Below are 50,733 nucleotides of genomic sequence, written 5' to 3'. Positions count from 1 at the left end.
AGCCCCCACCCTTCCCGCCACGTCCTCCCCGAACGGCAGCGAGCAGGTCAGTCCGGGGCTGACGGCATTCAACACGTGCACGGCGCGGCCCGTTTCGCGCACGACGATGTCCTCGACGAGCTTGCCGTCGCGCGACACCATCTGCGCGCGGTTCCCGGCGTACGACGGAACCAGATCCGCCGCGCGGAGGTCCGGGACGAGCAGGCGGGCCTCCTTCCAGATGGCCTTGAGGGAGAGGGATTTCGCGACCTCGCTCACGGCGAGGCGCTGGAACTCGCGCTTCATCATCATGCGCCAGAAGCCCGGGTAGGCGAGGGTCGAGGCGAGGTCGCGCGCGTTCGCGCCCCAGAAGGTGTAGGCTTCGCGGCCGAAGGCGAGCATGGCGCCGGGTCCGACGATGACGCGGCCGTCCGCGCGGCGGGAGAGGTGGACGCCGAGGAAGGGGAAGTTGAGGTCGGGCGCCGCGTAAATGTGCGAGCGGACGAGGCCGCGGCGCGCGGGAGCGAGCTCCGCGTAGTAGCCGCGGAACGGGATGACGCGGAGGTCCTTCGCGAGGACGCCCGCGAGGCGGTCCGCGAAGAGGCCCGCGGCGTTCACGACCGCGCGCGCCGCGAGGGGGCCTTTGCTCGTGCGCAGGACGACGCGGCCCGTGTCGCCCGCGCGCCCCTCGGCGGGCGCGTGACCGTCCGCGGTGGTGCGGCCGAGCGTCGGGTCGTCGATCGCGTGGACGCGGGTGTCGTAGAGGAAGTGCGCGCCGGCGGCGATCGCGTCGCCGGTGAGCACGTGGACGAAGGCGCGCGCGTCGAAGCTTTTCGCCTCCTTCGCGAGGAGCGCCTCGACGCCGGTCGCGTGCGGCTCGTGCTCGCGCAGGCCCCGTTCGTCGAGCATCGCGATGTCGACGCCGTTGCCCTTCGCGCGGCGGGCAAGCTCCGCGAGGACCTCCTGTTCCTTGGGCTCGCGCGCGACGACCAGGATGCCGCCCGGGTGGAGGGCGATGCCCTTCTCCTCGCAATAGCGCGTGAGGCGGCGGTTGCCTTCGACGCAGAACTTCGCCTTCGCGGTGCCGGGCTTCACGTTGTAGCCCGCGTGGATGACGCCGGAGTTGCGGCCGGACTGGTGCATCGCGGGGCCGGCCTCCTTCTCGAGGACGAGGACGCGGCGGCCCGCCTTCGCGAGGTGGTACGCCGTGGACGTGCCGACGGCGCCCGCCCCGATGACGATGACGTCCGCGTCGAGATCGGTCATGACGGCCGCCCTCCCGAGGGCTGCTTCCCCGTCAAAGCCCTTTCCAGTTCGACGATGAGCGGCGGAAGGCGCAACGTGATGGTGTCCCGTACGATGCGGAAATCGACCTCGTGGACCGCGTGGATGAGCTTGTTGCGGACCGCCATGGCTTCGCGCCAGGGGATCTGCGGATGCCCGTCGCGGAGCGGCGCGAGGACGCCGGACAACGCCTCGCCCACGAGTTCGAGCAGGCGCACGAGCCCATGGAGCTTGAGATCGCTCGCGCGGATCGCATCAGGCCCCTCGGCGCGCGCGGCCTGGACGGCCTTGCGGGCGTATTCGAGCGCGTCCTGGATGCGCTCGTGGTCAGCCCTCGGCATAGATCGTCTCCGCGCGCGCCATGACCGCCTCACGCCAGCGGGGCCCCAGGTCGCCGGGGGTGCGGAGGTCGACGCGTCGCCCGTCGAGAATCGAGGACAGCTCGTCCTCCATCGCCACGATGTCGAAAAGGGTGACGCGCGCCTCGGCCTCGAACTCCGCAAGGACGTCGACGTCGCTTTCGGCCCGGAACGCGTCGCCGAGGACGCTTCCGTAGAGCGCGAGCTTCGTGATCCTGCGGCGGTGGCAGAACTCCGCGATCTTCTCGCGGTCGACGCGGATCCTCGCCTTCATGGCTGTCCCATCCTTCGATCGCTCGCGCGGCCTTAAACTCGGCGCTTCGCTCAGAGGTGGCCCTTCTCGCGCAGGTAGGCTCCGAGCGCCGCGCGCCACGGCCGCAGGGGCTCGCCGAGCACCTTCGCGAGGCGGTCGGTCGCGAGGGCGCTGTTGGCAGGCCTCTGGACGTGGCTCGGGTAGGCGGTCGCGGGCACCGGCTCGACGGGGACCGCGAGGCCGCAAAGCTCGACGGCCGCGGAGGCGAGCGCGTGCCACGTGGCGGCTTCGGGATTCGTGACGTGCACGACGCCCGTCGCGTCCGCGCGGGCGAGGCGCAGGATGGCCTCGGCCGCGTCCCACGTGTACGTGGGCGTCATCCACTGGTCGTTCACGACCTTGAGCGGGCCGCCTTCGCGCGCCTTCCTGAGGATGGTCTCGACGAAGTTGCCGCCCTTTCCGCGGGCGCCGGAGACGCCGAAGAGGCTCGACACGCGCGCGACGACGTGGTCCGGGTTCGCGAGGCGTGTCGCGTGCTCGCCCGCGAGCTTCGAGGCGCCGTACACGTTGAGCGGCGCGGGGAGGTCCGTCTCGCTCCAGGCCGAGTCCGGCGTCGTGCGGCCCGCTCTGGGCTTCCGCGTCCCGTCGAAGACGTAGTCGGTGCTCACGTACACGACGCGCGCGCCGAGGGCCTTCGAGGCCCGCGCGACGTTGAGCGCGCCGGTCGCGTTCGCGGCGAAGGCCGCCGCAGGGTCCTCCTCGCAGCGGTCGACCTGGTGGAAGGCGGCGCTGTTCACGACGACCGTCGGGCGGACGGCCTCGAGCGCGGCCTTGACGCTCGCGGCGTCCGTGATCTCGACCCGCTCGTGCCCGAGCGGCACGGCTTCGATGCCGAGGCGTCCGGCGGCCTTCACGAGGTCCTGGCCGAGCTGGCCGGTGGCCCCGAGGATCGCGACGCGCTCAGAGGACGACGCCATGGGGCGCCACCTCGCGCATGCGCTCGCCCCACTGCACGAGCGTCTTGTACCATCCGAGCGTGTTCGTCGTGGGCCCGTCCGTGAGGGTGCCCTTCTGGAGGTGCTCGAAGATCTCCCGCGCGCCGTCCTCGGGCGTGACCTGCGTCTTGTACCCGATCCGCTTCTCGATCTTCTCGAAGCTTACGCGGTAGGAGCGGTGGTCGGGGTCGCCGTACCACTCCTCCTTGAACGGGATCCCGACGGCCGTGCTGAGGCGCTCGGCGAGGGGGCGGATCTGGAGATTCTGGTCCCAGGAGCCGACGTTGAAGATCTCTCCGTTGACCTTGTCCTTCGGCGCCTCGAGGACGGCGATGAACGCGCGGCTCGTGTCGCGCACGTGCACCATGGGGCGCCACTGCGTCCCGTCGCGCATGATCTTGACGCTCCCCTGCTTGTGGAGGGCGAGCGTCATGCCGTTGATCGCGAGGTCGAAGCGCATGCGACGGCTCAGGCCGTAGACCGTGGACTGCCTGAGCGCCGTGACGGTGAACTTCTCGCTCGCCTGCGGGAGGTTCGACTGCTCCGCGAGGCCGTTCGCCTCGGCGTACGTCGTGAGCGGGTTGATGGGGCTCGTCTCGTCCACGACCTCGTCCTGGAACCCGTAGATGCTGCAGCTCGACGCGAGGAGGTAGCGCCCGACGCCCGCGGCCTTCGCCATCTTGCACATGCGCGCCCGGGCCGCGTGATTGATGTCCAGCGTCTTCTGGGGGTCGAGCTCGCCCGCGGGGTCGTTCGAGAGCGCCGCGAGGTCCATGACCGCGTCGACGCCCTTGAGCACGGAGGGCGGGACGCTGCGGGTGTCCTCGCGGACGAGATGGAGGTTCGGATTCGCCCGGAGATCCGCGAGGGTATCGCCGAAGAAGAATCGGTCGACGACGGTCACTTCGTAGCCGCGCGCGAGGAGGAGGTCCGTGAGCGTGGTGCCGATGTAGCCGGCGCCGCCCGTGACGAGCACGTGGCCCTTCGGCTTCGCGGCGCTCACTTCGGTCCCTCCCAGGCGAAGTTGTTCTCGGCGGCGTCGAGGAGGGGCGCTTCGGCGTCCTTCTTGGAGAGGTGGGGCGTCGCCGTCGGCCAGCGGATGCCGAGCGTCGGGTCGTTCCAGCGGATGCCGCGGTCGTCGGCCGCGTTGTATTCGGCCGTGACCTTGTACATGATCTCGGCGACGTCCGTGATCGTGCAGATGCCGTGCGCGAAGCCCGGCGGGACCCAGAGCATGCGGCGGTTCTCGGCGGTGAGTTCCGCCGAAACCCAGCGCCCGAACGTCGGCGAGCCCTTGCGGATGTCGACCGCGACGTCGAAGATGCCGCCCACGACGGCGCGCACGAGCTTGCCCTGCGCGGTCGGGTTCTTCTGATAGTGGAGGCCCCGGATGGTGCCTTTCGCGGTGGAGCGCGAATGGTTGTCTTGCACGAAATCCGTCGGGATCCCGTGCTTCACGAACTCGCTCCGCTTGTAGGTTTCCATGAACCACCCGCGGTCGTCCGCGAACGCGCGCGGCTCGATCAGGATGACGTCGGGCAGGTCGTCGAAGCGCTTGAAGTCGAACGGCATGTTGTTTCCTCTCAAGGAGCCTGACGCGCGATGTTCGTCAGGTAGCTGTGATAGTCGTTGTTGGGTCCGTACGCGGCGGCGAGCTTCTCGAGGTCGCCGGCGGTGATGTAGCCCATCCGATAGGCGACCTCCTCGACGCAGGCCACCTTGAGAGTCTGCCGGTGGTCGAGGGTCGCGATGAAGCTCGACGCTTCGAGGAGCGACTGGTGCGTCCCCGTGTCGAGCCAGGCCGTGCCGCGGCCGAACTTGACGAGCTTCAGTTTGCCGCGGCGGAGGTATTCCATGTTCACGTCAGTGATTTCGAGCTCGCCGCGCGGCGACGGCGCGAGGCCGGCCGCGATGTCGAGAACCTCGTTGTCGTAGATGTAGAGGCCGGTGACCGCGAAGCTCGATTTCGGCTGCTTTGGTTTCTCCTCGAGGCCCACGACGTTTCCCTTCTCGTCGAATTCCGCGACGCCATAGCGCTGCGGATCGCGCACCTGGTAGCCGAAGATGGTCGCGCCCTCGTTCGAGCGCACCGCATCCTGGAGGAGCTTCGAAAGCCCGTGGCTGAAGAAGATGTTGTCGCCGAGGATGAGCGTGACGGCGTCGTCGCCCACGAAGTCCCGGCCGATGATGAAGGCCTGCGCGAGGCCGCCCGGGTGCGGCTGTTCCGCGTACTCCAGGCGCAACCCGAGTTCGCGCCCGTCGCCGAGGAGTTGGCGGTAGAGCGGGAGGTCGTGGGGCGTGGAGATGACGAGGATTTCGCGGATGCCCGCGAGCATGAGGGTCGAGAGCGGATAGTAGACCATCGGCTTGTCGTAGACCGGGAGCAACTGCTTGCTCACGACCCGCGTCATGGGGTGGAGGCGCGTGCCCGACCCGCCGGCGAGGATGATGCCCTTCATGGTGCGACCAGCCGCGGCGACGGCTCTCGCAGCCCCATCGCCGACCGGGTCGCACAAAGCGTCCCCAGATACTTAAGCTCCTCCAAACTTCCTGGGGAGAGCGCCTCACCCGGCGAGGTCGGCGTCTCCGCGCAGGAACACCGCTACGCCGGCCCCCACGGCCGCGACGAGGAGCGTCGCGGTGAGCGTCCCGGACGCGTTCGCGTCGAGGAGCCCGCCCGTCGGGGCCCAAGCGAGCATGGCGAGGGTGACGGCCGCGAATCCCGCGACGAGCCCGGCGGTCCGGACGGGCAGGCGGGACCGCGGAACGGGCCGATCTTCGAGAAGCAGCGCGTCCAGCGGGACGAGGAGCAGGAGGGCGGCGGCCCACGCGCGCGGCCCGTCGCCGTCGAAGGTCGAGGTCGCGATGGCGGCCCCGGCGAGGGCGGCGAGACCGAGGGCGCGCTCCCGGCGCCAGACGAAGAGACCGGCGAACCCGGCGAGCGCGACGGCGAATCCCGCGTGCTCGGCGCCGGGCCAGGTGATCCAGAGCGCGCTTGCGGCCGCGAGGGCGGCGAGGGCCGGCAGCCGGCGGTCGAGCCTCATCGGACCCCTCCTCGCGCGTTGGGGTCCTTCCTGGCCGCCGCCGCGATGGCGGCGGCGGTCGTCCCGGGATCGATCTCGACGATGCGGACGCCGCGCCGCGCGAGCGCCGTGCGGGCGCGTCGGCGCGTGGCGCGCTCCCGGTAGGCGTTCTCGAGGTCGCGCAGGCGCGGCTCGGCGGGCGGCGCGCGGTAGCTCGTGCCGGGGAGGACGACCGCGACCACCCGGTGGCCGCGCTCGGCGAGCGTCGCGACGGACTTCAGGGTCGCGTCAGGCAGGGTCTCGAGGTCCGTGAACAGGACGACGAAGAGCTTCTGGTCCCCGAGGCCCGCGATCGCGCGCTCCGTCGCGACCGCGACGCCGGGTCGGGGGCGCGCGGGCGCGCGCGCGGCGAGGCCTTGGACGGCCGCGAGGAAGGCGACCTCGCCCGCGTCGGCGGGCGCGTCGTCCGGTAGCCCGACGTCGAGGCGGCGCGCCGCGAGGAGCCGGGCCGGGAGGTCCGCGAGGCGCTCGGCGAGCCGGCGCGGGAGGGAGCGGTCCCGCGTCGCGGGTACGTCGTCCACGACGTCGAGCTCGTCGAAGGCCGCGAAGGCGACGCGGTGATTGCGGTCGATCGCGGCCTCCACCAGTTCGAGCGCGAGCGTCGCGGCATGGTCGAGCTTCGAGGCGCGGTCGTCCGCGGCGCGCATCGTGCGCCCCGCGTCCAGGAGGACGAGGACCGTCGCTTCGAGCTCCTTCTCCCAGGTCTTCGTGAGGAGGGCGCCGACCTTGGCGTACCGCTTCCAGTCGACGTCGCGCAGGCGGTCGCCGGGCGCGAACGCGCGCAGGCTCTCGAACTCGAGGTCCCGCACGAGGAGTCCGACGGGGCTCTTCGCGGACGCGTCGAGCGGGTCGCGTTTCGCGAGGCGTCGACCGGCCTCGATCGCTTCGAGGCTCGCGAGCGCGTGCACCGTGGTCTCGAGCGGCACGAGGCGTCGCGCGCGCCAGAGGCCGCGCGCGTCCAAGAGATCCGCGACGACGTGCGTGAACGTGTGCGTCCCCTTCGCGGTCGCAAGGAGCGTGTACGTAGCGGTATCCGCGCCTTCGACCGTCGGGTCGTCGAGGGCGGGCGTCTCCGCGGGGCGAAGGTCGCGCGCCGAGACGCGGACGCCCGGGGGGAGCGCGGAGTCGCGCCCGTCGATCTCGACGTGGAAGGCCTCGCCCTCGTGGAGGACGGGCTCGAGGACGCGGCGCTTGTACCGGAGCGTCGTCGCGGCGAAGGCCGCGTCGGCCGCGAAGCGCGCGTGGGCAAGGAGGAGGATGACGGCGAGGCCCGCGGCGCTCGGGGCGAGGCTCGCCGTGAGGACGCCGACGACGAGGAGCCCGCCTCCGCCCGCAAGGAGGACGCGCGCGAGGCCCGTCGGCTCCACGGTTTCACCGCGTGTCCCGACGCGCGACCGAGAAGGCGGCGCTGCGGGCGGGCGGCCCCTTCGGGACCTCGACCTTCGCGAGGGCATCCGCGACCGCGGACTCGGGCGTCTTGCCTTCGATCTCGGCGTCCACGTGGAGGATGATGCGGTGGTTGAGAACGCGCGGGGCGACGTATTTCACGTCGTCCGGAAGGACGTGGCCCCGGCCGTCGAGGAGCGCGATGGCCCGGGCGGCCTGCATCATCTGCTCCATCGCGCGCGGGCTCGCGCCGAGCGTCACGCCCGGGTGGTCGCGCGTCGCCCGCGCGACGCCCTGCACGTAGGCGACGACGTCGCGTTCGACGTGGACCGCCTGGACCGCGGCTTGCGCGGCCTTGAGCGTCTTGTCGTCGAGGGCGGGGGACACGGTCCGCGGCGCCGCGAAAGCCTTCGCTTCGAGCATCTGGCGCTCGCGTTCGGGGTCGAGGTAGCCCATGCGCGTGCGGATCATGAAGCGGTCGAGCTGCGCTTCGGGGAGCTTGTACACGCCCTCGACGTCGACCGGGTTCATCGTCGCGATGACCATGAACGGCGATTCGAGCGGGAAGGTGCGGCCCTCGATCGTCACCTGCCGCTCCTCCATCGCTTCGAGGAGGGCGCTTTGCGTCTTGGGCGGCGCGCGGTTGATCTCGTCCGCGAGGAGGAGGTTCGTGAAGACCGGGCCGCGCCGCATCGCAAAGTCCTCGGTTTTCTGGTCGAAGTAGTAATGCCCCGTGATGTCCGCCGGAAGAAGATCCTGCGTGAACTGGACGCGCTTGAACGTGAGGCCGCTCGCCGTTGCGAAGGTCTTCGCGAGCGTGGTCTTCGCGATGCCCGGGACCCCTTCGAGGAGCACGTGGCCGTTCGCGAGGAGCCCCACGAGGAGGTCGGTGGCGACGTCGTCGTAGCCGACGACGACGCGGGCGATCTCGGCTCGGGCGCGCTCGAGGCTCTTCGCGATCGCGGCGGGATCCGTCATGGCTTGACCTTCCACTGAGCGAGGATGTCTGTCAAAGCGCTTTCGTCCCAATCAGGGTGCCGCTTGCGCGCCTCCGCGACGAGATCGCGGGTCCGCGGTCTGGCGGGGGGAAGGAGGCGGCCGAGGAGGCGCTCGAGCGCGGCGCGGGGGCGTCGCGCGAGCGCGCGGCCGTCGACGGATGCGAAGGCGACGAACGCGAGGAAGCCCCCGACGGCGAGGCCGAGCCTCCAGGTTTCGGGGAGCGCCCGCAGCGACGCGCCGAGGAACCGCACGGGATCCGGGTAATCGCGGTGGGATTCGTCGATCAGGATGCGGCGCCCGTCGATCGCGAGCCACGCGATCGCGTTCGACGCGAGGCGCGCGTTGTCCCCGAGCGGGCGCAGGCCGTTCACGAAGACGCTGGGGTCGGCCACGATGAGCACCTCGCCGGCGCCGACGCGCTCGACCGCGATCCACGTGAACGGGCCCGCTTGCTCGCCCGCGTCCCGCTCGAGGTCGCGGTCGCGGTCGAGCCACGTCGACCCGTCCGTTCGCGCAAGGGACGTGGCCGAGCCCCCGAGATCGAGGGCGGTCGGGAAGGAGAGCACGCTTTCGGAGACGCCCTCGACGAGCGGGTGCGCGGTGAAGTTCGCGGAGACGACGAAACCGGGGCTCCGGGCGTAGGCGAGGCCCGCGAGGGCGTCGCCCGCGAAGCGCGTTTTCGCTCCGATGGCCTCGAGAAACGCGTTGCCCCGGCCGAAATCGTCGGCGACGAGCGCGCGGCCCCCGGCCCTCACGAATTGGCGGAGCCACGCCGCTTCCTCCTCGTTCGGATCGCTTCCCGGTCCGAGGACGACAAGGCTCGCCCCGCCGGGGTCGGGCGCGAACTCCGCGAACGAGCGGTGGACGATCGAAAGGTTCCCGTCGTCCTCCGCGACGTCGAACGCGGGCACGAGGCCTCCCGCGCCGTGCGCCTCCGCGGCGAAGCCGCTCGCGCCGTTCCACCGGGTGTTGAACAGGCTGAAATCCGTGCGCGTGCCCACGATGGGCTGCATGAGCGCGGCGGTGACGAGCGCCGCGACGACGAGCACGAGCGCGGTGAGCGCGTAGAACCGCCCCGTCGCGCGTCTCATCCCGCGCTCCCCCCGATGGATCGCGCGGCGGTCATGAAGGCCGGCACGTCCTCGTCGGCCGCGCGCCCTTCGTAGAGCGCGCGCTCGGCGAGCCGCGTGACCTCGCGGACCGGCCCTGCCGGATGGCCGCGGTCGAGGAGGATGCGCTCGATCTCGCGCGGCGTGCGCGGGCCCGTTTCGAGGCCTGAGGCTTCGAGGTCCCGGAGGATGCGGAGGTAGGCGGCCGCGACGGCTTCCCGCGCGGTCGCGGGCTCCTCGTTCGCGACGGGCGCCGCGGCGCGCGTCGCGGGCGTCTCTCGGACGGGCGGCTCGGGCGCGATCGCCCGCGCGCGCCGGCCGCGCGCGTGGATCGCGCTCGCGGCGGCGGCGAGCGCGGCCGCGACGGCCCCCGTGGGCAAGTCGGCGAGCGCCGTTGCGAAAAGGCCGGCCGCGATCGGACCGACATAGAGAAGGCCGCGCGGAGCGCGCGACCGGTCGAGGGCCCAGGCATGCGGGAGGACGAGGGCGACGACGAGGAGGGCGCGGAGGGCCACGGAAAGGTCGAGCCCCCCGGGGCGCGACGCCCCGTCGCTTCGGGAGGTCCCGACTCCGAACGACGCCTCGGCGCGCGACGGGGCGTGCGTGCGCGTGCCCTCGAAGCGGGCCTCGAGGACGTGGTCGCCGAGCGCGAGTCCCGCGCCCGCCCACACGAAGGCGCCGCGCCCCCCGACGACCTCGATCGCGCCGACGTCGACGCCGCCGCGCGAGAGCGCGACGCGCGCGTCGACGCCGCGACCATGCGCGTCGAAGAGCCCGACGGAAAACGAGGGGTCGGTTCCCGGTTGAAACGTTCCGCGGGCGGGAGCGAGGGTGAGCGTCGTCGGGATGCGCCCGACCTCGAAGACAGCGGGCGCGGAGACGAGCCCCGCGGCGCGCGCGACCGCTTCGTGGCGGCCGACGGCGAGGTCCATGGGAACGGCGCGCGCGAGCTGAAAGAAGCCGTGCTTGTCCGTCGTCGCCTCGCCCCAGGGTCGCCCGTCGGCCTCGAGCAGGACCACGACGCCGCCGACGTCGCCGTCGGTCCGCGCGAGAAGGCCGCGAAGCGTCAGGGTTTCGCCGAGCGCGAGGCGCGCCGGGGTCGCCTCGAGCAGGATGCCGGAGACGGCGTGGGCCGCTTCTCGTTCGAGGCGCGCGGTCGCCTCGGCGATCGCCGCTTCGGCGGTCGCGAGCGCGCCGCGCAGGCGCGTCACGTCGACTTCGAGCCGGTCGAGCGCGTCGACGCCGTGCGTCGCGTCGGCGAGGGCGCCTCGCGCGCTCGCGAGGAGGAAGAGCGCTTCGGCGTACCGCGCGGGGGAGGCGAGATCGTCGCTCCCGATGGCGCTGAAGCGAGCCCAGTCCCGCGCGAGCGTCGTCGCGTTCGTCGCGACCGAAAGGGTGGCCTGCGCGAAGGGCGCAAGCCGCGCCGCGCTCGTCGCGCTCCGGGCCTCCACCTGCGCCCCGTCCGCAAGGGCGCGGGCGCGACGGTCCGCGTCCGCAAGCCGCTCGTCGGCCTCCTCGTCGTCCTGGGCGAACGCGGCCTCGACCCCCCGCGCGGTCTCGAGAGAGATCCGCGAGGCGAGGGCGGCGAGGACGCGGTAATCCTCCTCGGCCGCGGCGGGGTCCTCGTGGAAGCGGTTCCCTTCGGCCGCGGCGACGGGGAGCGCGAGGAGGAGCGCGAGGATGAAGGGCCCCAGGCTGCGCTCCATGATGCGCGGCCGAGGCTTTCCCTGCATCATCAAGGCTTTGCTTGCGCCTCCGGGCGGCGCCTCTTCGGAACCCATATATCGCGCCGGGACCTCTCGCGCGCCGATGCGGAGCGACTGGCGGATCCGCGCGCTCGGCGCGCTCGCGGCGAGCCTCGCCGTTCCGTCCTTCCTGCTTCTCGACGCGCCCGTGAACGCGATGCTCGCTTTCGCCTTCGGCGCGACGGGGCTCTTCGTCGCGCTCGTGGTCGCGGAGCGCGCCGTCCCGGCCTCCTCGGTCGCGCCGCTCCTCGCGGGCGACGCGCGCGCGCTCGCGGACGTGCGCCGCGGCCTCCGCCTCGAAGGTCGACCGGTCTACGTGCACGACCAGGGCAACGTCGGCGCGCCGCGGCTCTTCATGCCCGCAAGCGACAACGCGAAGCCGGTGCCGATCCTCGATGCGACCACCGTCGCCTATGCGGGCACGTCGACGAAGATCGGCGCCGCGGTCGCGCCCTCCGGGCTCGCGCTCCTCGCCGCGCACGAGGAGGCCTCGGGCGCCGTCCTCGCGGGCGCGAGCGTCGCCGACGTCGAGTCGTTCCTCAAGGGCCTTGCGGGGGCAAGCGATCTCGCCGGCGGCGTTCGGGTCGCTTCCGAGGGGGAGACCCTCGTGGTGCATTTCCGTCGCGCGGCCGTTGCTTTGCCTTGCTTCGAGGACCCCGCCTCGCCCGCGTGCGAGCGCGCCGGGTGCGCCCTCTGCCAGGCCGCGGGATGCGCGCTCGCGAAGGCGCTCGCGCGTCCCGTCGCGGTCGAATCCGCCCTCGTCGAGCCGCCCGCGGTCGCGATCCGGTTCCGCCCGGAGGGCCCGTGAGGCTCGCGGCCGCCGCCGGGCTCGCGTTCATCGGGCTCGTGGGCTTCGCGGGCGCGGCCCTCGCCTCGACGGGCGCGATCGACGTGTACGTGGTCGTCGTCCTCGTGGGCCTGCTCGTCCTGCGCGAGGCGTTGGGCGCGCACGCGCCCGCGTCGGTCCGCGAACGCATCGGCGTCTTCGTTTTCCTCGGCGTCCTCGCGTTCGTCTACATCGTCGTCGCGCGCATCCGCGCGATCCTCAACCTGTGACGGCGACCCAGAGGTGCAGGCGGCGGTAGGGCGATTCGGCGCCGGGGCGGTCGAGATCGAAGCGAACCCTGTACGTTCCGGGCTCGGCGAACGCGTAGGTCACGTTGCGCTCGTCCTTCTCGCCGTCGGCGAGGGTGGCGTTCCACGCCGCGATGGGGATCGTCTCGGCGACGACGAACGTCCGGTTCGCGCCCGTACCGTTCACGAACGAACCCCGCTCGGCGTAGGCGCGCGCCGCGTACGGGACGCCTTCCCCTTCGCGGTTCACGATGCCCACGATGACGCGTCCCGTCTCGTCCGCCGAGAGGTTCGAGGGATACCCTTCGGCCTTGCCCGTCGGACCGAGGACGTAGAATTCCGTGAACGATTCGCCTTCCCTCGGCGTCGCAAGGACGTAGGCGAGCGCCGCGCCCGCGATCACCACCGCGAGCGCGAGCCCGAGGGTGAGGGCCTTGTCGAGGGGCGACTGGCCGCGCCAGGACGGAGGCGAGAGATCGAAGGCCACGACGAAGCGCTCCGAGGCCGGCAATCGCGCGCGACGCCAGGCGGCGACCGCGCACGCGGCGAGCGTGAAACCGGCGAGCGTCGCGAGGATGGGGACGAGCCGGATGCCCCAGGGCGTGAAGTTGAGCGCGAGGCCCGCGAGGGGCACGACGGCGATGCTGAGACCGAGGCTCAGCGCGATGCGCTCGACGGCGTCGAGGCCCTCCTTGACCTCCTCGGTCGCCTCGGCGTCCTCGCCCTTGCGGACGACGGTCACGCGCCGGCGCTCGGGGAAAAGGGCCGCCACGAGCGCGTAGCCGGGGGCGACGAGCACGAACAGGAGGCCGAGGACGAGTCGGAGGGGCGGCCACGGGAAGGCGAGGACCACCGCGACGGTGGCGAGCGCGAGGCCCGCGACGAGGGCGAGGTCCCAGGGGCGCTGCGTCTCCACGCGCACGTTCCCACCACCCGCCGTTTCGTATTTAACCGCCGCGAATCACCCGCGCAACGTCCATGACCCCCCACGGCCGTACGGCGCTCCGGGAGGCTTTCATCCATGCACCGCTCGTCGATCGCCCTCGTCCTCGCCGCCGCCGTCCTCGCGCCCGCGCTTGCGCCCCTTGCGCATTCGTCCTCGCACCTGCCCCAGGTGAGAACCGGCGTCCTGGCCTCGTTCGACGGCACGCCCATCGTCTACACGCTCTTCACGCCCGCGGGCGCCTCGGCCGAGGCCCCGGTCCCGGTCGTCCTCATGACGCACGGCTGGGCCGGCTCGCGTTCGACCAACGCGAGCGGGAGCGTCGCGCGCATGCTCGACGCGGGTTTCGCCGTCCTGACGTGGGACTCGCGCGGCTTCGGCGAATCCGGCGGTTTCGTGGAGCTCAACAGTCCCGACCACGAGGTGCGCGACGTCAGCGCCCTCCTCGACATGCTCGCGAAGGATCCGAAAATCGCGCTCGACGGGCCTGGCGATCCGCGCGTCGGGATGATCGGCGGCTCCTACGCGGGCGGGATCCAGCTCCTCGCGGGCGCGTTCGACGCGCGCCTCGACGCGATCGCCCCCGACATCGCCTGGTCGGATCTCCGCTACAGCCTCGCCCCGAACGGCGTGCCGAAGACGTTTTGGATCGAGGTCCTCTTCGGCGCGGGGCTTGCGACCGGCGTCGCGAACGGACTTTCGCCGCTGAACCCCGCGGGCCCGCAGGCCCTGGGCTACAACACGAGCCTCCCCGCGTGGTGGACCCACGTCCACGCAACGAACGCGGCGAACGACGAGGTGCTCGACGGCCTCGCCTACCGGTCGCCCGCCACCTATGCGGGCGCAGCCGCGGTTCCCACGCTCGTCACGAGCGGGTGGCCCGACGCCCTCTTCAACGCGAACGAGGCCGTCGCGAACTTCCTCGCGGTGCCGGACGGGACCCCCGCGAAGCTCATGCTTTACTGCGGAGGCCACTCGGGCTGTCCCTACGTCTCGAACACGACGCATGTGACCGCGATGCAGGTCGCGTGGATGACGCGATGGCTCCACGACGACCCTTCGGTCGCGACGGGCGCGCCCGTCGAGTGGCAGACGAGCGACGGATCCTGGCGCGAGGCGACCGGATGGCCCCCGGCCAGCACGACGTGGGCCACGGCCTCGGGCACGGGCCGGCTCGTCTCGACGCCGCTTCCCACGGGCGGCGGCCATCCCGGACTTTCCGCGGGAGGCTTCTCGGGGTCGCACGATTTCGCGGCCGTCGATCGCGGCGTGTCGTCCTTCGTCTTCACCGTGCTTCCTCCGGAGTCTTCGCCGCGCGAGGTGACCGGCATCCCCCGGGCGACGGTCACGGTCGAAGGGACGGGGGCGGAGGCGTTCGTGTTCCTCCGCCTCGTCGACCTCAAGACGAAGCGCACGCTTGACGAGCAGACGACGCCGCTGCGCCTCCCGCTCGGGAACGGCCCCGCGATGGCCACGGTCGACCTCGTGGGCGTAAGCTACGTCCTGCCCGCCGGCCACGGGCTCGGCCTCGAGGTCACGACGAGCGATTGGATCCACGCGACAAACCGCGCGCCGGCGGCCTTCGACGTCTCGGTCGACGTCTCCGTCCCCCTCGTGTGACGGCCTGGTCCTTGACCGGGGCGCGAAGGACCGCGCAAGCGCTAAGTTCGGGCCCTTCCCTTGCGGCCGCGTGCAGTTCGGAAGCTCCGGCATCCGCGGCCTCCTCACCGAGGTCACGCCCGACATCGCCGTGCGGCTCGGCCTCGCCCTCGGCGCGACCCACGCAAGCGTCGTCGTCGGCCGCGACGCGCGCACCTCCTCCATCATGCTCGAGGAGGCGCTCGTCGCGGGCCTCCTCTCGGCGGGCGCGAGCGTCGCCCGCGCGGGTCTCGCGCCGACCCCCGCGCTCGCCTACGCGACCCGTGACGGTTTCGCGTGCGGCGTCGCGATCACGGCGAGCCACAACCCGCCCGAATACAACGGCTTCAAGCCCTGGAATCCCGACGGGTCGGCCTTCGACGCGGCCCAGCGCGCCGACGTGGAGAAGCGCATGGCCGCCGCCGACCCGCCGCGGCCCGATTGGCGGGGCGTCGGCGCCTCGCGCGTCTACGAGGACGCGACGGGCCGCCACGCGCGCGCGATCGTCGAGCGTCTCGGGACGCTTCCGAGGCCGCTGCGCGTCGTCGTCGACTGCGGCAACGGCGCCGCCTCCCTCGAATCCCCGCTCCTCATGCGCGCGCTCGGCGCGAGCGTCGTCACCCTGAACGCGCAGCCCGACGGCACCTTCCCGGGCCGCCCGAGCGAGCCGAGCGCCGAGAACCTGCGCGCGCTCTCCGAGGTCGTGCGCCAGACGGGCGCGGACCTGGGCCTTGCGCACGACGGCGACGCGGACCGGCTCGCGGCCGTTGACGAGCGCGGCCGCGCCGTCGCGGGCGACGCGCTCGTCGCGCTCTTCGCGCGCGCTTCCGGCGCGCGCCGCGTGGCGGTTCCGGTCGACACGAGCCTGCTCGTCGACGACGCGCTCCCGGGCGTCGCGATCGACCGCACGCGCGTCGGGGACGCCTACGTCTCGGAAACGCTGCGGAGAACGGGCGGCGGCTGGGGCGGCGAGGCCTCGGGCGCCTTCATCTTTCCGGACTTCAGCCTCTGCCCCGACGGACCGCTTGCGGCCGCGACGCTCGCGCACAAAGTGGCGCGCGAGGGACCCCTCTCGAAGCTCGTGGACGCGCTTCCGCGCTACCCGATCGCCCGCGGGTCCCACCCGGTCCCGAACGAGCGCAAGGCGGCCGTCCTCGCGGGCGTCGCGCGGCGTCTTGCGGGCGAGGGTCGGGTCTCGACGCTCGACGGGGTGCGCGTGGACCTTCCGGAGGGCTGGATCCTCGTGCGCGCGAGCGGCACGGAGCCGAAGGTGCGCTGGACCGCCGAGGCGCGTCGCCCGGAGGACCTCGAAAGACTCAAGACGAGGGCCGAGGGTGCCTTGAAGGCCGAGGTGTCATGATGAAGACCTGGATCGGACCCACGCTCGTCGCCGTCGAGGTGGTCCTCGCGGTCGTCGGGTGGTTCCTCGCCGACCTCGTCGTTGGCCCCATCACGCGCTTCGGATGCAACGTCGCGCGCACGGCTTCGGCCTGCCAGGCGACGTACGACAACGTCCAGGCCGTCGGCTTCGTCGTCGTCTTCCTCGCCCTCCTCGCGCTCATCGGCACCGGGGTCGTGCTCGTGCAGGAACGCGCCCGCGGCACGACGGAGTGATGACATGCGCGCGGTCGTCCTCGCCGCCGGCGAGGGAAAGCGCATGCGGCCCCTCACGGCCAACCGTCCCAAGGTCCTGCTGCCGGTCGCGGGCGTCCCGCTCCTCGAGCGGCTGCTCGACGCCCTCGGCGAGGCCGGCGTCGACGACGTCACGCTCGTCACGCATTACAAGGAGGAGGCGGTCCGCTCCGCCTTCGGATCCCGCGTGCGCTACGCGCGCCAGGCCGCCCCGCGCGGCACGGCGGACGCCGTCGCCGCGGCCGGGCCGTTCCCCGAGGACACGCTCGTCGTGAACGGCGATTGCCTTTTCGAGCCCAAGACGCTCGCGGCCCTCGCCGCGGGCGGCCCCGCCGTTACCGCCTTCCGCGCCGCCGAGCCCGAGCGGTACGGCGTCTTCTCCGTGAAGGACGGACGCGCGACGGGGGTCGTCGAGAAGAGCCCGAAGCCCCCGTCGAACCTCGCGAACGCGGGCGCCTACGTCGTGCCCGCGGGTTTCGAGCGCGACCTCGCCGCGGTGAAGCCCTCCCCGCGGGGCGAGCTGGAGCTCACGGACGCCCTGAACGGCGCGATCGCGCGCGGCGTCGTCTTCCGCCTCGTCGAGATCGCCGAGTGGATCGAAATCGGCTATCCGTGGGACATCCTCTCCGCGACCGAGCGCATCCTCGCGCGCCTCAAGGGACGCATCGAGGGAACCGTCGAGCCGGGCGCGGTCCTCAAGGGCGAGGTGTACGTCGGACCCGGCGCCGTCGTCAAGTCGGGAACCTACGTCGAGGGCCCCGCGTGGATCGGACCCGATTGCGTCGTCGGCCCGAACTGCTACATCCGCCCCAACACGGCGCTCTCGCGCGGCGCGAAGGTCGGCAACGCCTGCGAGATCAAGGCGAGCGTCCTCATGGAGGGCGCGCACGCCGCGCACCTCGCGTACGTGGGCGATTCGGTCATCGGCGCCCGGGCGAACCTCGGCGCCGCGACGGTGGTCGCGAACCTGCGCCACGACGGCCGGAGCGTGAAGGTGACCACCCCCGAGGGCGAGCGTGTGGACACGCGCCGGCGCAAGATGGGCGTCGTCCTCGGCGACGACGTGCACACGGGCATCAACACGTCGCTCAACGTGGGCGTCATCCTTTCGGCCGGGTCGACGACCCGTCCGGGAGAGGTCGTCACCGCCTCCCGTTGATATCGAACTGATATCATAGGGCCCTTGTGCCCCTCGTCCCCAGGGCCTCTCGCTGAACCCTGATGGCTGAGCCCCGGCCATGACCCGTCGAGGTGCGGCGTGGACGACCGGGGCGCATCGAACGTGGTCGGCTTCGCCGTCGCCTTCGGCGTCTTCGCGCTCGCGTTCTCGTTCTCGGTCTCGCAGATGCAGGAACCCGCGCGCGTCGCCGGCCCCGCCTCCGACGTCGTCGCGGGCCTCCACGCGGCCGACGGCGCGCTCGACCTCCTCCTTGCAAAGCCCGGCGTCCCGTCCGACTGGCTGGAGTCGGACGTCGTCCCGACGGTGCCGGGGCTGCGCGCGCGCGACGGACCCGAGGTCTCCCTCGCGCGCCTCCACGCCCTCGCCCGCGGCGACGTCGGGGGCGCGAGGTGGACGTACGAGGATGCGCGCGAAGGCCTCGGGGTCGAGCCGAGCTATTTCCGCCTGCGCGTCCGGCCCGTCCTCGAGGAGGACGCGCTCGCGGACGCGCTCGCCCGGCGCCGCGTCGCGTACGTCGCGGCGGCGGGCCTCGCCGCCGAGCGCGAGCGCGCCGCGCTCGTCGCGTCCGGCGCGGGCTTCGCCAACGACACCGCGGGCGACGTGTACCCGGATGCCGACGCCGCCGCCCTTCGCGCGTTGTCGCTCCGCCTCCTCGGTCACGACGGCGCGGCGGGCGCCGGCCTCGCGCCCGCCTCGAGTTGGGCGGCCGCGGACGCGGACGGCGCATGGTATGCGACGCCGTCCCGCCTCGACGCGTCCGGGCGCTGGAACTACACCCACGGGGAGGACAGCCGGCTCGTCCTCGGCGCCGTCGCGCTCGCGGACGTCCCGCAGGGCGCGCCGCTCGCCGTCCATCTCGAGGCCATCCTCTCGCCGACGACGCTCTTGCCCCTCCTCGGCGCGCCCGTCGCGGACGGGGCCGAGGTCGAAACGTGCGCGCTTCCCTGCGCCGGAGCCTGGAGGACGTTCGCCGCGCTTCCCGCGCGCGAGACGCTCGGGCCCGTCTCCGCGACCGCGGCGCGCCCCGAGGGCGAGGCCGCGCTCGTCGCGCTCCGCTGGAACGGCTCGCGCCTCGTGGCGCCGCCGCCGGGCGCGCTCGTCGCGTCGTGGGGCCAAGGCCCTGTCGTCGCCTCGGCGCGCGTGGACGTCGCGGGCGTTTCCGCGCTCGACGTCCGGCCGGGCTTCGCGTCCACACGCATCGACGCGCTCGTGTTCGGAAGCGAGGTGGACCACGCGACGCTCGCCGCCACGGCGGAGGGGCTGCGCTTCGGCCGCTCGGTGCAGGCCTGGGCCGCGGCGGGCGGCGGCGTCATCGTGCTCCCGAGCGCCCGCGCCGACGGCGCGCTCCTCGCGCCCGCGATCACCGCCGCGAACGAGGGCGCGGCGGGGTCGGCTCCCGGCGCCTTCCTCGACGCCCTCGACGCCGCGCACCCGCTGCTCACGTTCCCCAACGCGCTCGCGCACGGCCTCTACGGCAACGCGACGCCCCGATGGGCCGCGGCGGCGCAAGGCGCCTTCCACCGTGTGCTCGAGGCCCAGGTCCCTGGGGAGGGCCGGCTCCCCGTCCTCGAGGCGCGCCACGGCAACCTCGCGACCGGGGAGGGGCCGGCGGTGGTCGCAAGCGTGCGGGTCCCCGCGCACGAGACCGCGGCGTTCCTTGAGAACGCCCTCGCGTGGGTCGCGCTCGACGACCTCACGATCGACTACGGCCCGTCCGTCCCGCTCGGGTCGACCGTGTTCTTCCGGGAGCGCACCGTGTGGATCGACGGGGGCGCGACGTGGGGCACCGTGAACGGGCGCGTCCAGTTGTTCGCGTGGCGCTAGCGCTTCGCGAGCGGACGCGCCGGAACCCCGCCGACGAAACCGTCGACGTCGCGGTTCACGAGGCTCATCGCGGAGACGACCGATCCGTCCGCGATGGTGACGCCGGGGAGGATCGTGCAGTTCGCCCCGATCGTCACGTTCCTGCCGATCTTCACGCGGCCGGTGCGGTATTCGTCCACAAGGAACTCGTGGCAGAGGATCGTCGTGTTGTAGCCCACGATCGAGTTCTCGCCGATCTCGATGAGCTCCGGGAAGAACACGTCGAACGTGACCTCGAGGCCGATCGACGCCTTCGCCCCGATCTTCGCGCCCATCGCGCGGTAGAGGACGTGCTTGAAGCGGAGGCTCGGCGAGATGCGCGCGAGCACCATGAGCACGTAGTTGCGCACGGTCTTCCAGAAGCCGACGGATTCGACCCAGTACCAGAGGCTGTTCGCGGGTCCCTTCGACGGGTGACGGGTGGTGGCGCGGGTCATCGCTTCTCCTCCGGGGGCGCGCTGCCGGCGCGCGGGCGGGCGCGTCCGGTGAACGGCGCGCGCAGGACGCGGTGGATCTCCTCGGCGGTCGGGCGGCCGATGCCCTGGACGCGCGCGAGGTCGTCCACGCCCGCGTTCGCGATGGCCTCGATGGTTCCGAACGCTTCGAGGAGACGGCGCGCGAGCACCACGGAGACGTTCGGCAGGCCTTCGACGATGAAGCGCAGGCGCTCGTCGTCGCTCATCGCGGTCTTCCCGTGGCGGATCGCGACCGCGCGGCCTTCGCGCAGCTGCTCCCGCTTCGCGAGCGCGGCGAGCAGGTCCGCCGTCTCGCGCGGGTCGCGCGTCGTGAGGACGGTCACGCGGTAGTCCGTGAGGATGCTCGCGAGGCTCGCGTGGATGGCGGCCGGCGACACCTTGCGGACGGCGAGGATGTTGTCCCCCTCGATGACGAGGATGGGCGTCGGGTAGGCGGACCGCAGCGCACGCACCTGCTCGAAGAGGCGGCCGTCGACGAGGCTCCCGACGTAGTCTTCGGCGGTCTTGCGCTCGACGCCGACGCGGTCGCTCAGGACGTAGTCGGCCGTCTCGAGCGTTTCCGGTCGCACGACGACGTCCGCGCGCGAAAGCTCCTTCGCGACCTCGCTTGCGAACTCGCGATGGTCGGCGATCACCACCGCGCGACCTTCCTCCGCGACCGCGGCGGCGGGCGCCGCGAACGCGGTGAGAGGACGCTCGGGAGGCCGCGGCCGCGCCGCGCTCGGCCGGGCCTCGCCGCCGCCCGTCGCGACGTCGAGCGTGGCCTGCTTCGCGCCGAAGGCCGATTTCCAGCCGTCGCCCTTCTCCGACTCGTTCACGGCCTTGAAATGCGCGCGAAGGGCTTCGATCTCGCGGCGCATCCGCTTCTCCTTCCCCTTCGAGGCCCAATGATATTGCTCGTCGCGCGTGCCCTTCGTCATGAGGATCACGACGCGGCCCGCCCGCTTGCGTCCCGTCCGGCCGCGGCGCTGGATGGACCGGATCTCGGAAGGGACCGGTTCGTAGAAGACGACGAGATCGGTCGCGGGGATGTCGAGGCCCTCCTCCGCGACGGAGGTTGCGACGAGGACGTTGAAGACGCCCTCCTTGAACTTCCGCACGATCTCGACCTGCTCCTTCTGCGAGAGCCCGCGGTCGACGTCCGATTTCGTGGCTTGACCCACGAACCGGACGGGCCGCGCGCCGTCGAGCTTCGCGAGTTCGCGCTCGAGCAGCTCCGCCATGTCGCGGTAGTTCGTGAACACGATGATGCGCGCGTCGGGCTTCGCCTCGAGCTGCTGACGGACCGTGACCGCGACGCGTCGCAGCTTCGGGTGCTCGATGCGGGCCTCGGAGGCGAGGCGTCTCGCCTCGATCACGCGCGGATCCGCGAGGAGGCCCTTCGCGGCCTTGCTCTCGTCCGAGCCGAGCCGCTCGAAGTACGCGTTCAGCGCGCCGAGACCCTGCGTCTCCGCGAGCTCGAGCGCGTGGTTCGCCTTGAGCGCGGCGGCCTGCGCCGAGAGCGCGGCGTAGATGGGCGAGGCGGGACGGCCGCTGCGATTGGCCTCCGCGAGCGCGCCCTGCAGGCGCCCCGCGAGCGCGAGAAGCTCTTTCTTGCTCACGAACGACGCCTTGTAGAAGCCGCCGACGCGCAGCTCGGCGACGCGCGCCTCGAGCGCTTCGCGCAGCCGGTCGGCGATCTGCTTCAGTCGCTCCGGAACGGGAACCTCGACCCACTCGACGCCCACGTCCTGCACGTAGGCCTGCGTGTCGGCGTCCGCTTCCGTGCGCGCCTCGATGCCCTCGATCCCGAGCCGCATGCAGATCTCGCGCACCTTGGTCGCGTTCGAGCCCGGCGACGCGGTCATGCCCAGCACGAGCCCGTTGAAGCGCGCCCGCAGGTACTGCTCCGCGATGTAGACGTAGGCGTAGTTGCCGGAGGCGCGGTGGGCCTCGTCGAAGACGATGAGCGTCGTGCCTTTGAGGTCGATGCGATCCGCGATGAGGTCGTTCTGGACGACCTGCGGCGTCGAGCAAACGACGTCGGCGTCGCGCCATTCGGCCTCGCGGTCCTCGGGCGGGGTTTCGCCCGTGAAGACCGCCACCTTCGCCTGCGCGAGCGTCTCGCGCAGGAAGGCCGCGTGCTGCTCGACGAGAGGCTTCGTCGGGGCGAGGAAGAGGACCTTGCCCGGGTGCGTGACGCGCCGCTCGGCGATCGCGAGGAGCGCGATCACGGTCTTCCCGAGGCCGGTCGGGAGGATCACGAGCGTGTTCCGCTTCAGGCACTCGGCCGCGATCGCGAGCTGGTAGTCCCGGTGGGCGACCCGCCCGGGGACGATCGCGGCGTGCTCGACGTGCACGGATGCGGGGACGGAGCCCTGAGGATTTAACCGCTCCCCAGGATCCCCGAAAGAGCGCGCATTCGAAAGGTTTCTGACGCCGGGGCGGAATCGCCCTCCATGCGCGCGCCGGCGGTCCTTGGCCTCGTCCTCGCGATCCTCGCGGTCGCGGTCGTCGCCGATGCCCAGGCCTCCACCGGCTGCATGCGCCCAACGCTCGTCGCGCCGGAAGGCCTCCCGGGCCTCGTCGATCCAGGCGCCTCGGTTACGATCCCGCTCGTGATCGAGAACCCGAACGAGGCCCCGGTGGCGCGCGCCGTCGCCCGCCTGAACGTCACGGGTCCCCCCGGGTGGACCTTCCAGCTCGAGACGAACCCCGTGAGCCTCGGGCCCGGCGACGAGATCCTCGACCATCTGACCGTGACCGCGCCCGCGCGCGGCGCGGGCAACGCCGACGGTCGCATCGTCGTCACGGCCGCCTTCGCGTGCCAGGTCGAGGGCGTCTCCGCCATCCAGACGAGCGCCTCCTCGACGCTCACGCTCGAAGCGGGGCTCGCGCCCTCCCCCCTTCCATGGGGCGCGCTCGCCTCCCTCGCCGTCGTCGTCGTGGGGGCCGTCTCCGTCGTCGCCGTTGCGCGAAGCCGCGAGAGCCGGCTCGTGCTCACGCCCGAACGCTCCGCCTTCGAGGTCACGCCCGCCGACGGGGGGAGGGTCTCGGTCGCGATCGAGAACCGGCGCGGCGAGCCCGTGACGGCCCTCGTGTCGGCCGAGGCGAGCGCCGGATGGACGGCGTTCGTCGCGGTGCCCGAGGTCGAGCTCGAAGGCAAGGAGGAGATCCGGTTCTGGGTGTCGGTGCGCCCGCCCCCGGGCACGCGCATGGGCGCGAAGGGCAGGGTCGTGGTGCGGGCCGCCTCGCGCGCGCACCCGCGGGACGTCGCCGAGCGGGAGCTCGACGTCACCGTCGGGCAGCGCCCCTGGGAACCCGGGGTCGAGCGCCGCGCCGGGGATTGACAAATCCTTAAAAGCCTACGCCGTAGTGCCATGGATCATGCGGGCCTCGCCGGTCCTCCTCGCCGTCGTGCTCCTGGCCATCCTCGCGCCCCATGCCGCGGCCCAGGCGCCCAACTGCGCGCGCGTCACCGTGAGCGCGACGCCCGACCCGGTGTACGTGCCGAGGAACGGCGGCGACGCGGCGCTCTCGGTCGTGTTCGAGAACGCGGCCCCGTCGCCCCCGCTTCCGGGCGGCGAGGCGCGGCTCAAGGTCTCCGTCGCCGCGCCCTCCGGCTGGACCGCGCGCATCGACGGGCAGGACCTCACCGTCCCGTCGGGGGGTCGCACCTCCCTCACGGTGGCCGTCAAGGCCCCGGACGGCGCCCGTCCCGAGGAGCGCGCGCGCATCGTCGTCTCCGCGACGGGCTCGTGCACGTTCCCGGGCGGCCCGGCCACGCCCATCGCGCTTCCTCCCCTCTCCACGGAAGCGACCGCCATCGTCGAATCGCCCGCGCCCGCCTTCGGCCTGCCCGCGGACCTCCTGCCCATCGGGGGCGTGCTCCTCGCCCTGGGCGTCGTCGCGACGGGCGCGGCCCTCGTGCTGCGGCGCCGACCGGGCGCGATCCTCGCCGCGACGCCCGAGCCCGAGAAAGCCGTCCGCCCGGGCCGCGGCGCCTCGTTCCCAGTGACGCTCGCGAACCGCGGCCGCGACCGCGACACCGCGAGCTGCTCGGTGGGTCCGGCCCCCGAAGGGTGGTCGGCGTTCATGACGACGCCGGAGGTCGAGATCGGCCCCGGCGAAACGCGCACCCTCTACCTCATGGTGCGGGCGCCCGCGGGCGCCCCCGAGGGCACGGAGGCCGCGGTGCGGGTCGCGGTCCGGAGCCGATCGAGCCCCGCCGAGACGCAGCTCGAGGTCAAGGCGCGCGTGGTGGAGGACCGGGGCGGCGCCGACGAGCCGGACGGGGCCGCCTGATCAGCGTCCGGCGACCGCCCGGATGATGGCGAAGAGCGCGTCGCCCGCGACCCAGGCCGCGACGAATCCCACGAGAAGCGGCACGAGGAACGGGAGCTTCGGCGTCACCCACACGCGCTTCGCGCCCGCGGCCTCGAGCGCGGCCTTCTCCTCGTCGATGTCGCGCTCGTCCCGCGAGGGGAAGACGACGAGCCGGAGCTTGCCTTCCTCGACGCGCTCCATCGGCCAGACGTGCGTGCGCCCGAGCGACGCGACGTCCGCGCGGTATCCAAGGAGGAGCGCGGGGAACCGGATGTCCCCGCGCGCGAGGTTCCAGCCCGCGAAGGCGAGCGGAACGAACGCGAAGGCGACGAGCGCGTTTCCGAGGATGGTGAGCGGTCCCGGCATGGGGCTCGGGGCGAAGGGGAGCCCCTCCGCGACCGCAAGGGGAAAGGGCGCGAGGATGGCAAGCGCCATGAGCGCCTTCGCGTCCGCGCCGCCCGCGATGAGGCCGAGCTGGTACATCACGTAGATGAACACGATGAACACGGGCACGAGCGCGAGATAGTGCCAGCGCGCGAGCACGGATTCTGTCTCGAGCGCGACCTCCGCGGCGAGAAGCACGGCGCCGCCCGCCGCAAGCGCGATCCAGAGCGCGTTCGGCGCCCGACGCCACGCGAGGTCCGTGAACGAGCCGAACGCGAGGATGGCCGTTCCGAGGAAGATGCGCGCGAGGTCGAGGACGAGCACGCGGGTCCACGCGCCCGTCGGGCCTTGAGGGTTACGAAATCTCGCCCTTGCGGTAGCGCTCCGCGAGCGCCACGTACCGCTCGGCGTTCGGACGCGCCCGCGCGACGAGCGCCTCGTCGATGCGGACGACCCTCGCGGGGACGCCCGCGACGAGCGCGTGGTCCGGGATCTCGGATCCTTCCTTCACGACGGCCCCGGCAGCGACGATGCAGCCCCGGCCCACGCGCGCGCCTTCGAGGATGATGGCGCCCATGCCGACGATGGTCTCGTCGCCGACGGTCGCTCCGTGCACGACCGCGCGATGCCCCACCGTCACGTAGCGTCCGAGTTCGACCGACCCGCCCGGGTCGGTGTGGAGAACGCATCCATCCTGGATGCTCGTCGCCTCGCCGACCCGGATCGGCCCCATGTCGGCGCGGAGGCTCGCGTGCGGCCAGACGCTCGCGCGCGCGGCGATGTCCACGTCGCCGAGAAGCGCGGCGGTCGGATGCACGTAGGCGGACGGGTGGATGCGGGGCGGCATCGCGACGAGGAGCGCCGCGGCCCCGCAAGAACCCTTCCGGAGTCAGTCTAACGTCGGTCCGGCCCGCGCGGCGCCTCGCCGAAGCTCTTCATGTCCGGGCGCTCCTCCACGCGGATGATCTTCCCGTCCTTGAGGACGAACCGCGCCTCGGAGTGCCCCTCGAGCTCGATCGAGGGCATCTTCTTCCCCTTCTTCACGACCTATTCACCGGGGTTGAAGAGGACGCCCAGTGGTCATGAGCGTGTCGGCTAGCGCTCGAAGATCGATCGACGCTTGATCCAGAACCCTTATTTCCGGGGTCCCCGCGCGCCGATGAGGTCCGCGTGGACCACGATCTCGCAGGGCTTCCATCGCCTTCGATGGAGGCCCGCGACCACCGGCTGCGGACGGTCCCGGGGCGCCCCGGGCGTCGCTTGGCACGGACCCTCCTCGACGATGACGGGACCGGTGGCGAGCGACTCGAACGCGCGCGCGAGGAAGCCGCAGGCGTAGGCGCAACCCCCGGCGACCCTGAGCACCATGGCGCTCGGTCGGATCGCGACGATCTCCGCGACGATCCCGCCCCGCGCGCTCAACGCGTCGAGGACGTCGCCCGCGTGGCGGGGCGCGAGGCCCTCGGCGGCCGCGCGACCGGCCTCCGCGCTCGGCCACGTCGTGTCGAGGTAGCGCGCGAGATCCTCGTTCTCCGCGCCGAGCGTGGGGCGGCCCAGGACACGGTTCGTGCGCGCCGCGTGCTTGGTCGCGCGCTTCTCCGGCCGGCGGGCGGATCCGAGCGCGAGGACGTACGCGGTCGCGATGAGCGCGCCCCCCGCAAGGAGGATTCCGGGCGGAGGCTCCGCCGTCTCGGCGGTCCGCCGCGGCGCGAGCGGCGCGTCCGGGGGCGCCGCGACGCGCGCATCCGGCGCGCCCTTCGCGAAGACGACGTGCGTGTACACGCCCGCGGGGGCGCCGAGGATGCCCGTCTCGTACGCGCCGTGGGCCGTCGTCACGACGAGCCGCGACGAGGGGCCGAGGACGAACCCCGGAACGCGACCCTCGAAGGCGGCGGGCGCGGCGTGGACGGGCGAAAGCCGGGTCGAGCCGCCGGTCCAGAAGACCTCGACCTCCGCCGCGACGTCGTGCTCCAGCCAGACCTGGATCGTGGCCTCGCCGCGGAAGTCGACGTCGACGAGCATCCATGCGGTCGGGGCTTCCGCGACCGCGGCCGGGGCGGCGAGCGACGCCGCGAGGACCGCGAGGACGGTCGCCCCAGTCGCGCCGCGCATGCTCGATCGTTCGAGGATCGAAGCGGGATGCCGATTGTGACGGATGGCTCGATGGCCGGCCGCCCGGGCTACGGGGTCCGCTCGCCTGCGACGCGCGCGACCGCGTCGCGGAACCACGGGGGAATCTCGGCGCTCGCCCCTTTCGCGTAATCGTACCAGACCTGCACCGTCCGCGCCTCGGCGACGAGCGAAGGCTCCCGCGCGCGCGTCATGCGATACGCAAAATCGAAGCTCGACCGTCCGATGCGCGCGACCTCGATCGCGATTTCGACCTCGTCGCCGAGGTGGAGGGGCGCGCGGTAGTCGACCTCGACCCGGGCGAGGATGAAAGGGAACGCGGAGGGATCGAGCTGCGCGGCGGCGCCGAGCCGTCGGACGTACGCGACGCGCGCGTCCTCGAGATAGGATACGTAGGCCGCGTTGTTGACGTGGCCCATCATGTCGACCTCGCGATAGCGCACGGGAAAGCGCGTCGTGACGGGCATCCCGTCCCGTTACGGCCCGCGCGGTCTTGAATCCTCGGCGGCCTTCCGGCGCTTCGCGGCAGCCACGCGGGAGGTGATGTAGAAACGCGCGTAGAGCAAAGCCGCGCCGTAGGCGAGCGCCGCGACGACGTAACCCAGAATGAAATCGTTCCAGACGACGCCGAGCGCGTAGCCTGTCACGACGAACGGGATCACGAGGCCGAGGGTGACGCCCGCGACGAGGCTCGGGGTCCAGGCGATGCGCGCCACCGTCGCCCATCCGGGAGGTCGGCCTTAAACTTAGGTGCTGTAGGGCACGTCGTGGGCGTGGTCGCGTTCCATGAACCGGTCGCGATCCCTCGTGCTGTAGAGGAGCGCGGTCAGCTCGACGGCCGCGCGCTGGTCCACGTCCCCGAAGCGCTCGCCGAGGAGCCTGACGGCTTCGTCGAGCGCCTCGTCGATGCAGGAGAACATGGGCTTGATGCGGCCCTTTGTTTCCATGAGCATGGCGTTGGTGGCAGGGGCCGGGCGCGGTTAACGTCTTGTGGCCGTTCACTCGACGCGACCGCGCTCGCCGAGCAGGCGCTGGACCTCGCCCGCAAGCGTGCGCTTGGGCGCGGGAGCCGCTTGCGGTTGGAACACGACGGCGATGAGCGGGTCGGGGTCCCGGGCCCAGAGGCGCACGGCGTCGCCCGCCGGGACGAGCACGATCTCGCCCGGCTGGTAGGCGAGGTTGTTCCCATCCTCCATGAACGCGACGCCGGACCCGCGAAGGACGAGGAAGGCGCGCTCCGACTCGTGGCCCGCGGTGACGCCGCGGCCCGGCGCGACGCGCAGCAGCGCGGCGGCGAGCCGCCGGGTCTCCGCCAGGGGCACGAAGGCGTTCCCCTCGAGGGCCGTCGTGGGAAGGAGCGACAGCCGCCGGAGCCCCGGGTCGCCCTCCCCAATCGCGGGTTCGTAGACGAAGAGCTTCGAAGGAACGGTCGGCGACTCGGTGACGGGCGTCGCGCCCGCGAGGAGGAAGCCGAAGGGCGGCGTGGCGCCGAGGAGCCCGTCGAGGAGCACGGCGGCGGCGCCCGCGGGAACGTCGAGCGGTCGTTCGGGGCCCGCTTCCACGAACGAGCCTTTCGAAAGCGGCGTCTCGAAGCCCCCTTCCGCGGGGCGGACGATGCGCGCGCTCGTGTCGACCACGGGGGCCCGAGGCGCTCACCCGAGATGAGCGTTTTGACGCGGGTCTAGACCCGGGTTTTATGCCTTGTCGCCCTTTCAAGGCTTGAGTCGGTCCCCATGGAGTTCGCGATCACCGAGGAGCAGAGGCTTCTCCGCCAGACGGTCCAGGAATTCGTCGCGAAGGAGATCGCGCCGCACGTCGAGAAGTGGGAGGAGGACGGCGAGGTTCCGGACGCTGTCTTCAGGAAGCTCGGCGCCGTCGGCCTCCTCGGCGCGCCGATTCCCGCGGAATACGGCGGGGCCGGTCTCGACGCCGTCACCTACGCGATGCTCACGGAGGAGCTCGCGAAAGGCTGCTCGTCCCTGCGCACCACCATCTCCGTCAACACCTCGCTCTTCGGCATGAACGTCCTCCTCTTCGGCTCGGAGGCGCAGAAGAGGTTCTACCTCCCGAAGATCTCGACCGGCGAGAAGCGCGGGGCGTGGGCCCTCACGGAGCCGCAAAGCGGCTCGGACGCCGCGGGCCTGCGCACGACCGCCAGGAAGGTCGGCGACCGCTGGGTCATCAACGGCCACAAGATGTGGATCTCGGACGGCGGCAAGGCCGACTACCACGTCGTCTACGCGCGCACGAACGACTGGGACCCCAAGAAGAAGCGCGAAGGCATCTGCACCTTCATCGTCCACAAGGACGACCCCGGCTTCAAGGTCGGCTCGATCGAGTCCAACCGCAAGCTCGGCCTGCGCGCCTCGCCCACCGCCGAGATGCTGTACGAAGACTGCTCGATTCCCGCGGACCGCATGATCGGCGCGCCCGGCTCGGGGTGGGAGCAGGCGAACAAGATCCTGAACGGCGGTCGCCTCTCGGTCGCCGCGGGCGCCGTCGGCATCGCGCAGGCCGCGCTCGACGCGAGCGTCGCCTACGTGAAGAGCCGCGAGGCGTTCGGCATGAAGATCGGATCCTTCCAGCTCGTGAAGGAGCACATCGCCTACATGGCCCTCGAGGTCGAGATGATGCGACTCCTTGTGTACAAGGCCGCGTGGATGAAGGACCAGGGCCTCGACAACCGCCTCGCGGTGTCGCTGGCGAAGCTCCACGCGGGCGAAGCCTGCACGCGCGTCACCGAGCGCGCCGTGCAGCTCCACGGCGGCAACGGCTTCAGCGGCGAGTACCCCGTCGAACGCTACTGGCGCGACTCGAAGATCATCGGCATCTACGAGGGCACGAACGAGATCCAGAAGGTCATCATCGGCGGGGAGATCCTGGGGATCTGAGCGAAGCGGGTCCGCCGTTGCGATGATCCGCAGGTCGACGCGGATCCTGAAGGTCGGATCGGGCACCGGCCTGCGCCACCCGTTCGGGCCCCGCCTGCGCGACCGCCCGTTCGACGAAGCGGCGAGAAGGCCCAAGCGCCCGGCGCGCGCGGGTCCGGAGCATGACAGACTGGACAATCGAGGAGCTTCGGGGACGCAAGGTCATCGACCGTCACGGCGACAGCCTGGGGCAGGTGCGCGACGTCCTCATCGACGACGCCCAGTGGTCGATCGAGGGCATCGTCGTGGACGTGAACCGCGACGTCGCGGAGGAGCTGAACCTCAAGACGCCGCTCTTCGGCGGCACGTCGCTCACGCTCGACAAGGCCCACGTGGATACCGTCGGCGACAACGTCATCCTGAGCGTGTCCCGCACCGACCTCGCCTCCAAGATGGGGGCGCCCGAGACCACCTCCGCGGGCGGCCCGTCGACCGGCCCCGGCGGCCCAGCGCCCTAGGGACCCGAGGCGCTTCGGCCCGCCGCGGCGCGCGGACCCGGGGCCGCGAAGACCCTGGCGGCCCATCGGGAGATGACGATGCTTTATGAGCGCCGCGGAGAGACGCTCCCCTCATGGTGGCCGCTGACGCGGATGCGCTTCTCCGTGCGGTGAGGTTGAGGTTGGAACACGACGAAGCCTTCGCGAGCGCGCTCAGGACCTTCCTGGAGTCGACGCGCCCCGCGGAGCCTGCGCGGCAGGAGATCCGCATCGTCGACGTGACGCTTTCCCCGGGGGAGATCACGGTCACCGCCGAGGTGAGCGGAGACGAGAGCCTCCCGCTCGAGGTGAGCGTGGAGGGACGCGACCTCAAGCTCGCGTTCGACGGAGGCGCATCCGGCACGTCCGTCCGGCTCCCCGACGCCGTCCTCGCGCCCAAGGCCCGCGCGACGCTGAGGAACGGCATCCTCGACGTCGTGCTCCCCCGGCCCCAGGAGCCCAGGGCCCCCGGGACCCTGGGCGAAAGCGCTTAGCGGGGTCGCGCGGGAACCGTCTCCGGAGCGCCCGGCCGCGCCGCCCCGCCCTCCGCGACGCGCTCGCCCCTTTCGCGCCTCGCGGCGGTCCATGTCCCCGGATGTCCATCCTTCCGGCGCGGCCGCGCTCGCTCCTGCGCCATGGGCGGCGGCCCGCGGTTCTCCCGGTTTCCTCTCCGGACCGACGCCAAAGCTTGAAGGCCCGGCATCCCTCAGTCCGGTCCGTGACGTCGCTCGCCGCGCAGGTGGACGGGGCAAGGGACTACACGGAGCTGTTCCGCCTCGTGAAGCGCCTCGTCGAGGCGCGCCTCGGCCGGTCCCGCGCCGGCATCATGCTCGGCCTCGCCCCGCTCGGCCTGTCGCCGGGAGGCTTCCTCGGCGGCTATTTCGTGGTCGGATCGAACGCGATCGTCCTCAATCGCGACGTTCTGGGCTACGTCAGGTTGAACGCGCCCGACCACCACAACGCATACGCGTTCCACGTCCTCCTCCACGAATACCTCCACACCCTCGGCTGGTTCAGCGAGGACGACGTGCGGCCGCTCGCGCACACGCTCTCGGTCGAGGCCCTCGGCGAGGACCACCCGGCGACGCTCATCGCGTCCGCGATGCTCCCGGGGGCCGAGGGCGGGCGCGCGCCGGCCTTCTTCCGCAAGCTCGTGTATCCGAGCTTCGGGTGGGCGCCGGCGGCGCGTCCCGAGATCGAGATCGTGAAAGGGTTCGACCCGGACGCCACGCCCTACATCGGGTGACGCCGCCGAGCGAACGCGAGAGCCGCGAGGCCGGCGACGGCGACGGCCAGAAGCCCGGCATCGGGCGTCGCGTTCCCGGGGAGGGCCCTGCCGTCGTCCGCCTCAGCGGCCCCGGCGTCCCGCGCGAGACGGTACGCGTCGAACACCGCGCCGTCGGTCCCCACGGCGCGCACGTCGATGCGGTCCGGCGAGACGTCGAGCACGGTGACGTGGTACGCCGCCTTCCGGAACGCGCTCCAGGCGGGCGCCGGCTCGACGAACTTCTCGTAGAGGCTGCGCCCCGCGCCGCCGCTCACGACGTACACCGCGCCTGTCCCCTTGAGGGCCGTCGCGGCCCCGACGGAGGGCGCGCCGCCCTTGAGCGGCCAGGTGCGCTCGTACATGTGGTCATGGCCCTGCAGCACGAGGTCGGCGCCCTGGTCGAGGACGGGCTCGAGGTCGGCGCGCGCGACGAGGTCCGATCCGTGCGCGTCGCTCGAGCTGTAGACCGGGCGGTGGAAGAAGACGACGTTCCACGAGTCGGGGCGATCGGCGAGCGCGTCGACGAGGAAGCGCTTCTGCGCGGCCGCGTCCGTCTTCGCGTCCGGATGCGCCTTGTCGTGGTAGGCCTCGGTGTCGATCGAGACGATGCGCATCGGGCCCCAGTCGAAGGCGTAATAGAAGGCCGGCTCGTTCGGGAGGGTGAAGCGCTGCCACACGAACCGCGGCTCGTTCGCGCACTCGCGCGGCGAAGGCCCGACGCCGAAGCTGAAGCACACGAGCTCGTGGTTCCCGAGCGCGGGCATCCATGCGGCGCGCGACGCGACGGGCTCGATGAGCCGGAACCACGCGTTCCATTCCTGCACGTTCCCTTCCGCGTACGAGAGGTCGCCGCCGTGGAGCACGAGGTCCGGGTCGAGGTTCCGCACGACCTCCGCGATCTTCGCGGCTTCGGGGGCGATGCCCATGTCCGCGAGGAAGACGACCCGCGTGGTCCCGTTCGCTGCGGGCGGCGTCTTGAGGTCGAACGAGCGCGTGCCGACCGTGTAACGCTCGGCCTCCGGGGGCAGCTTCGCGCTGTAGGTGAACATGGGGTCGATGGCGCCGGCCTCGAGCTTCGCGCCGATCTCGCCCGATTTTCCCGCGCCGGTCCAGCGGACGCGCGGGTCCGCGAGCGGCGCCTGCGACGAGAAGGTGACCGCGTAGCCGTCGCCGTGCCACGCGACGCGGAACTGCTCCTCGGACGACTGGGCCGTGGCGCAACCGGCAACGAGAGGCAGCAGGAGGACGACCATCAGGACCGCGCGCATCGTTCCCGCACCGGGCCGATGGGACATAAGGTGCGCGCCCGGCGTCAGGGGTCGGAACAGTCGCGGACGTACCCGCACCCGAGGCAGCGGAGCTTGCAGTGGCGGTCGAGCATCGCCGTCCCGCAGAAGTCGCAATGCCAGACGCGATCCGCCACGCGGCGCGAACGCCGGGAAGGGAAAAGAAGGTGACGGGCGGGGCCGGGGACCCTCCGGCCGCGTCCGGGGCGGACCGGTGTTTGCGCGATGCGCGCGCGAGACCCACGCGCGTTCAGGGGGCGAGGCGGCGAGTCACGGACGGTAAGGTCTGAGAACCGTCGCGCGCGAGGTGTGCAGCTCGGCGCGCCCGTCGCGCTCCTTCACGGAAAGTCCCGTCGCCTCGAGGAAGGCGCCCGCCTCGAACGCGCGGACAGCCTTCGCGGCCTCGTCCCAGCATACGAGCGAGACGCGCCCCGACTCGTCCTCGAGGGAGGCGTTCGCGACGAACCCGACGGTGCCGTCGCGGCGCTTGAACGAACGCGCGGGTTCGACCGCGACGAGCCGGCCGCGTCCGAGGAAACCCGTCGCGCCGACGCTCCCGTCGGCGCGACGGGTTTCCTCGGACGCGGCGGGTTCGGGCGTGGGGGCGGGTCCGGGTCCGAGCGCCGTCGGGTCCGCGCCCGCGGCGTCGAGGAGGAGCTTGCGCTTCGCGGGGTCGGGCGCGCCCTCGACTTCGAGGGCCGTCCATGCGCCGACCACGAGCTCGAGCCCGTAGCGCGCGTCCTTCACGCGCGCGTTCACGACGCGGACCATCGCGCCCGGCGCGAGCGTGCCGTCGTCGACCTTCTCGACGTCGCGGTCCCAGAGGACGAGCGAGGCCTCCCCCGTCGCGTCGCGCACGACGACGTTCGCGACGCGGCCGACCCCGCCTTCCCGCTCGAACGCCTTGACGGGAAGCGCGCGAACGACCTCGACCCGCACCGTCGCCTCGGCGCGGCCGCGCGCCTCGGCGAGCGTGACGAGCGCGCCCTCGTTCAGGCCCTCCTCGTCGAGGAGGAGCAGCGCGAGCGCCTCGTCGTCGAGCAGGCCGCCGTAGGCGACGCGGCGCTCGTCGAGGGCGGCGTCGAACGCCATGCCTGGATACCGCCGCGCGAGCTTCGCGCGCGCCGTCGCGATGGGAGACACGCCGGGGGATGGCGCGTCGGCCGTGAAAAGGGTTGTCCCGGAGGCCCGTCAGCGCAGGTCCGCGAGGGGAACGCGGACCTCGGTAAGGTCGTAGAGACCGGGGTGCCGCGTCGTCTTCGGCGGAAACGGCTTCCCGCGCGCGGCGCGCTCGAGGACCTCCTCCTTCGTCGGGGCGGGCTCGCCGGCGCGCCAGTTCTCGACGACGATCGCGGGGTCCATGTAGTCCACGAGGACGACGGGCGCGCGCAGGCAACCGAGGCGCGTGAGGGCGGCGTGGCGGTGGTGCCCGTCGATGACGACGAGCGTGGCGCGGTCCGCGATGATCGCGCGCTCGACAAGGCCGTCGCGGGCGATGGCCTCCGCGAGCGCGCGCACGCGATCCTCCTCGATCTCCTCGTGGATGCGAAGCTTCGCGATCTCGACGAGCGCGAACTTGGATTTCATGGGGGAACCTCCGAGCGGCGCGGGCGGGAATCGATCGCGGCGACCTCCTCGACGGCGGGCTCGTTGAGCGTCTTCGGGCGGAGCGTCATGAGCTTCGCGAGAAGCCGCTCCGAGCGCGGGTACGAGAGGACCGCGACGAGACGCGGCGATTGCGCCTTGAACAGGAGGTCCGCGAGCCGACGGGCGGCGTCGGCCTCGACGGCCGCCGAGTCGGAGGCGAAGCGGGGAACGCCCCTGAGGGCGTCGTCGAAGGCGCGAGCGAACTCGCGCGGATCCTTGGATTGGGCGTCGGCGGCCTCGAGGAAATGCCGGATCTCGCCCGCAAGGCGCCGGCGCGTGAACGGGCCGGGCTCCTTCGCGTCCTCGAGGAGCGGGACGACCGTGACGTCACGGGCTCGGGCGTAGCGGACCGTCTCGAGGAAGGGGTGGACCTCCTCGCAGGGGAAGCGCTCCCTTCGCGCCTCGAGCAGGACCTCGTCCACGAAGCCCCGGTTGCGCGCGTGCTTGTCCGCGAGGGCCTCCCGGACGCGGAGCAGATCGGCGAGCGAGAGGTCGAGCGCGATCGTGGCGGGCTCCACCTCGGCGACGGCGCGCGCGAGGCGCAGCGACTCGCCCTGGGCGTAGGGTAACGCCTCCGCGACGGTGAGGCGCCTGACGCCGAGGTCCAGGACGCGCACCATGGCCTGTCGCATTCCGGCTTCCGCATAAAAGGATGACGGGAGGGCGACGCGCGCTCCGACGAGGCCGGCCGGGCAACGCGAAGGCGTTATGGGTGATGAGCCACGTGGTTCGGCGATGGCTTCGGCCGACCTCTTCGATCCCGAGCTGCACTTCCGCTGGATGAGCCGCTGCGCCCGCAAATCCAGGGCCGGCGAGGTGCTTCTCGCGACGCCGGAGGGGTCCCGATACCCGTACGTCTATCCGCGGGACCTCGCCGGGACCGCGCGCGTCCTGCGCGAGATGATCGCGCGCGACTTCCACGCGGAGGATGCCTTCCGCCACCTCGAATCGGGCGCGCTCTTCCTCCTCGAGGCGGGCCGGGAGGGTACCTGGGGGCAGCGGTACGACCTCGAAGGCCGGGACCGTTCCATCTACGTCCAGGAGGACAACGTCGCGCATGCGATGCGCGTGATCGCGCTCTACCTGCTCGAGTGCAGGCGGCAGGGCCGGGAGCCCGAGCGAGGGAAGGAGCTGGTCGAGGCGCTCGTCGCCGCGTTCGACGACTCGACGCGCCGCGTGTACCGCAAAGGCATCAACCTGTTCTACAGCACGACGACGGTCCACGAGTCGCCGATCGAATCCGGGTACACGCTCTGGAACAACATGGCCTACCACCGCGCATTCGAGCAGCTCGCGCGGGTCCTCGAGGCGTACCGGCCCGACGACGCGCGCCGGGAGCGGGCGCAGTCCTTCTGCGCAATGCACGCCGTGAACATGCACCGGCACTTCGTGCAGGACGGCCGGTTCGTCCGCCGCATCACGCCGCAGGGCCGCATCGACACGAGGAGCGACATCACGCTCCTCTCGCCGCACTACTTCAACTTCCCCGAGCTCGACGCGCGCGCCCTCGAGGCGAGCGCCCGCAAGATCGAGAACGACCTCTGGGATCCCGACCTCGGGCTCCTGCAGCGCTATCTGCCGTTCGCGGAGGACCTCGAGCTGCACCTCCACGCCGGTAACGGCCCCTGGCTCGCGTACACGGCCATCTACGCGGGTTATCTCGCGCGGCACGGCGACGTCGAGAAGGCCGAGCGGACGCTCCGCGACATCGCCGCCTACGCGACGCACGAGGGCGCGCTCCCGGAGCACCTTTCGACGCGCGAGCGGTTTCTCGACTTCTGGGAGCGCGAGTGGCAGACGGGCATCGACTTCCAGAAGGAGTTCGCGAAGGAGATCCTCCTGCCCGACGTCCGTTTCAGCCGCATCGTGGAGGAGCTGAACCACATGCGGGCCGAGTACGAGCGCATCCGGTCGCACGTCCTCGCGACGGACGACCCGCTCATCCGGTTCGCGACGCCTCTGCTCTGGAGCCACGCCGAGTTCCTCCTCGCGCTCTTCGCGCTCGAGGACCGGCGCAAGGTCTCGCCGCCGTGATCACGGCCCGCGTCGAGCCATCGCGATCACCGCGCGCCATTCGGCGGCCGAGACGGGCTGCACGCTCAACCGGCTGTTCTTCACGAGGACCATCGAGGAGAGCGCCTTCGACGCCTTCGCGTCCTCGAGCGTCACGGGTCTCGGAAAGCGCTCGACGAGCCTGACCCGGACGCCCCACCAGGTCGGGTCCTCTCGCTTCGACTTCGGATCGTGATGATCGCTTTTCGGGTCGAACTGGGTGGGGTCCGGGGTCGCGGCTTCCGCGACCTCGGCCGCGCCGACGATGGCGGAGGGCTTGGCGTTCGAATGGTAGATCAGGAGCCCGTCTCCGGGGGCCATCGCGCGGAGGTTGTTCCGGGCCTGGTGGTTGCGCACGCCGTCCCAGAACGTCGTGCCCTCGGGAGCCTTCGCGAGGTCGTCGATGGAATACACGTCCGGCTCGGTTTTCGCGAGCCAGTATCGCCGGGGCATGCGCGGCCAACCGCGGACGCCGCCATGAGCCCTTCGGCGATCCCCGATTCCGCGGACGCGCGGCGACCCCCCGCGTCGATGGTGTGGCCGAAAGCGACTTGAAGTCCGAGCGCGACTGGGGTCCGGCAGCGCAGGCTCAGCGCGCGGCCCGGAGCGATTCTCATGGACTTCTACCAGAACGGCCCCGCGACGCTGCACGACCTTCAACCGGAGCGTCGCGGCCACGCCCGGGCGCTCGTGCGCAAACATGTGGCCGCTCGCCCCGCGGCCCTCCTCCTGCCGATGCTCTACAGCGAGATGGAGCGGCCGGCGCTCCTCGGGATCCGTCAGGGTCTCCGCAAGGCGGACTTCCTGAACGAGATCGTGATCGCGCTCACGTGCGAGAACTCGAACGAGGTCGAGAACGTCCGCGACTTCTTCCAGGACCTGCCGGCGCCCGTCACCGTGCTCTGGTGCGAAGGCCCGACCGTCCGCGAGGGCATGGAGCGCCTCGCCGAGCGCGGCTTCGACCTGCGCGGCTACAGCGGCAAGGGTCTCGCCGTCTGGCTCGGGCTCGGCGCCGCGAGCGAGGACAACTACGCGATCGCGCTTCACGACGCCGACATCGAGCACTACGATCCCAAGATCGTGCACCGCATCCTCCTTCCGATCGTCGTGCCCGAGATGGACTTCTACTTCGCGAAGGGCTACTACGCCCGGCTCACGGGCGAGCGGATGTTCGGTCGCGTCGTGCGACTCTTCCTCTGGCCGTTCCTCGACGCGCTCCAAACGGTCATCCCGAAACCTTCTCCGCTCCTCCGCTACATGCGGTCGTTCCGCTATCCGCTCTCGGGCGAGATGGCGATGACGAGCGACCTCGCCCGCAACATCCGCATTCCCACCGATTGGGGCCTCGAGCTCGGCGTCATGGGCGAGGTGTACCGCAACGCGACGATGAAGCGCATCTGCCAGGTGGATCTCGGCCTCTACAGCCACAAGCACCAGTCTGTCGGCGGCGGCGCGAGCGAGGGTCTGCAGCGCATGAGCATGGACATCGCCTCGACGGTGTTCCGCCTCCTCGCGAGCCTCGAAGGCGTCACCATCACGCCGGAGACGCTCGTGACCCTGCGCGTGGCCTACCGCCGCGAGGCGCAGGACGCGATCCGCCAGTATCACATGGACAGCCTCGCGAACGGCCTCGTGTACGACCGGCACGACGAGGAGGTCGTGGTGGAGACGCTCGAGCCGCTCATCACCGAGGCCGGCCGCGGCTTCATGACCGCGCCCTCGAAGGACCAGATCGGCGAATGGCTGCGCGCCATCGCGGCCGACCCGGAGTCGCCGCAGCGCATGCGCGGCCTCAAGGCGGTCCCGGTCGGCGAGCGCGCGAAGCTCCTCGCCGCGGCGCGGCAGGACACCGCGAACCTCTGATCACCGCGCCTCGGCCCGGGGCACCAGGAGCCGGCGCACCACGTCCGCGTCCGCGGGGGGGACCTTCGCGAGCGCGAAATTGTCCTCGACGTGAGCGGCGGCCTTCGCGCCCACGAGGGCGCACGCGAGCCCCGGCGCGCTGCGCGTGAACTGGAGGGCGCGCTGCGCGGGCGTCCGGGCCTCGGGGAAGGCGAGCTCGACGTCCTTCGGGATAAGATGGAGGAAGCGACCCTGGCCGAGGCTCGCGCTCGCGAATGCCGTAAGCCCCAACCGCGCGCACGCGTCAAGGAGGGTCGCGGGCTTCCCGTCGACCGTCTGCGTCTCGGCCTCGAGGGACTCGCGCATGGCGAGGTTGAGCGGCGCCTGGACGGCCGCGAAATGGTGGCGGCCGCCGCCGCCCGCGTCCCGGCGGGCCTCGGTCGCGAGGTCGACGAGCGTCTCGACCTCCAGGTGACCCGGCTCGGCGCGGCGGGAGCGGAACCCGGCCCACGTGGCGACCCCGTACCGCGCCACGCGGCCGTCGTCGACGGCCTTCTCGAGCGTGGTGAACGCGGCGCGCAGCCGGTCGTGGACGACGTCGATGGGCGTGTCCTCGAGCTGCGTCTCGGGATTGTGGAGATAGTAGAGGTCGAGGGTCGCGAGGCCGAGGTTCGCGCGGCTGCGCTCGAGCATCGCCTCGACGAAGCGAGGCGACATCGCGTGGCAGCCCGCCGCGACGTCTCCGCTCCTCAGGACGCCGGTCCGGATGAGATTCTCCTCGTACCAGCGCCGAGCCGGGAGGGCGGACTCGCCGTCGTGCACGAGGAAGCCGCCCTTCGTGGCGACGAACACGCGGGACCGCGCGGAGGGATCGCGTTTCGCAAGCTTCGCGAGCGCGCGGCCGACGCTGCGCTCGGCGCGCATGAGCCGATAGTTGATCGCCGTGTCGAACACGTTCACGCCGCGCTCGTAGGCGGCGGCGACGGCCGCCTCGACGCGGGCGTCGTCCTCGTCCGTGTCGCGCCCGAGGTAGGTCCCGAGCCCGATGGAGGAGAGCGTGACGCCGAGCGCGCGGCGGAAGTGCGCGGGCGCCGCGCCGCTCGATGTCGCATAGGCCTCGGTGGCGGCGTCGTCGGCCCGGCCCTCGATCATCCCGCTCCGCGTCATCCTCGGACGAATCGTCTCGGCGGGAATAGCGTTTGCGCCGGGCCCGCCCCGGCGAGCGCCGGCTACGGGCAACCGCCTTGAGGCGTCGGACGCGTGGCTTCGGCCCACGCGGGCGAGCCTTTCGCCGCGCCGGCCTCCGTCACGCTCCAGGTCCACTCGACGCCGCGGCGTTCGACGACAACGTAACCGCGCCGCTCAAGCGCCTTGAGGTGGTAGCTCGCGCCCTGCTGCGTGATGCCAAGCCGGTCGGCAAGCGCGCGTTGCGTCAGGCCCCCGTCGGCGAGCGCGGCCACGACGCGCGCCTGGCTGGGCGTGAGGGGAAACGGCTCGGGCGTGGGCATTCGCGCCCCCGCGGGGTAGTATCGGCGATGACGTCCTTCCCTGCGGCCGGAGACGAACTCGTGGCGTTCGAGCAGCGCGAGATGATGCAGGAGCGCGCCCGTGCCGAGACCGGAGAGGCGCTTCAGGTCGGCCCAGCGGATGCCGGGCTGCTCGGCGACGAGGCGATGGACGCGCTCGCGCGTCTTTTGGTCGAGCACGTCCGCGCGCTTGAGCCGCGAGTAGAGGGCGAGCAAGGGCGTAAGAATCGCGGGGTCGCGGCGCGCGGCAATTCCGATGACGGCGCCGCCTGCGACGGCGAGGCCTGCGCCTGCGACGAGCGCGGCAAGGAGCGGATCGTGGGCGTCCGCGCCGCCCGCGGCGGGGGCGACGACCTCGCCGTGGCTCACCACCTGCATGAAGCTCGACGCGCCCCCGGGTTGACCGCTCATGAGGCCGGCGAAAATCGCTTCTCCCACGGGGAGGTCCTTCGAGACCGAGACGTGGATCTGGACGAGGACCCGCTCCCGCGGGGCGAGTGTGAGGGCGGTGGGCCAAGCCGTTGCGCGCACGCGGTCCGGATCCGGCACGAGGGTTTCGCCCTTGCCCGTGACCCGGTAGACGACCGGCTCGAGGACCACGGCCTGCTCGGTGTCGAGCGGATTCTCGACGATGGCGGTCAAGAGTCGCTCCCCGCCGGGCGCGATCGTGAACCGCTCGTCGAGCGGAGTGATGGCGGGCACGCGGAGAAAGAAAAACGTGACATTCGCGGTTGACGGGACGAGTTCCGGCGCCTCCTCGGCGGCGGAGGCGGAGGCCGTCGCGAAGAGCGTGGCGAAGGCAACGAGCAGGAAGCGCGAGCGCAAGGCCATGCGAAGGTCGACCCGGTGCATCCCCGACCGCGGCGGCGGGAGATAGCCACCCTGGAACGCTCCCTTGTGCAATATAAAAAGATTCCCGCGGGGGGTGTCCCCGCGGGGAGAGCCGCGGTCACCGCACGTCGTAGCGGAGGAACGCCGCGTACGCGCCCAGGAAAGCGAGGACGTTGTAGGCGACGAGCACCGCAAGGTTGCGTGCGCCCGACGGGCTCGATAGTTGCTCCTCGACGCTCTGGGCTTCGTAGCGGAAGAGCGGCGGATCGAACCGGGGGCCGTTGGTGGAGAAGGCGGGCCCGCCGATCGTGATGGTGTACGCCACAGCGCCGCCCGGGCCAACGCCCTTTGGCGGCGGGTTGTCGGCGAGCCATTCCGCGCGCGCCTTTTCGACCTCCTTGCGGTATTCCTCGACGGCGGCGCTCATGTCCTTGTACGTCCAATAGTCTGACCGGGCAAGCGCCGTGCTCAGACCTCGAAATGCCTCGGCCGGACTCACGGAAGCGATCGTCTCCGCGCGCGCGAGCTGATTATCGAGCTTCCGGCGCGCGTTCGCGACGATGGCCGAGCGCTCGGCGTCCGCGCTTTTCCAGACTTCGGATTGCGCGGCTTCGAGGGCCTTGAGGCGCGCCTCGTCCTCGGCCGAGAGCGTGCCGTTCTGCGCCTGGCGCAGCTCGTAGAGCGCCAAGAGCTCGTCGCCGATTGACGACGACTTCGCATTCGCCCGCTCATTGACCTCCGCAAAGGCCTGCTGCATGTCGCCCTCGGTGGCCGTGGCAACGGTTTCCTTCGCAACGACGGCCGCGACGTTGCCCGCGCCGAAAACGAGCACGAGCCACACGAGCGTGAGCGCGAGAAGGCTCGTTGAGGACTTGCGCGAGAGGCTCGACACGAGGAGCCCGAGGAGATAGAACGCGCTCGCGAGAGGCACGAAGAGGAGCAGAATGAGGCCGAGCCGACCCCATTCGTCGCCGTTGAGTCTGACACCCGTCAGCGAAAGCGCGGCGAGCGCGACGACAACGCTCAGCGCGAACGGGAGCAGGATGCTCGCCATCCCGCCGAGGTACTTCCCGAAGAGGACGGCGTCCTTCGGCACCGGATTCGCAAGCATGAGCTTGAGCGTGCCGCGCTCGCGCTCGCCGCTCACCGCGTCGTACGAGAACACGACGGCCATGAACGTCATGACGACGGCCGCGACGAATCCGAGGTCCAGGGGGTCGAATCGCTTGTTCGTGGGCGAGGAGCTTCCGCCGCTCGTCTCGGCCGACGACATCCGGAACGGCATCGCGTCCGTCGACTTGCGGAACTCGTCGCCGGGGCCCCCCGTGAAGATGCTGAGGAGGTTCGGCTTCGCGATGACACGGCTGATCTGCAGCGACACCTTCACGAAGTCGTTTTCGGACATCTGCTCCATGCTCGCCTGGTTCGTCGCGAACGAACCCTGGTCGTCGCGGTGGTTGGCCGCGAGGACCAGCACGCTCGTCGTCAGGATGAGGAGCGACAACCCGAGCGCGATCAGGAACCGCATGCTCAAGACGTTCTCAAGAAACTCCTTCTTCGCGATCTCGATCGTCGGGTTAGGCAACGCGTCCCACCTCCCGCACGAGAGGGGCGCCCATGGCTTCGTGGTAGAGCGCTTCGAGATCGCGGATCGCGGACGTCGCGACCGGCGCAAGGAGTTCGCCGTCGCGCATCACCGCGATCCGGTCGGCGAGCTCCTTCAGCCGGTAGATGTCGTGCGTCACGAGGAGGATGGCCTTGCCGGCGCTTCGAAGCTCGCCCATGAGCATCGAAAGCTCTCGCGCGCCGACCGGATCGAGGCCCGTCGTCGGCTCGTCCATCACGATCGCGGCGGGATCCTTCGCAACCGCAATCGCGATTCCGAGGCGCTGGCGCATGCCCTTCGAGAACGTCTCGACGCGGCGCTTCGCTGCGCCGCCGAGGCCGACCTTCGCGAGCAGCTCCCGCTCGCGCGCGGCTGGGACGTCGGCGCCGGAGATGCGCGCAAAGAAGCGGAAATTCTGTTCGGCGGTGAGCGTGCCGTAGAGCAGGACGTTCTCGCTCACGTACCCGACGTGCCGCTTGGCCGCGAGGGGATCCTTCGTGACGTCGATCCCGTTCACGAGGGCGCGGCCCGAGGTGGGCTCGACGTGGCCGAGAATCATGTGGACGGTCGTGGTCTTGCCCGCGCCGTTCGACCCAAGAAGCCCGAAGATCTCCCCGGGTGCGACGTCGAAGTGCGCTTCCTTGACGGCGACGTCGCCGTCATCGAATCGCTTGTGGAGGTGTTCTGCGACGATCATGACGATCACCTTCGCTTGGCCTTGACGATGACGAAGACGGCGACGACTGCGGCGACCGCTGCCGCCGCGATCCAGCCGAGGTCGGAGGACGGAGGCGCCGCGACGTCGAGGCTCAACGTGCGCGTGCGCGCGTTCACGTCCCCCGCGCTCGCGCCGACGTCGAGGACGTACTTGCCTGTCCCGACGTCCTCCGGCGCAGAGACGCGCATCGTGACCTCCCTCCGCTCGCCGGGATCGAGCTTCGCGAGGCGGGGCGGATCGAAGGCCGTCCGCCAACCCGTGGGCTTCGAGGCGCCGAGGACGACATCGCGCAGCGCGGCCGTGCCCGAGTTTCGAACCGTCACGTTCACCTCGCGCGTCTCGCCCGGCGCCAGATTCGCGAACCAGTTCTCGCCCTCGAGTTCGAGTCGGCCGGCCCCAAGTACGGTCACTTGCAGGGGAAGAACGGTCTCGACGCCCTCCGAAGTCGCGACGAGTTCGAAGGCGAGTGTGCGCCCCACGTCCTTCGTCGCTCCCGCGGGAAGCGAGAGAGAGACCACAACGTCCCGCGACCCCCCCGCGGCGAGCCGCACGCTCGGCGCCGGGGCATTCCCGACGAAGAACCGAGCAACGTATCCTTCCGGGAGCCCGCGCGTCGCAAGTTCCACGAGCCGCTCGCGGCCAGGGTTCTCGACCTTGACCGAGTAGTCGGCTGAGCGCCCCGGCTCCTGCTCGCGGATCGGGAAGTCCGTCTTGAGGCCGAGCCGCCCGGGCGCTCCTCCCGACGCGCCTTCCGTTTCGCGAAGGCGCACCTTGGTCGTCGTCGTGCGGTTGTCGTATTCGAGGGCGACGGCAACGTCGGCGGCATCCTTCACGAGACCGAATTCCGCAACGGCGGAATCGCCGGGCGCGAGCCGTTCGATCGTGCGGAAGTAGGGCGTTCCGATCTTGATTCCGGCGAGATCCTCGAGGCTTAAGACGACGGAGGCCACCGTGCGGTTGCCGGCGTTGCGGAGCGTGACCCGCGCGCGTTCGCCGTCCGTCGTCGCGTCTTCAACGATCACCTTGTAGAGACCGGCGTCGGCCGGGGGTCTCGGGATTTCTATGGCGAACGTCTCGCGCTCCTCGCCGTTGCCCCGCTCGAACGAGATGGTGAGCGTCACGACGCGCGCATCGCGAAAGAGCCGAAACGGAAGCGTCACGTGGCCTTGGCTCCACGCCTCGCCGCTGAATTCCGAAGCGACGAGGACGCCGTCGTCCGTAAGCGACGCGAAATGGATCCGCGCGAACGACGCGACGTTTCGAAGCGAGACGGAGACGTCGTTTCCATCGCGCGCGACGTCGGAAACCACGAAGGTACGCGAGCGCTGTCCTTCCGCGAGGCCCACGGCCGAGGCAAGGAGGAGCGTCGCGAGGACCACGGCGGACACGCGATTCATCGGCGCCCCCCGGCGCGTCGCAGCGCAATCGCGACGAGACTCGCTCCGGCGAGAGCGGCGGCCCCGGCGAACGGCGTCTCGACGGGCTCGACGTCGAGAAGCGATGACGACCGCGAGTCGTTGGCGCCGCCCCTCGGAGCGGATGGCTTCGGGATCCTGACGCTCACGCTTCCCGAAGCCGACCGGCGCGGATCCTCCATCTCGTTGGCCATGAGCATGACCTGGTGGTCGCCCGTCGCGTTTGCGTTCGCCTTCAGGCGCACGCTGACCTCGACGGTCTCTCCCGCGGGGACCGTCACGTTGCGCGGCGATACGCTCACGTCGAGGGCGGGCGCGAAGGCGCCACGCGAGTATGCGACCGACTGGCCGCTCCCGCTCGCTGTCCCGTTCCCGCCGCCTGCGGGTGTCGTGAAGACTGTGGCGTTGTCGCCGCGCCGATCATCAAGGGTCGCATTGCCGCTGCCGGCCGGTTGCGCGTTAGATTGCGAACTCCCGCTTCCGCCGCCGTCCGGGCGCGTGACCGTGTACGTCGCGCCGCCGCTCGTCGACATCGACATCGTCGACAGCGTGACGTTGAGCGTCCGGTTTCCGGTGTTCTTGAGAGCGAACGTCGTCTCCACGGTCGTGTTCGGCCGCACGACGAGGATGGGCGTCTTCGGGTCGATGTCGAGGCCTTGGATCGCGTTCGTCGTCCCCCCGTTGAAGGAGTAGGTCACCTGACCCGCGACGACCGGTGTGGCGAGGAGGGCGATCACGAGCAAGGGCGCGACGAACGGGCGTGCCTGCATGCGCCTTGGATGAACGCGCGGGACATGAAGAACCTGGAACGAGGCCTTGTAGGCGTCAGATCAGGAGCTTCCGCCGCAGAAGCCTCACGGGCAGGAATCCCAACGCGACGACGACACCGGCGAGCACGGCCGTGTGGACAAAGAGCCCCGCGTGCACGGTGCCGAGCACGAGGGCCCGCACGACCTCGACGAGATGGTAGAGCGGCGAGAACTGGGCGACGACCTGCGCGAAGGCCGGCAGCTCGTCGAGCGGGAAGAAGACGCCGGAGAAGAGGAACATCGGCGTCACGACGAGGGTGAAGTAGAAGGTGAGCTGCTCCATGTGCTTCACGAGGACGGTGTACGTGAGCCCGAGGACCGCGAACGTCGCGCCGCCGAGCGCCGCGATCGCGGGCACGAGGAGCGCCCAGGGCGAGCGCACGAGGCCGAGCGCGAGGAGGACGACAAGCATGACGGCCGCGTAGATGACGGCGCGCGTCGTCGCCCAGGCGATCTCGCCCACGACGACGTCCTCGAGGGCGGCGGGCGTGGTCATCATCGCCTCGTACGTCCGCTCGATGTGGATGCGCACGTACGCGTTCCACGCGACCTCGTACGCGGCGGCCATCATGACGCTCGACGCGACGAGGCCCGGCGCGATCCATTGCAGATAGGAGACGCCTTCGAAGCCCTCGGTCAGATACGCGCCGAGGCCGTAGCCCATCGCGACGAGGTAGATGAACGGGTCGAAGAGATTCGAGAGGATGGTGGAGGCCCAGAGCTTCCGGTAGAGCGTCGCCTCGCGCTGCCACACGCGGAAGGCGAGCCTCGGCGAGAACGGGAGCGCGACCATGGCCGCGCGAGCGGCCGCGCCGGGGAAGTAATCTTCGGCTTCAGCGGCGGCGGGCCTTCTTCGCCTTCTTCTTCGCGGCCTTGCGCGGCGCCGCGCGCTTCGCCTTCGAGGCCTTCGCGCGCTTGGGGGCCTTCTTCGCGGGCTTCTTCGCCTTCGTGACGCGGCGCTTCGCGGCGCGGGCCTTGTTCCCGACGGCCTTCGCGGTGGCCGCGACCTTGTCGAGGAGCGATTCGGCGGCGCCGACGGCCGTCTGCTTCGCCTCGGCCGCCTTGGCCTTCGCGTCCGCGGCGGCCTGCTTGGCCATCCGCGCCGCCTCGTCCGCCGCCGCCTTCGCGCGCTCCATCGCCTGGTCCATCGGGGTCTCCGCCATGCGTCCGTCATCCCCGAGGGACGATTTAGCCTTACTCAAGGAGCGTCCTGCCGGTGAGCTTCAGGAAGACGTCCTCCAGGCTCGCGCGGCGCAGCACGGCGGAGGCGGGTTCAAGACCCTCGGATTCGGCCTCGCGCAAAAGCGCCTCGGCGTCGTCCGTGTGGAAGAGGACGAAGTCGCGCGACCGGTCGGAGCCTCGCGCCCGGTCCGCGAGCGCCTTGAGCGCGCGCTCCTGCTCGGCCCGGGGGAGCTCGAGCTCGAGCACCTCCCGACCGATGTGGCGGAGCACAAGCTCGCGGGGCGTCCCGCGCTCGATGATGCGGCCGCCGTCCATGAGGACGAGCTCGTCCGAGAGCCGCTCGGCCTCCTCCATGTAGTGCGTCGTGAGGATGACCGTCTTTCCGGCCCGGCGCATGTCGCGGATGCGCTCCCAGAGGAGCGCGCGCGACTGCGGATCGAGGCCCGTCGTGGGCTCGTCGAGCACGAGGAGCGCGGGGTCGTTCACGAGGGCGCGCGCGATGAGGAGCCGCCGCTTCATGCCCCCGGAGAGCGTCGCGACGCGCGCGTCCGCCTTCTCCTCGAGCTGGACGGACGCGAGAAGCTCCTTCGCGCGGGACCTCGCCGGCGCGCCCGTGATGTCGAAGAAGCGCGCGAACGTCACGACGTTGTCGAGCGCCGTCATGTCCATGTCGAGGTTCGCTTCCTGGGGCACGACCCCGATGAGACGCTTGAGGGCCCGCGATTCGGTCGCAACGTCGTGCCCGAGGACCGTGAGCGTCCCCGCGGAGACGGGCGACAGGCCGTAGATCATCCGCATGGTGGAGGTTTTCCCCGCGCCGTTCGGGCCGAGGAACGCGAACGTGCTTCCCGCGGGAATGTCGAAATCGACGTTCTTCACGGCCTCGTGGGCGCCGAAGCGCTTCGCGAGTCCTCGGGCGACGACGGCCGGCTCCACGACCGGTCGAGCGCGGTCGGCCCCATGAACGTGTCTCCAAGCCCGCCGAACGCCCAACGGGAAAGGATCATGCTCCGGGGGACGCGTCCGCGACCCATGGCCTCCCGCCTCCTCGCCGCCTTCGCGCTCCTCGTCCTCCCCGCGCTTGCGGGATGCGTCTCGACGCCGGGCGCGGGCGACGGCGGGGACCCCCGCCTCGAGGCGCCGCGCGCGCCGTACGTCCTCCCGGACGTCGTCACGAAGCTCGACCCCGTGCGGAGGGTCGACTTCGGCGGCGGCAACGACATCGCCTTCAAGGGAGGCTACGCCTACGTTTCGTCGCGGTCGGGGCTGCACGTCGTGGACATCAGGGACCCCGAAAACGCGACCGAGGTGGGCTCCGTCCCGTGTCGCGGCATCGACGTCGGCGTCGTCGAGACGACGAAGGGCCGCATCGCGACGATCTCGTACCAGGGCGACGACGGGTGTCCCGGCGCGGCGCCCTCGGGCGGCATCCGCCTCGTCGACGTGACCGATCCCGCGAACCCCGTCGCGCTTTCGCAGGTTCCGCTGAAGTACGGCAGCCACACGCACACGCCCTGGGGCGACACGGGACTCGTCTACAATTCGGCCTACGACCTCGTGAACGTGATGGCTCACCACAAGAGCGAGATCGTCGACGTTTCGGACCCGACCGCGCCGAAGGTCGTCGGCGCGTTCGAGTTCCCGGCGACGAGCAAGGCTCCCGGGTGCCACGACATCCTCGCGGAGCCCGAGCGTTCGCGCGCGATCTGCGGAGGCATCCACGAGACGATGATCTGGGACATGAAGGACCCGATGAAGCCGCGCGTGATCGCGACGCTCACGAACCCGGCGATCAATATCCACCACAGCGCGGCGACGGCCCTGAACGGGACCCTTCTCATCATCGGGGACGAGTCCGGCGGGGCCCTTGCGCCCGCCTGCCCGGCCCACGGGAGGACGCCGACCGGGGCCCTCTGGTTCTACACGCTCGCGCCGAACGGCGACGTGCAGCTCAAGGGATACTTCTCGCCGCCCCGCGGCAACGGCAACGTCTGCACGGCGCACAACTTCAACGTCGTCGCGGACCGGCCCCTCGTCGTCGCGGGCTTCTACTCGGGCGGCACGATGCTCGTCGACTTCAAGGACCCCGCGAACCCGAAGCTCGTCTCCCAGGTCGCCCCGCCGGACGGGAGCGCCTGGGCGGCTTACTGGCACGAGGGCGCGGTCTACACGGGCGACGGCGGCCGGGGACTGGACGTGTACCGTCTCCGCTGAGCCGGTTTACGAACCGGACGGGAGGGTAAGGCTCAAGAACTCGGCGGATTCCTTCCGGCCCGATGGCTTCCACCTGGCGCACCCTCGGGCTCTTCGCCGCCCTCACGGCGCTTTTCATGGCCGTGGGCTTCGTCGTGGGCGCGTACTTCGCGAACGCCCCGCTCCTCGGGAGCGTGGTCTTCCTCGTCATCGCCGCGGCGATCAACTTCGTCTCCTACTTCTGGTCGGACCGCATCGTCCTCTGGTCCACGGGCGCGAAGCTCGTGACCCCCGAGCAGGCGCCGCGCCTCCACGGCATCGTCCGGAGCCTTTCCCAGAAGTCGGGGCTTCCGATGCCGCGCGTCGCGATCATCCCCACGGACCAGCCGAACGCGTTCGCGACGGGCCGCAACCCGCAGAACGCGGTCGTCGCGGCGACCGCGGGCCTCCTCAAGATGATGGACGACGACGCGGTCGAGGCCGTGATGGCCCACGAGATGGCCCACGTCCGCAACCGCGACGTCCTCGTCATGAGCGCCGCGGCGACGGTCGCCGGCGCGATCACCTTCGCGGCCCGCGCCTTCTTCTGGAGCGCGCTCTTCGGCGGCTCGCGCGACGGCGAGGGCGGCGGCAACATCTTCGGCATGATCCTCCTTGCGATCCTCGCCCCGCTGGCCGCCATCATGGTGCAGCTTGCGATCAGCAGGAGCCGCGAGTTCATGGCGGACCGCGGCGCCGCGGAGATCACGGGCCGCCCGCTCGAGCTTGCCCGCGCCCTCCGCATGCTCGAGACCGGAGCCTCGCGCATCCCGATGCAGACGGGCTCGCCCTCGCAGTCCCACCTCTACATCGTGAATCCGTTCCGCGCGGGGTTCGTCTCGGGCCTCTTCCGCACGCACCCGCACACCGAGGAGCGCATCGCGCGCCTCGAGAAGCTCGCGGGCATGCGCTGACGAACGGACGGGCCCGAGCGGGTGCCCCCGAGAGGGAATCGGAACTCTTATCTCGATCCGACGCCCAAATCTCCCGTGGAAAGGAGGAGTTCCCGCCAAGCGATCGAGCCTCGTCGTCCGCGCGCTCAGGGGTGAGCGCGGATGACCTTCCCGTTCTGCCCGCTGCCCGACGAGAAGGAAGACTTCCCGCTGCCCGCGCCCGGGCACTCCGTCGTCGTGTACGCGGACGGCTCCGCCGACCGCGGCATCGAGGCGCGCTACGCGTTCGTCGTGATGAGCCACGAGGGCGGCGTCCTCCACGAGGAGCGGGGCCGCGCCGCGCGCGAGCGGGGCGCGACGAACAACGTGGCCGAGTACGTCGCCGTGCTCAAGGCGCTCAAGTTCCTGAAGTCGCACGGCCTCTCCGGGATCCTCTACACAGATTCCCTGAACGTGAAGCGGTGCGTGACCGGGGAGTGGATCTGCAGGCCCGGCATCCTGCTGCCCCTCTGCCGCAAGGCCCAGACGCTCCTCGGCGAGACCGGAAGCACCCTCGAGTGGATCCCCCGGTCCCTGAATCGTCATGCGGACGCCCTCACGAAGTCCAAGATGCGCTGAAGCCGGCCCCGGGGGGCACTGCGCCCCTGCGTCCCTCCCAATATTCATAAGGGGAGAAGGAGCACCTTCTATCACCGTCGCCATGTCATCGATCGCCCTCCGGGCCATGACGTTCAACCTCCGTCGCCGCCGCTGGAGCGACGGGGAACACCAATGGGGTCGGCGCCGCGAAGCCGCGGCGGGCGTCATCCGGCGTTGGCGCCCCGACGTCATCGGGACCCAGGAGGGCCTGGGCGACCAGATGGCCGATCTCCTCGCGGCGAGCGAGGGGTACGCGATGGTCGGCGAGGGCCGCCTCGGCGGCGCCGAGGACGAGTTCAACGCCATCCTCTACCGCGAGGAGCGCTTCGACGTGCTCGACCGCGGCAACTTCTGGCTCTCCGAGACCCCCGACGTCCCCGGATCGATGTCGTGGGGCAACTACTGCCCGCGCATGGTGACGTGGGCGCGCTTCGCGGACCGCGAATCCGGAGAACGCTTCTCGGTCTACAACACGCACCTCGACCACGCGAGCCCCGGCGCGCGACGCAAGTCCGCGGCGCTGCTCCACGCCCGCATGCCGCGCGCCGACGAGCCCGTCGTGCTC

The 50,733-nt window shown here is 71.5% G+C and carries 56 protein-coding genes (1 of these 56 running past the window's edge); 19 read left to right on the top strand and 37 right to left on the bottom strand.

The features are described 5' to 3' along the window. From lhgO to VM889_11900, 12 genes are all read right to left on the bottom strand, one after another. On the bottom strand, positions 1–1,245 hold a 1,245-nt coding region (gene lhgO, locus VM889_11955; protein ID HVL49264.1), incomplete at its 3' end, for an L-2-hydroxyglutarate oxidase. Then, positions 1,242–1,604: a HepT-like ribonuclease domain-containing protein gene (locus tag VM889_11950; protein HVL49263.1), complete on the bottom strand. Its 363-nt coding sequence runs from the start codon at positions 1,602–1,604 to the stop codon at positions 1,242–1,244. The genes VM889_11950 and lhgO, both read right to left, overlap by 4 nt. After that, positions 1,591–1,896, bottom strand: coding sequence for a nucleotidyltransferase domain-containing protein (locus tag VM889_11945; GenBank protein ID HVL49262.1), 306 nt, complete (start codon positions 1,894–1,896; stop codon positions 1,591–1,593). The genes VM889_11950 and VM889_11945 overlap by 14 nt, the downstream gene beginning before the upstream one ends. 50 nt (positions 1,897–1,946) lie before the next feature. Then, a complete protein-coding gene (gene rfbD, locus VM889_11940) occupies positions 1,947–2,852 on the bottom strand; it encodes a dTDP-4-dehydrorhamnose reductase (protein ID HVL49261.1) in 906 nt (301 codons plus the stop codon). Next, positions 2,836–3,873, bottom strand: coding sequence for an SDR family oxidoreductase (locus VM889_11935; GenBank protein HVL49260.1), 1,038 nt, complete (start codon positions 3,871–3,873; stop codon positions 2,836–2,838). Before VM889_11935 ends, rfbD begins: the two co-directional genes overlap by 17 nt. Continuing rightward, complete coding sequence (rfbC, locus tag VM889_11930) at positions 3,870–4,442, bottom strand: dTDP-4-dehydrorhamnose 3,5-epimerase (GenBank protein HVL49259.1); 573 nt, start codon at positions 4,440–4,442, stop codon at positions 3,870–3,872. Before rfbC ends, VM889_11935 begins: the two co-directional genes overlap by 4 nt. A gap of 11 nt (positions 4,443–4,453) precedes the next feature. Then, positions 4,454–5,329 carry a glucose-1-phosphate thymidylyltransferase RfbA gene (gene rfbA, locus VM889_11925; GenBank protein ID HVL49258.1) on the bottom strand — a complete coding sequence of 292 codons (876 nt, stop codon included), beginning with the start codon at positions 5,327–5,329 and terminating at the stop codon, positions 4,454–4,456. A gap of 105 nt (positions 5,330–5,434) precedes the next feature. Continuing rightward, positions 5,435–5,914: a hypothetical protein gene (locus tag VM889_11920; GenBank protein HVL49257.1), complete on the bottom strand. Its 480-nt coding sequence runs from the start codon at positions 5,912–5,914 to the stop codon at positions 5,435–5,437. Beyond that, positions 5,911–7,320, bottom strand: coding sequence for a DUF58 domain-containing protein (locus VM889_11915; GenBank protein HVL49256.1), 1,410 nt, complete (start codon positions 7,318–7,320; stop codon positions 5,911–5,913). The genes VM889_11920 and VM889_11915 overlap by 4 nt, the downstream gene beginning before the upstream one ends. 4 nt (positions 7,321–7,324) lie before the next feature. Then, on the bottom strand, positions 7,325–8,317 hold the full coding sequence (locus VM889_11910; protein ID HVL49255.1) for a MoxR family ATPase: 993 nt from the start codon (positions 8,315–8,317) through the stop codon (positions 7,325–7,327). After that, positions 8,314–9,429 (bottom strand): DUF4350 domain-containing protein, encoded by a 1,116-nt coding sequence (locus VM889_11905; protein ID HVL49254.1) that lies wholly within the window; start codon positions 9,427–9,429, stop codon positions 8,314–8,316. Before VM889_11905 ends, VM889_11910 begins: the two co-directional genes overlap by 4 nt. Then, a complete protein-coding gene (locus tag VM889_11900; protein ID HVL49253.1) occupies positions 9,426–11,153 on the bottom strand; it encodes a hypothetical protein in 1,728 nt (575 codons plus the stop codon). The genes VM889_11905 and VM889_11900 overlap by 4 nt, the downstream gene beginning before the upstream one ends. Before the next feature lie 103 nt (positions 11,154–11,256). Between VM889_11900 and VM889_11895 the strand changes: the two genes are divergently transcribed. Both VM889_11895 and VM889_11890 read left to right on the top strand, forming a co-directional pair. Continuing rightward, a complete protein-coding gene (locus VM889_11895; GenBank protein ID HVL49252.1) occupies positions 11,257–12,000 on the top strand; it encodes a hypothetical protein in 744 nt (247 codons plus the stop codon). Further along, positions 11,997–12,248 carry a hypothetical protein gene (locus tag VM889_11890; GenBank protein HVL49251.1) on the top strand — a complete coding sequence of 84 codons (252 nt, stop codon included), beginning with the start codon at positions 11,997–11,999 and terminating at the stop codon, positions 12,246–12,248. Before VM889_11895 ends, VM889_11890 begins: the two co-directional genes overlap by 4 nt. On the opposite strand, the gene VM889_11885 is transcribed toward VM889_11890, so the two are convergent. Next, complete coding sequence (locus tag VM889_11885; GenBank protein HVL49250.1) at positions 12,238–13,188, bottom strand: DUF1616 domain-containing protein; 951 nt, start codon at positions 13,186–13,188, stop codon at positions 12,238–12,240. The genes VM889_11890 and VM889_11885 overlap by 11 nt on opposite strands. Before the next feature lie 99 nt (positions 13,189–13,287). Between VM889_11885 and VM889_11880 the strand changes: the two genes are divergently transcribed. From VM889_11880 to VM889_11860, 5 genes are all read left to right on the top strand, one after another. Further along, positions 13,288–14,829 (top strand): CocE/NonD family hydrolase, encoded by a 1,542-nt coding sequence (locus VM889_11880; GenBank protein HVL49249.1) that lies wholly within the window; start codon positions 13,288–13,290, stop codon positions 14,827–14,829. A 70-nt stretch (positions 14,830–14,899) separates the two neighbouring features. Continuing rightward, a complete protein-coding gene (gene glmM / locus VM889_11875; protein HVL49248.1) occupies positions 14,900–16,207 on the top strand; it encodes a phosphoglucosamine mutase in 1,308 nt (435 codons plus the stop codon). Next, positions 16,207–16,461: a hypothetical protein gene (locus VM889_11870; protein HVL49247.1), complete on the top strand. Its 255-nt coding sequence runs from the start codon at positions 16,207–16,209 to the stop codon at positions 16,459–16,461. Before glmM ends, VM889_11870 begins: the two co-directional genes overlap by 1 nt. Before the next feature lie 4 nt (positions 16,462–16,465). After that, a complete protein-coding gene (gene glmU, locus VM889_11865; GenBank protein HVL49246.1) occupies positions 16,466–17,638 on the top strand; it encodes a bifunctional sugar-1-phosphate nucleotidylyltransferase/acetyltransferase in 1,173 nt (390 codons plus the stop codon). Between the two features lie 99 nt (positions 17,639–17,737). Further along, positions 17,738–19,483, top strand: coding sequence for a hypothetical protein (locus tag VM889_11860; GenBank protein HVL49245.1), 1,746 nt, complete (start codon positions 17,738–17,740; stop codon positions 19,481–19,483). On the opposite strand, the gene VM889_11855 is transcribed toward VM889_11860, so the two are convergent. Continuing rightward, a complete protein-coding gene (locus VM889_11855) occupies positions 19,480–19,959 on the bottom strand; it encodes an acyltransferase (GenBank protein ID HVL49244.1) in 480 nt (159 codons plus the stop codon). The genes VM889_11860 and VM889_11855 overlap by 4 nt on opposite strands. Further along, positions 19,956–22,337 carry a DEAD/DEAH box helicase gene (locus VM889_11850; GenBank protein HVL49243.1) on the bottom strand — a complete coding sequence of 794 codons (2,382 nt, stop codon included), beginning with the start codon at positions 22,335–22,337 and terminating at the stop codon, positions 19,956–19,958. The genes VM889_11855 and VM889_11850 overlap by 4 nt, the downstream gene beginning before the upstream one ends. Before the next feature lie 99 nt (positions 22,338–22,436). On the opposite strand from VM889_11850, the gene VM889_11845 reads away from it, so the two are divergent. Together VM889_11845 and VM889_11840 are read left to right on the top strand one after the other, a co-directional pair. Next, complete coding sequence (locus tag VM889_11845) at positions 22,437–23,327, top strand: hypothetical protein (GenBank protein HVL49242.1); 891 nt, start codon at positions 22,437–22,439, stop codon at positions 23,325–23,327. Positions 23,328–23,364: 37 nt separating this feature from the next. Next, the gene (locus VM889_11840) at positions 23,365–24,282 is read left to right on the top strand and encodes a hypothetical protein (protein HVL49241.1); all 918 of its coding nucleotides are present in this window, start codon (positions 23,365–23,367) and stop codon (positions 24,280–24,282) included. Here VM889_11840 and VM889_11835 read toward each other — a convergent pair whose 3' ends face one another. The 8 genes from VM889_11835 to VM889_11800 all read right to left on the bottom strand — a co-directional run bounded on the left by VM889_11835 (position 24,283) and on the right by VM889_11800 (position 28,454). Beyond that, the gene (locus VM889_11835; GenBank protein HVL49240.1) at positions 24,283–25,011 is read right to left on the bottom strand and encodes an A24 family peptidase C-terminal domain-containing protein; all 729 of its coding nucleotides are present in this window, start codon (positions 25,009–25,011) and stop codon (positions 24,283–24,285) included. A 31-nt stretch (positions 25,012–25,042) separates the two neighbouring features. Beyond that, a complete protein-coding gene (locus tag VM889_11830; protein ID HVL49239.1) occupies positions 25,043–25,534 on the bottom strand; it encodes a gamma carbonic anhydrase family protein in 492 nt (163 codons plus the stop codon). A gap of 47 nt (positions 25,535–25,581) precedes the next feature. Further along, the gene (locus VM889_11825; GenBank protein ID HVL49238.1) at positions 25,582–25,731 is read right to left on the bottom strand and encodes a hypothetical protein; all 150 of its coding nucleotides are present in this window, start codon (positions 25,729–25,731) and stop codon (positions 25,582–25,584) included. A 90-nt stretch (positions 25,732–25,821) separates the two neighbouring features. After that, the gene (locus VM889_11820; GenBank protein HVL49237.1) at positions 25,822–26,799 is read right to left on the bottom strand and encodes a hypothetical protein; all 978 of its coding nucleotides are present in this window, start codon (positions 26,797–26,799) and stop codon (positions 25,822–25,824) included. Positions 26,800–26,867: 68 nt separating this feature from the next. After that, on the bottom strand, positions 26,868–27,284 hold the full coding sequence (locus tag VM889_11815; protein ID HVL49236.1) for a thioesterase family protein: 417 nt from the start codon (positions 27,282–27,284) through the stop codon (positions 26,868–26,870). A 9-nt stretch (positions 27,285–27,293) separates the two neighbouring features. Beyond that, positions 27,294–27,533 (bottom strand): hypothetical protein, encoded by a 240-nt coding sequence (locus VM889_11810; protein ID HVL49235.1) that lies wholly within the window; start codon positions 27,531–27,533, stop codon positions 27,294–27,296. 30 nt (positions 27,534–27,563) lie between these two features. Further along, the gene (locus VM889_11805; GenBank protein HVL49234.1) at positions 27,564–27,770 is read right to left on the bottom strand and encodes a hypothetical protein; all 207 of its coding nucleotides are present in this window, start codon (positions 27,768–27,770) and stop codon (positions 27,564–27,566) included. Between the two features lie 45 nt (positions 27,771–27,815). Further along, positions 27,816–28,454 (bottom strand): cupin domain-containing protein, encoded by a 639-nt coding sequence (locus tag VM889_11800; protein ID HVL49233.1) that lies wholly within the window; start codon positions 28,452–28,454, stop codon positions 27,816–27,818. Positions 28,455–28,550: 96 nt separating this feature from the next. Between VM889_11800 and VM889_11795 the strand changes: the two genes are divergently transcribed. The 4 genes from VM889_11795 (at position 28,551) to VM889_11780 (ending at position 31,469) form a co-directional block, all read left to right on the top strand. Then, on the top strand, positions 28,551–29,708 hold the full coding sequence (locus tag VM889_11795; GenBank protein ID HVL49232.1) for an acyl-CoA dehydrogenase family protein: 1,158 nt from the start codon (positions 28,551–28,553) through the stop codon (positions 29,706–29,708). A gap of 161 nt (positions 29,709–29,869) precedes the next feature. Beyond that, positions 29,870–30,205, top strand: a complete 336-nt coding sequence (locus VM889_11790; protein HVL49231.1) for a PRC-barrel domain-containing protein — start codon at positions 29,870–29,872, stop codon at positions 30,203–30,205. Positions 30,206–30,366: 161 nt separating this feature from the next. Then, positions 30,367–30,717, top strand: coding sequence for an Hsp20/alpha crystallin family protein (locus VM889_11785; GenBank protein HVL49230.1), 351 nt, complete (start codon positions 30,367–30,369; stop codon positions 30,715–30,717). 224 nt (positions 30,718–30,941) lie between these two features. Then, on the top strand, positions 30,942–31,469 hold the full coding sequence (locus tag VM889_11780; GenBank protein ID HVL49229.1) for a hypothetical protein: 528 nt from the start codon (positions 30,942–30,944) through the stop codon (positions 31,467–31,469). Here the strand turns inward: VM889_11780 and VM889_11775 are convergent. From VM889_11775 to VM889_11760, 4 genes are all read right to left on the bottom strand, one after another. Beyond that, positions 31,457–32,758 carry a purple acid phosphatase gene (locus VM889_11775; GenBank protein HVL49228.1) on the bottom strand — a complete coding sequence of 434 codons (1,302 nt, stop codon included), beginning with the start codon at positions 32,756–32,758 and terminating at the stop codon, positions 31,457–31,459. The genes VM889_11780 and VM889_11775 overlap by 13 nt on opposite strands. Before the next feature lie 288 nt (positions 32,759–33,046). Beyond that, entirely contained in the window at positions 33,047–33,919 is an 873-nt protein-coding gene (locus VM889_11770) for a hypothetical protein (protein HVL49227.1), read from the bottom strand. A 48-nt stretch (positions 33,920–33,967) separates the two neighbouring features. Then, positions 33,968–34,363, bottom strand: coding sequence for a ParB N-terminal domain-containing protein (locus tag VM889_11765; protein HVL49226.1), 396 nt, complete (start codon positions 34,361–34,363; stop codon positions 33,968–33,970). Beyond that, positions 34,360–35,043, bottom strand: coding sequence for a hypothetical protein (locus tag VM889_11760; GenBank protein ID HVL49225.1), 684 nt, complete (start codon positions 35,041–35,043; stop codon positions 34,360–34,362). The genes VM889_11765 and VM889_11760 overlap by 4 nt, the downstream gene beginning before the upstream one ends. A gap of 115 nt (positions 35,044–35,158) precedes the next feature. Here VM889_11760 and VM889_11755 point away from each other — a divergent pair, with 115 nt between their 5' ends. Continuing rightward, the gene (locus VM889_11755; protein HVL49224.1) at positions 35,159–36,457 is read left to right on the top strand and encodes a hypothetical protein; all 1,299 of its coding nucleotides are present in this window, start codon (positions 35,159–35,161) and stop codon (positions 36,455–36,457) included. Here VM889_11755 and VM889_11750 read toward each other — a convergent pair whose 3' ends face one another. Further along, entirely contained in the window at positions 36,458–36,928 is a 471-nt protein-coding gene (locus VM889_11750) for an EVE domain-containing protein (protein HVL49223.1), read from the bottom strand. 162 nt (positions 36,929–37,090) lie between these two features. Here VM889_11750 and VM889_11745 point away from each other — a divergent pair, with 162 nt between their 5' ends. Further along, positions 37,091–38,338 (top strand): glucosyl-3-phosphoglycerate synthase, encoded by a 1,248-nt coding sequence (locus VM889_11745; protein ID HVL49222.1) that lies wholly within the window; start codon positions 37,091–37,093, stop codon positions 38,336–38,338. Here the strand turns inward: VM889_11745 and VM889_11740 are convergent, their stop codons facing one another. From VM889_11740 to VM889_11700, 9 genes are all read right to left on the bottom strand, one after another. Then, on the bottom strand, positions 38,339–39,484 hold the full coding sequence (locus tag VM889_11740; GenBank protein ID HVL49221.1) for an aldo/keto reductase: 1,146 nt from the start codon (positions 39,482–39,484) through the stop codon (positions 38,339–38,341). Positions 39,485–39,546: 62 nt separating this feature from the next. Beyond that, the gene (locus tag VM889_11735) at positions 39,547–40,674 is read right to left on the bottom strand and encodes a MarR family transcriptional regulator (protein HVL49220.1); all 1,128 of its coding nucleotides are present in this window, start codon (positions 40,672–40,674) and stop codon (positions 39,547–39,549) included. A 118-nt stretch (positions 40,675–40,792) separates the two neighbouring features. Beyond that, positions 40,793–42,259, bottom strand: coding sequence for an ABC transporter permease subunit (locus tag VM889_11730; GenBank protein HVL49219.1), 1,467 nt, complete (start codon positions 42,257–42,259; stop codon positions 40,793–40,795). Further along, on the bottom strand, positions 42,252–42,977 hold the full coding sequence (locus tag VM889_11725) for an ABC transporter ATP-binding protein (GenBank protein HVL49218.1): 726 nt from the start codon (positions 42,975–42,977) through the stop codon (positions 42,252–42,254). The genes VM889_11730 and VM889_11725 overlap by 8 nt, the downstream gene beginning before the upstream one ends. Positions 42,978–42,982: 5 nt before the next feature. Continuing rightward, positions 42,983–44,395: an NEW3 domain-containing protein gene (locus VM889_11720; protein ID HVL49217.1), complete on the bottom strand. Its 1,413-nt coding sequence runs from the start codon at positions 44,393–44,395 to the stop codon at positions 42,983–42,985. After that, positions 44,392–45,183 (bottom strand): hypothetical protein, encoded by a 792-nt coding sequence (locus VM889_11715; protein ID HVL49216.1) that lies wholly within the window; start codon positions 45,181–45,183, stop codon positions 44,392–44,394. Before VM889_11715 ends, VM889_11720 begins: the two co-directional genes overlap by 4 nt. A gap of 55 nt (positions 45,184–45,238) precedes the next feature. Next, on the bottom strand, positions 45,239–46,015 hold the full coding sequence (locus VM889_11710) for an ABC transporter permease (protein ID HVL49215.1): 777 nt from the start codon (positions 46,013–46,015) through the stop codon (positions 45,239–45,241). A 40-nt stretch (positions 46,016–46,055) separates the two neighbouring features. After that, complete coding sequence (locus tag VM889_11705) at positions 46,056–46,385, bottom strand: hypothetical protein (GenBank protein ID HVL49214.1); 330 nt, start codon at positions 46,383–46,385, stop codon at positions 46,056–46,058. 31 nt (positions 46,386–46,416) lie between these two features. Beyond that, positions 46,417–47,340 carry an ABC transporter ATP-binding protein gene (locus VM889_11700; GenBank protein ID HVL49213.1) on the bottom strand — a complete coding sequence of 308 codons (924 nt, stop codon included), beginning with the start codon at positions 47,338–47,340 and terminating at the stop codon, positions 46,417–46,419. 96 nt (positions 47,341–47,436) lie between these two features. Here VM889_11700 and VM889_11695 point away from each other — a divergent pair, with 96 nt between their 5' ends. From VM889_11695 to VM889_11680, 4 genes are all read left to right on the top strand, one after another. Further along, positions 47,437–48,618, top strand: a complete 1,182-nt coding sequence (locus tag VM889_11695; protein ID HVL49212.1) for a hypothetical protein — start codon at positions 47,437–47,439, stop codon at positions 48,616–48,618. 62 nt (positions 48,619–48,680) lie between these two features. Then, a complete protein-coding gene (locus tag VM889_11690) occupies positions 48,681–49,550 on the top strand; it encodes a zinc metalloprotease HtpX (GenBank protein ID HVL49211.1) in 870 nt (289 codons plus the stop codon). A gap of 141 nt (positions 49,551–49,691) precedes the next feature. Next, a complete protein-coding gene (locus VM889_11685; GenBank protein HVL49210.1) occupies positions 49,692–50,147 on the top strand; it encodes a reverse transcriptase-like protein in 456 nt (151 codons plus the stop codon). 82 nt (positions 50,148–50,229) lie between these two features. Further along, positions 50,230–50,733 carry the 5' portion of an endonuclease/exonuclease/phosphatase family protein gene (locus VM889_11680; protein ID HVL49209.1) on the top strand. It continues 282 nt past the right edge of the window, so 504 of the gene's 786 nt are visible here — the first part of the coding sequence; its start codon is at positions 50,230–50,232; its stop codon lies off the right edge, out of view.

It is taken from the genome of Candidatus Thermoplasmatota archaeon (assembly GCA_035540375.1).
Taxonomy (GTDB): Archaea; Thermoplasmatota; SW-10-69-26; order JACQPN01; family JAJPHT01; genus DATLGO01.
This window is presented reverse-complemented; position numbering and strand designations above follow the sequence as displayed.

Excerpts from the sequence above, each read along its gene's own strand:
- VM889_11950 (HVL49263.1), bottom strand. The coding sequence starts at position 1,604 with ATGCCGAGGGCTGACCACGAGCGCATCCAGGACGCGCTCGAATACGCC.
- VM889_11945 (HVL49262.1), bottom strand. The coding sequence starts at position 1,896 with ATGAAGGCGAGGATCCGCGTCGACCGCGAGAAGATCGCGGAGTTCTGC.
- rfbD (HVL49261.1), bottom strand. The coding sequence starts at position 2,852 with ATGGCGTCGTCCTCTGAGCGCGTCGCGATCCTCGGGGCCACCGGCCAG.
- rfbC (HVL49259.1), bottom strand. The coding sequence starts at position 4,442 with ATGCCGTTCGACTTCAAGCGCTTCGACGACCTGCCCGACGTCATCCTG.
- rfbA (HVL49258.1), bottom strand. The coding sequence starts at position 5,329 with ATGAAGGGCATCATCCTCGCCGGCGGGTCGGGCACGCGCCTCCACCCC.
- VM889_11920 (HVL49257.1), bottom strand. The coding sequence starts at position 5,914 with ATGAGGCTCGACCGCCGGCTGCCGGCCCTCGCCGCCCTCGCGGCCGCA.
- VM889_11910 (HVL49255.1), bottom strand. The coding sequence starts at position 8,317 with ATGACGGATCCCGCCGCGATCGCGAAGAGCCTCGAGCGCGCCCGAGCC.
- VM889_11905 (HVL49254.1), bottom strand. The coding sequence starts at position 9,429 with ATGAGACGCGCGACGGGGCGGTTCTACGCGCTCACCGCGCTCGTGCTC.
- VM889_11900 (HVL49253.1), bottom strand. The coding sequence starts at position 11,153 with ATGGAGCGCAGCCTGGGGCCCTTCATCCTCGCGCTCCTCCTCGCGCTC.
- VM889_11895 (HVL49252.1), top strand. The coding sequence starts at position 11,257 with ATGCGGAGCGACTGGCGGATCCGCGCGCTCGGCGCGCTCGCGGCGAGC.
- VM889_11880 (HVL49249.1), top strand. The coding sequence starts at position 13,288 with ATGCACCGCTCGTCGATCGCCCTCGTCCTCGCCGCCGCCGTCCTCGCG.
- VM889_11870 (HVL49247.1), top strand. The coding sequence starts at position 16,207 with ATGAAGACCTGGATCGGACCCACGCTCGTCGCCGTCGAGGTGGTCCTC.
- glmU (HVL49246.1), top strand. The coding sequence starts at position 16,466 with ATGCGCGCGGTCGTCCTCGCCGCCGGCGAGGGAAAGCGCATGCGGCCC.
- VM889_11855 (HVL49244.1), bottom strand. The coding sequence starts at position 19,959 with ATGACCCGCGCCACCACCCGTCACCCGTCGAAGGGACCCGCGAACAGC.
- VM889_11845 (HVL49242.1), top strand. The coding sequence starts at position 22,437 with ATGCGCGCGCCGGCGGTCCTTGGCCTCGTCCTCGCGATCCTCGCGGTC.
- VM889_11840 (HVL49241.1), top strand. The coding sequence starts at position 23,365 with ATGCGGGCCTCGCCGGTCCTCCTCGCCGTCGTGCTCCTGGCCATCCTC.
- VM889_11830 (HVL49239.1), bottom strand. The coding sequence starts at position 25,534 with ATGCCGCCCCGCATCCACCCGTCCGCCTACGTGCATCCGACCGCCGCG.
- VM889_11820 (HVL49237.1), bottom strand. The coding sequence starts at position 26,799 with ATGCGCGGCGCGACTGGGGCGACCGTCCTCGCGGTCCTCGCGGCGTCG.
- VM889_11815 (HVL49236.1), bottom strand. The coding sequence starts at position 27,284 with ATGCCCGTCACGACGCGCTTTCCCGTGCGCTATCGCGAGGTCGACATG.
- VM889_11805 (HVL49234.1), bottom strand. The coding sequence starts at position 27,770 with ATGCTCATGGAAACAAAGGGCCGCATCAAGCCCATGTTCTCCTGCATC.
- VM889_11795 (HVL49232.1), top strand. The coding sequence starts at position 28,551 with ATGGAGTTCGCGATCACCGAGGAGCAGAGGCTTCTCCGCCAGACGGTC.
- VM889_11790 (HVL49231.1), top strand. The coding sequence starts at position 29,870 with ATGACAGACTGGACAATCGAGGAGCTTCGGGGACGCAAGGTCATCGAC.
- VM889_11775 (HVL49228.1), bottom strand. The coding sequence starts at position 32,758 with ATGCGCGCGGTCCTGATGGTCGTCCTCCTGCTGCCTCTCGTTGCCGGT.
- VM889_11765 (HVL49226.1), bottom strand. The coding sequence starts at position 34,363 with ATGAAATCCAAGTTCGCGCTCGTCGAGATCGCGAAGCTTCGCATCCAC.
- VM889_11760 (HVL49225.1), bottom strand. The coding sequence starts at position 35,043 with ATGGTGCGCGTCCTGGACCTCGGCGTCAGGCGCCTCACCGTCGCGGAG.
- VM889_11755 (HVL49224.1), top strand. The coding sequence starts at position 35,159 with ATGGCTTCGGCCGACCTCTTCGATCCCGAGCTGCACTTCCGCTGGATG.
- VM889_11750 (HVL49223.1), bottom strand. The coding sequence starts at position 36,928 with ATGCCCCGGCGATACTGGCTCGCGAAAACCGAGCCGGACGTGTATTCC.
- VM889_11745 (HVL49222.1), top strand. The coding sequence starts at position 37,091 with ATGGACTTCTACCAGAACGGCCCCGCGACGCTGCACGACCTTCAACCG.
- VM889_11740 (HVL49221.1), bottom strand. The coding sequence starts at position 39,484 with ATGACGCGGAGCGGGATGATCGAGGGCCGGGCCGACGACGCCGCCACC.
- VM889_11735 (HVL49220.1), bottom strand. The coding sequence starts at position 40,674 with ATGGCCTTGCGCTCGCGCTTCCTGCTCGTTGCCTTCGCCACGCTCTTC.
- VM889_11725 (HVL49218.1), bottom strand. The coding sequence starts at position 42,977 with ATGATCGTCGCAGAACACCTCCACAAGCGATTCGATGACGGCGACGTC.
- VM889_11720 (HVL49217.1), bottom strand. The coding sequence starts at position 44,395 with ATGAATCGCGTGTCCGCCGTGGTCCTCGCGACGCTCCTCCTTGCCTCG.
- VM889_11715 (HVL49216.1), bottom strand. The coding sequence starts at position 45,183 with ATGCAGGCACGCCCGTTCGTCGCGCCCTTGCTCGTGATCGCCCTCCTC.
- VM889_11710 (HVL49215.1), bottom strand. The coding sequence starts at position 46,015 with ATGGTCGCGCTCCCGTTCTCGCCGAGGCTCGCCTTCCGCGTGTGGCAG.
- VM889_11705 (HVL49214.1), bottom strand. The coding sequence starts at position 46,385 with ATGGCGGAGACCCCGATGGACCAGGCGATGGAGCGCGCGAAGGCGGCG.
- VM889_11695 (HVL49212.1), top strand. The coding sequence starts at position 47,437 with ATGGCCTCCCGCCTCCTCGCCGCCTTCGCGCTCCTCGTCCTCCCCGCG.
- VM889_11690 (HVL49211.1), top strand. The coding sequence starts at position 48,681 with ATGGCTTCCACCTGGCGCACCCTCGGGCTCTTCGCCGCCCTCACGGCG.
- VM889_11685 (HVL49210.1), top strand. The coding sequence starts at position 49,692 with ATGACCTTCCCGTTCTGCCCGCTGCCCGACGAGAAGGAAGACTTCCCG.